The sequence below is a fragment of the Phytohabitans maris genome, from assembly GCF_031085175.1.
Classification (GTDB): domain Bacteria; phylum Actinomycetota; class Actinomycetes; order Mycobacteriales; family Micromonosporaceae; genus Phytohabitans; species Phytohabitans maris.
Genome location: NZ_JAVHUY010000052.1, coordinates 1 through 57,093 on the forward strand (window position 1 = coordinate 1; position 57,093 = coordinate 57,093).

Sequence of the window (57,093 nt, forward strand, 5' to 3'; positions counted from 1 at the left end):
CTAGGAAGGCGCTGAATATCGGCGTTCTTGAGGTTGGCGGTGGGGTGGGTGCCTGGGTTTGGCTGCCGGTGGGTTGGTTGGGTCGGGGGGGGGTGGTGGTGCGGGTGTGGGCGCTGCGGGGGTCGCTTGGTGGGCTCTGTGGTGGTGTCTTCGGGCCCGGTGGTGGCTGGTCAGCTGGTGGCGAGGGTCCATCCGTTGGTCCAGTGCAGGCCGCGGTTGATCAGGTTGCGGAGGTTGAGTGCGGCGGTGCGTTGTTTGAGCCAGGTGTGGTTGGCGTGGATGCCGTGGTAGCGCAGTTTGAGTCGGCGTCGGCCGCGGCTGGCTACTTGGGCGATGACGCGTTCGATGTTGGGTCGGTGTCGGCGGTAGCGGTCGCGGAGGGTGGGGTCGGTTCGCCAGTCGGCTCGGGCTTGGCGTAGTAGGGCGTCGTGTTCGTTGAGTACGATCTTGCGGCCGGTCTTGGATTTGGTGCACCGGGTCTGTAGTGGGCAGGTGCGGCACCGTGTGCCGAAGTCGGCGGTGCGGGTGGCCGGGCTGATCGGTCGGGTGTGTGCGGCTGGGCAGGTGACGGTCTGCTGGTCGGTGTTGACGGTGAAGTCGTCGATGGTGAAGCCGCCCCGGATCGGGGATTGCGATGGTTTGGGTTTGATGATCGCGGTGTGTCCGGCCTGGTCGAGGGCGTTGCGTAGGTCGCCGGTGCCGTAGGCGCAGTCGCCGTACCATTCCTGAGCGGTCTGGTCTGGGCGGCCGGTGGGCTGCTCGGGCCCGGTGTCGTCGTCGCCGACGCCGGCTGTGGTGTTGGGTTCGCTGTCGCTGTCGCTGTTGGGTTCGCTGTTGGTGTTGGTGGGGCCGTTGGCGAGGAATTGTTGCGCGACGGCGGCGTCGGCGTTGTCAGGTCCGCAGGCTTTGGTGAGTTGTTCGTCGGTGATGATGCCGGTGTCCGGCTCGGCGGCGATGTGGGCGCGGTAGCCGTCCCGGCGGGCCTGCGGCGACTTGCGGGTGTGTCGGGCCTGTGGGTCAACGGTGGAGATGACCCGGTCTTCGGCGACCTTGCGGGCGATCCGCCACCGCCCGTCAGTGCCATCGGAGCCGTCGGCCGGTTCCACGTCCTGCCCGGCCACCAACGCCAACAGCGCGACCGCCTGCTGCGCGGGCTCGTCGAGCTTCGCCTCGGCCAGCGCCGCGACCAGGTTGTTGGCGTCGTTGACCAGCGTCGAAACCAGGGCCTGTTTGGCATCCGGGTCGTCCCAGTCGATGTCCGGCTTTCCCGGCCGGCTGTAGTCGTGCCCGCCACACACGGCCGCGATCTGCTCCGCAGCGCCGGGCACCACCCGGGCCACCCGGCGGATCTGGGCGATCAGTTGGGTGATGGTGTCCTGGGTGGCGACCGCGTCGTCCAGGATCGTGGAATCGACCGCCCGCCGCCGCCGTCCGCGCAGAATCCCGGTCGCCTCGACCACCTGCCGGACCGCGTCGTTGACCCGGTACGGGCGATCCGAGTTCGCCAACCGGCGCCGCCAGTACGTCAACGTCGACGGGTGGAACCCCTTGTCGTCCAACGCCAGCCCGCAGGCGACCTTCCACCGCAGGTCACACCGGGCCGCCTCGGCAGCCTCCGCGTCGGAGTAGTCCAACAACGTCTGCAACGTCAAAATCGACGCCGCCACCGACCCCGGGATCGACCGCCGCCCCTTGGCCGATGGGAACAGATCCGCGAACAACTCGTCCGGGAACACCCGACCCCGACAGTCCGCCAGAAACGCGTACATGCTCCCGGCCGGAACCAGATGACCGACCAGAGCGGCCGCGTCCAACAGCCGCCGGTCAGCACGCTCTACACCCTGCACCCAAACATCTTCACATATCAATACAGACCAGGACGGAAGACATGCCCACCATTATTCAGTGGACTCCTAGCGACTTCAAGGGAGCTTCGATCACCGGCGTGGGTCGGGCGCGCGTCCGGGCGGTTCCGCAAGCGGGTTTCCCCGGTCCGGGTCAGTTGTGGAGCGCATGCGCGGGGTCCCTGGGGAAGCGTGGAGCGCGGCGGAGCGTTTTCTTGGGGTGCTTCACCGCTGCGGCCGGCGGCGAGCTGGCGCTCGCCCGCACAGACGGGGCAGCTTGAGAGCTTCCCGCACAGACACATCCGTCCCGCCCGGCAGCGGCGCGGTGGTGAGATGTCGTGGACCCACGCCCCCGAACGGGTGCCGGCTCCCCGCAGGGTCCGGGGTGAGATCGCCGGCCGCGGAGGGCGAGGCCGCGGGAGCGACGGTCCGGACCACGGCGGACGTCGCGGTAGCTCAAAGTCTTTGGAAGTAAAGGGTGTGGGCGGTTCCACTGAGGACGGCGCCGGCCTCGGCGTCGGGGAGGGTGCGGACCGAGGCGCGGGCCAGCTCGACCATTTCGGGGTAGGGCAGGCGGGTCTGGGTGATGTCGGAGCCCCACAGCACGCGGCGGGCGCCGAAGCGGGCGACCAGCCACTCGACGAGCTTGGCGGGGTCGCCGCCCCAGCGGCGGATCTGCACGCCGTTGAGGGTGGTGACCTTGAGGTGGAGGCGGGGCAGCTCGGCCAGGCGGATCAGCTCCTCGGCGCCGCCGCACGAGCCGGCGGCGTTCCAGGTCGATGCTCGCCACGTGGTCGACCACCACGTCGACGCCGGGGAAGCGGCGCATCATGGCGCCGAGGGCGGTCAGGCTCTCCGCGTGCGCGTGCGCGTCCACGATCACGCGAGGTGCCCCCCGATCTTCTCGTACCCGCGCAGCAGGTCGCGGGAGATGATCATGCGCTGGATCTCGTCGGTGCCCTCCAGGACGCGCAGCACCCGCACGGCCCGGTACCAGCCCTCGATGGGCAGGTCGCGGGTGTAGCCCATGCCGCCGAAGATCTGCAGCGTGCGGTCGACGACCCGGTTTACCATCCCCGCGCCGTACAGCTTCGCGACGGCGGCCGGGTGCCGGGCGGGCGCGCCCTGGTCGACGGCCCAGGCGCAGCGCAGGGTGAGCCACCGAGCCGCTTCGAGCTCCACTTCGGAGTCGGCGATCATCCACTGGATGGCCTGCCGCTCGCCGATCGGCCGGCCGAACGTGACGCGGGTGTTGGCGTGCTCGATCGCCATCCGCAGGCACCGCTCGGCCGTGCCGACCGCCTGCGAGGGGATCACGTACCGGCCGCGGACGATCCAGCGCATCGCGAGGTCGAACCCGCCACCCACGTCACCGAGCACATTGGACGCCGGTACGCGTACGTCGTCGAAGGTGAGCAGGGCCGGTGTGTGCCAGCTCCCCATCGTGTCGATCGGTCGGGAGGTCCAGCCCATCGCGCGGTCGACCAGGAAGGCCGTCGCCTCGCGGGCGGAGGAGCCGGTGACCGCGATGACGATCGCGTAGTCGGCCTCGTCGCCGAACGTGATGAACGTCTTCTCCCCGCGCAGCACCCAGTCGCCGCCGTCCCGCCGGGCGCGCAGGCGGATGCCGGCCGCGTCGGAGCCCGCCTCCGGCTCGGTCAGCGCGAAGCAGCCCAGCCGCTCCCCCTCGATGGTGGGGAGCAGGTACGCGGCCCGCTGGGCGTCGCTCGCCTCGTACAGGATGTTGTCGGCCTCGCCGCCGAACCGGAACGGGACCGGTGTGCGCCCCAGCTCCGTCCAGAGTAGAGACTGGGTGACCGCCGGGAGCGCCATCCCGCCGTACTCCTCGGGCGTGCTCATCCCCCAGAAGCCGAACGCCCGCGCCCGTGCCTGCAGCTCGCGCAGCTCGTCGCGGCGCAGCCCGGGGGCACCGGACCGTTCGCGGCGCAGCATCTCCGCTTCGAGGGGCACCACCTCGCGGGTGACGAACGCGCGGGCGGTGTCCCGGACGGCGCGCTGCTCGTCGGTCAGCCCGAAGTCCACTAGGGACCGACCTTCTCGTACTGCCGGACGACGATCGTGGCGACGCAGCTCGGCTTGGCCTGCCCCCGCACCTCGAACGTCAGCGTCATCGTGGTCTGCACCCCGCCCGGCACGTCGGTGACCGCGTCGACCGCGGCGCCGCAGCGCAGCATCCCGCCGACCGGTACCGGTGCGGGGAAGCGCACCTTCTCGCAGCCGTAGTTGACGCCCATGCCGAAGCCCTCGAAGCGGATCAGCTGCGGCAGGAAGAACGTGGTGAGCGAGAGGGTGAGGAAGCCGTGCGCGATCGTGCCGCCGTACGGGCCGGTGGCCGCCCGCGCCGGGTCGACGTGGATCCACTGGTGGTCGCCGGTCGCGTCGGCGAAGAGGTCGACCCGCTCCTGGGTGACCTCGTGGTACGCGGTGTAGCCGAGGTGCTTGCCGGCCAGCGCCCGCACCCCGTCCGGACCGACCGCGACGGCCGGCGCCAGCGACGCGACCGAGCGCGCCCACCGTAGGTCGGCCTTGCCGGCCGGGCTGCGCCGGATGGACGGTACGAAGACGACGTCGCGCGGGCGCTTGTAGCCGGCCAGGTGCTCGCCGACGAAGGCACGCACCTCGTCGGCGGTCAGCACGGAGGTGGCGGAGACGACCGCGACGATGCGGCTGCCCCACCGCTCGTCCGGCACCCCGACCACGACCGCGTCGCCGATCGCCGGGTGGCGGTGCAGCACCTGCTCGACCTCCTCGGCGAAGACCTTCTCGCCGCCGGTGTTGATGACCCCGCTGCCCCGGCCGCGGAGCACGAGCGTGCCGTCCTCGTCCAATGTGGCCAGATCGCCGGGCATGCAGTACCGCTTGCCGTCCACCCGGCGGAACGTGCGGGCGGTGGCCTCCTCGTCGCCGTGGTAATGGATGAACTCGTCGGTGGGCGCGGCGAGCATGCCGACGCGGCCGGAGCCGGGCGGCACGTCCGCGCCGTCGTCGCCGATCAGCCGCGCGCCCGGGGCGAGCACGAAGCGGGAGGTGGTGACCGGGTCGCCGCGGCGGGTGACGCGGAGCGCGAACGGGCCGCCCTCGGACGCGGCGATCGTGTCGTAGCAGGCGAAGTCGCCGTGCTCCAGCAGCCGCCGCTTCACCTCGGCGCTCCAGATCACCCCGACGCTGCGGACCCGGCGCAGGTGGGACAGGTCGTACGGGGTGCCGGCGGCCGCCGCGCGGTCGAGCTCGTCGGCGAGCGGGCGGGCGAAGACGTCGCCGACCATCCCCATGTCGGTGACCTTGTGCTCGGCGAGCAGCCGGGCGGTCTCGGCCGGGTCGTACGAGCGGGCGGTCAGGAAGACCACCGTGCCGCCGCCGAGCAGCGTGGCGAGCGTGTTGTAGACGCCGGCGCCGTGCATCAGCGGCGCCACGGCGAGGCAGACCAGTCCCGGCCCCTCGTCGCGGATCCGCCGGGTGACCTCGGCCAGCTCGGCGAGGTCCGTCGGGACCGGCCGGTCGAGGACCGCGTAGCTGCTCTGCACGCAGACCGTGAAGAGCCACGAGTGCCGGGAGACGACGCCGCGCGGGAGGCCGGTGGTGCCGCCGGTGTAGAGCTGCCACTCGTCGTTTCCCCGCTCGGCGCGGGGCAGCGGCGGGTGCGCCATCGCCTCCTCGTACGCCGAGAGCGGCAGGAGGGTGCGCAGGCCCGGGTACTCGCGCTGGACCGCGGCGACCCGCTCGGCCAGCGACGGGTCGAGGATCATCGCGCGGGCCCGCGCGTCCTCCAGCAGGTGGCGCAGCTCGGCCTCGCGGTAACGGTAGTTGACGTTCACCGGTACCGCCCGGAGCTTGAGCACGGCGAGGAGGCTCTCCACGTACTCGACGCCGTTGTAGAGCGCGATCGCCACCCGGTCGCCGGTGCCGATCCCGTGCGCGGCGAGGTGTCCGGCGAGGCGGGCGGCGCGCTCGTCCAGCTCGGCCCAGGACCGCCGCCGGTCGCCGTGCACGACGGCCGGTCGCTGCCCCATCTGGTCGGCCACGGTCTCGAGTACCGTCGCGAAGCTCTCGTTCACGGCGCCACCTCGACGCCCTCGGTGCCGCGCGCCGGCCCGGTGAGGCCCAGCAGCCGGGCCGCGTTCTCCTTGAGCAGCAAGGGTTTGACCTCCTCGCGGATGCCGATCGTGTCGAGGTCGGCGAGCCACCGCTCCGGCGTGATCATCGGGAAGTCGGTGCCGAAGAGCACCTTGTGCTTCAGCAGCGTGTTGGCGTACTGGACGAGCTGCGGCGGGAAGTACTTCGGCGACCAGCCGGAGAGGTCGATGTAGACGTCGGGCTTGTGCAGGGCCACCGAGAGCGCCTCGTCCTGCCACGGAAACGACGGGTGCGCCAGGATGATCCTCATGCCGGGGAAGTCGACGGCGACGTCGTCCACGTACATCGGGTTGCCGTACTTCAGGCGGATGCCGCCGCCGCCCGGCGTGCCCGCGCCCACCCCGGTGTGTCCGGTGTGGAAGAGCGCGATCAGGCCGTGCTCGGCGATCACCTCGTAAAGCGGGTACGCCATCCGGTCGTTGGGGTAGAACGCCTGGCTGCCGGGGTGAAACTTGACGCCGCGCACCGGGTGCTCGGCCACCAGCTTCCGCAGGGTCTCCACGCCGGCCGGTCCGCGGGCCGGGTCGACGCTCACGAACGGCACCAGCACGTCGGCGTGCTCGGCGGCGAGCCGGGCCACTTCTTCGTTGGCCGGCACCGGGTCCCGGCCGCCGCTGTCCACAGTGAACACGACGCAGGCCATGCGCCGCTCGCGGTAGTAGGCGGCGATCTCCGGGACGGTGTACCCGTCGGTGGGCGCCGTGCGGAAGTACGCCGCCATTCCCTTCAGCGCCGCCTCGTCACCGGCCGGGCGGGCGTCCACCGAGCGGTGCGCGTGGACGTGCACGTCGATCGCGACGAGCGTGTCGAGGTCGAGCCCGCTCACCGGGCCACCTTGTGCCGCCGCAGGTGCGGGGCGAAGACCTGCGGGAAGGCGTCGGCGATCGCCTCGGCGCTCCAGCCCCCCTCGCGGTTGGCGGAGAAGACCTCACGCGGATGCCCCCACACGGTCAGCCGGTCGCCGCCGGCGCCCAGGTACTGGCCGGTGACCTCCGCCGACGCGTCGGAGGCGAGGAACACCACCAGCGGCGCCACGTCGTCCACGGTGCCCAGTCCGGAGCGGCGCATCGCGGCCGGTACCGGCCCGCCGGCCGCCACCGCGGCGACCGTCTCGGCGAGGCCGGGGATCGTCGCCGCCATCCGGGTCAGCGCCATCGGCACGACCGCGTTGACGGTGACGCCGGCCTTGGCGCACTCCACCGACCAGACCCGGACCAGGCCGATGATGGCGGCCTTCGCGGCGGCGTACGCGGTCTGGCCGAAGTCGCCGAGCTGGCCGGCCGGCGAGCCGACGAGGATGAGCCGCCCGCCGCCGCCCTGTTCGCGGAAGCGGAGCAGCGCCGACCGTCCACAGGTGAACGTGCCGCGCAGGTGGCTGCCGACCACCAGGTCGAACTCCTCGTCGGTGACCTTCGCGAGGGTGCGGTCGCGCAGCGCCCCGGCGTTGGTGCACATGACGTCGAGGCGGCCGAACTCGCGTACGGCGGTCTCCACCAGCGCGTCCGCCACCTCTGCGGTGCCGACCGCACCGACGAGCACCGCCGCCCGGCCGCCGGCATCGAGGATCTCCTCGCGTACCCCCTCGGCCGCGTCCGCGTCGATGTCGTTGACGACGACCGCGGCGCCGGCGGCGGCCAGGGCGTGCGCGTAGGCCCGCCCGAGGCCCCGGCCGGAGCCGGTCACCACCGCCACCTTCGCGTCGAGTCGCATGTGCCACCTCACTTCGTGATGGTCAGGGCGCCGAACTCGTAGTCGCCCACGACCGGGACCTGGAAGCCGTCGACGCCGGACCGGAACGCGGCCACGTACTGGACGCCGCAGACCGGGATGACCGGCGGGCCGGCCTCGAACACGGTCTTGATGATCTGCCGGGTCGGGCCCTGCCGCTCGGCCACGTCGTCGGTCCGCCGCGACTGGGCGAGCAGGTCCGCGACGCCGGCCGCGGTGAAGCCGCCCGGGTTGTAGATGCCGCCGGGTGTGTAGAAGTCGGCGACGAACTGGCTGGGGTCGGGGCGGCCGGCCTGCACGAGCGACACGGTCGCGCTGAACCGGCCGGTGCGCCGGGCGTTGATGAGCTGGCTCGCCTCCAGCACGGTGATCCGCATCGTGATGCCGACCTGGGCGAGCTGGGCCTGCAGCGCCTGGGCGAGCTGCTGGTACGAGGTGTTCGGCCCGACGTTCATCTCGAACTCGAAGCCGTTCGGCAGCCCCGCCTCGGCCAGCAGCGACTTGGCCCGGGCGACGTCGTGGTACGCGTCGGTCCCGCCCAGCTCGGCGTCGTACGCCCAGAACCCGTCCTGGAACGGCTGGACGCTCGGCACGCACGCCCCGGCGTACAGGCTGTCGCTGATCGCCTTGCGGTCCACCGCGTACGAGATGGCCTGCCGCACCTTGGGGTTGCCGAACTCGGAGCTGCCGGTGTTGAGCAGCACGCCGTTGAACGTGGTGTTGGGTCCCTGTACGACGGTGAGGCCGGCGCTCCTGGCCTCGTTCACCTGGGAGGGGGTGATGGTGGAGCCGTCGGACTGGCCGGAGCGGACCGCGCGGAGCCGGGTGGCCTCGTCGGCGTAGACGGTCATGTCGATGCCGCCGATCCGGACCGCGCCCCTGTTCCAGTAGCCGTCCCAGGCCCGCATGCTCAGCCGGCCGTCGGCGATGTCGGTCAGCTCGAACGGCCCGGTGCCGACCGGCCGGGTCTTGAGGTCGGCGTTGCCCAGGGCCCTCGGGCTGATCATCATGCCGGCCTCGCCGGCCAGGACGTTGACGAGGTGGCCGCCGGGCCCGGAGAGGCGGAGCCGGACCTGGGTCGGGCTGACCACCTCGACCGCGCTGACCGCCGTGAGCGCGCCGACCAGCAGGCTCGGCGGCTTCTTGGCCGCGTCGAGGTTGGCCTTCACGGCGGCGGCGTCGAACGGCGTGCCGTCCTGGAACGTGACGCCGGTGCGCAGGGTCAGGTCGAGCGCCGTGCCGTCCGGGGCGAACGTCCACTGTGTCGCCAGCCCCGGCTTCAGCTCGCCGCTGGGCACCCGGTCGACGAGCGTCTCGTAGAAGTTGTCGAGGAAGACCGGGTCGAGCGGGCCGGACTCGCGGGGGTCGAGCGAGGTGGGGTTGCCCGGGATGCCCCAGCGCAGGACCGCCGCCCCGTCGCCGCCCGAGCCCTCGCCGCTGCCGCCGCCGCACCCGGCGGCCAGCCCGACCGCCAGCAGCGCCGCGACCGCGCGCCGGAGCATCACCGCCTCCAGAGGCGGTCGCTGGCGAGCGCGGCGCCGTCGCCCATGGCGCGCAGCTTGGCCCAGACGATCTCCTGGTGGCCGACCCGGGAGCCGATGCCGCAGTCGGTGCCGGCCTGGATGTTCTCCCGGCCGACCACGCCGGCGTAGTTGACCAGGCGCTCGGCCACGAGCTCCGGGTGCTCGACCAGGTCGGTGGCGTGGCTGACCACGCCCGGCACGAGGATCTTGCCGTCCGGGAGCTTGACGTCCTCCCAGACCCGCCACTCGTGGGCGTGCCGCACGTTGCCGGCCTCGATCGCGTACGCCTGGGCGTTGATCTTGACGAGCAGGTCGGCGATGTACTTCAGCTCGATGTCGTTGGTGTGCGGGCGGTGGCCGCTGCCCCAGCACATGTGGAAGCGGATCCGCTCCTCGGGCAGCCCGGCCACCGCGTGGTTGACGATCTCGACGGCCCGCTCCAGGTACCGGCGGAGGTCGTCGACCGTCCACTGCGGATAGAAGGTCCACGTGGTGGCGAACTCGGGTTCGTCGATCTGCAGCACGAGCCCGGCGTCGGTGACCGCCTTGTACTCCTCGCGCAGCGCCTCGGCGACGGCCGTCATGTACGCGTCCTCGTCCGGGTAGTACGCGTTGCGGGCGGCGGCGCCCAGGCTCAGCGGGCCGAGCGCGGCGATGAACCCGTCGACCTGCTTGCCGGCGATCCCCTCCCGCAGGGCGGCCACGTCCGCGCCGATCGCCTCCTGCCCGGTGTACCGGATCGCGCCGGTGCAGACCCGCTCGGTGGCCGGCAGGCGCGGCGCTCCGGGCGTGGCGAAGCCCGGGCGCTTCGGGCCGCCGGAGCCGGCCAGCCACAGCCCGGACTCGTAGAAGCCGGGGAAGTCGGCCTTGTCGCGCTCGGCCACGTACGCCCGCTTGGGCGGCACGGACGGGTCGATCGGCAGCACCTCCCAGCCGGTGACCCGGTCGTGGATGTAGCCGCGGTAGCCGGTGGCGTGGGCGGCCTTGACGTACTCGCCGTCGTTGACGACGTCCAGTCCACAGTCGACCTGCCGCTGGACCACCTCGGCCACCGCGCCGGGCAGCCGGCGGGCGATCTCGTCGCGGGTCCCCGGCGCCCGGCCGATCAGCTCGTCCAGGTCTTCCGGCCGGGGCAGGTTGCCGCCGTGGGTGCTCAGGATCCGTTCGGTGCTACGCCTCATGTCCGAGTCCCTTCGCTGCCGTCTCCGCACGCACGAACTTCCGTAGCTGCTGGCCGGCCCGGTCGGCGGGAACGCGTCCGGGCCGGATGCCGAAGCTGTAGGTGACCTCCGCGACGTAGACGTCGCCGCGCGAGTCGACCGCGATCCCGTGCGGCGCGACGAAGCCGGCGCCGGTCCACCGGTCCAGCACCGCTCCCCCGCCGTCGAGCACGCTCACCCGGCCGGGCCGGTCCTGCTCGACCGGGCCGTCCACGAAGGAGCGGGTGCCGGCGGGGCGCCACAGCTCGGCCACGTACACCCTGCCGTCCGCGGCGACCGCGAGGTCGCACGGGCGCCGCACGCCGGTCCACTCCTCGATATAGCCGCCGTCCGGGTCGAAGACCTGGATCCGGTCGTTCTCCCGGTCGGCGACCAGGACCCGCCCGTCACCGGCCACCGCGATGCCGTGCGGCAGGTGGAACTGGCCGGGTCCGGTGCCGACCTCGCCCCACGACCCGCGCAGCCGGCCCGCCGGGTCGAAGCGGTGGACGCGGCAGTTGCCGTAGCCGTCGGCGACGTAGACGTCTCCGTCCGGGCCGAACGCGAGGTTGGTGCACCGGTTGAACGGCGGTCCCGGGTACCGGACCCGCTCGACGCCGTGCACCCGCACCGGTGCGGCGCCGTCGTAGCCGGTGTCGGAGGGGGTGCCCGGCACGCCGAGCGTCAGCCGGAGGTCGCCCTCGGGCGTGAACGCGCGCACGCTGTGGTCGCCCGCGTCCACGCACCACACCCGCCCGTCCGGGCCGACCGTGAGCCCGTGCGGCGTGGTGAAGACGCCGGCGCCCCAGGCCCGGACGAACGTGCCGTCCGGCTCGTAGACGAGGACCTGACCGTCGTACCGGGTGAACAGGTAGACCCGGTCGGCGGCGTCCACGTCGACCGCGGCCACGTCCCGGTGCTTCAGCGGGTCCGGCAGCCGCTCCCAGCCCGCCACCTCCGCGAAGCCGGTCATGCCGGCTCCCGGGACGGCAGCCAGCCCCACGGGTGCGGGCCCCAGTGCGGGGCGAAGAGCTCACCGGCTCGCACCGCGTGTACCGGTGCGATGCCCCAACCGCCGGTGAACTCCACGCCGTCCGTGTCCTCGAACCGGAAGTCGCCCGCCACGACGTCGAGGATCGTGATGTCCGCCTCGCGGCCGGGCGCGATCGCTCCGATGTGGTCGGCCAGCCCGAGCGCCGCGGCCGCCGCGCTCGTCGTCATGCGGACCACCTCGGGCAGCGTGTACCCCACCGCCATGAACTTGGCCATGCACTCGACGAGGCTGTGGAAGTCGCGCCCCAGCGCGGTCAGGTCGGTGCTGATCGTGTCCGGCGGCAGCCCGGCCTCCCGCTGCCGGCGGGCCGTCGCGAAGCCGAAGTTGCCCCGGCCGAGCGCCGCGTCGAGCACCACGCCCCGGGCCCGCGCCGCGCGCAGCAGGTCGTCGTCGCTCGCGCCGCCCACGTTCGGGGTGCAGAGGTGGGTGAGGATGTCGCCGGCGTCCAGGTTGGACAGCAGGAAGGCGGTCACCTCCGCGAAGCGGCGCGGGTCCGCGTCGCCGCGCCGGGTGGCACCCCGGTCTCCGATGTGGACCATCAGGGGTACGCCGTGCTGCCGCGCGACCTTCCGGGCGAGGGTGACCAGGTCTTCGCCGTGGCTCTCCACGACCGGCCCGACCAGCCGCAGCTTGATCCCCTCGACCACGCCCGGGTTCGCCGCCACGCCCTTGGCGATCGCGCCGGCGTCCACGTCGGACAGGTCGTGCACGTCCAGCAGGCTCGGCATCGAGTGGGCGTGGCTGCCGAGGTTGAGGTAGCAGAGCACGCGGGTGCGGGCGTTCGGCTGGATGTACGCCGGGAAGGCGGCGAGGTTGGCCACCCCGACCGAGCCGGCGTCCACGACCGTGGTGACGCCGGAGCGGACGCCGATCTCGTCCGGGTCGCAGCCCTCCATGCCGACGCCGGGGGTGATCGCGCCGCGCGCGACGTGGGCGTGCACGTCGATCAGGCCGGGCACCACGACCCGGCCCGGCGCGACGGCGTCGATCACCCGGCTCGCCCCCGCGTGGTCCAGCCGCTCGCCCAGGGCGGCTATCCTCCCGTCCCGGATCCCGATGTCCAGGGGGCCGTCGATGCCCTGGCCGGGGTCGAGCACCCGGCCAGCGCGGATCACCACGTCGAACGCCATGCCGCTCCTAGAAGTCGTCCCAGCCGCTGGGCAGCCCGGCGGTCTGCAGCACCCACCCGCGGGCCAGGTCCTCGATGTCGCGGTCGCCGTACCCGCCGGCGGCGAGCACCGCCGGGCCGTCCGCGCCGGGGCGCCGGACCGGGGCGCCGAGCCGGGCCGGGGTACGGGTCAGCCCGATCGCGATGCCCGGCATCACCACCTCGCCGGCCTCCTCCGAGCGCTGGGTCACCGCGAGGCCGCGGGCCCGTACCGCCGGGTCGGCCATGAGCTCGGCGAGCCCGACCACCTCGTGCGCGGCGATCCCGGCCGCGCGCAGCTTCGCGACCCACTCCGCGGCGGGCGCCGACCCGAAGTCGAGGTCGGGCGGGTCGCCGGGGGCCGCCACGAACAGCCAGCCGTCGGCGGCCCGGTGGAAGCGGTGCGCCGGGCCGGTGCCGAGGGCGTACGGGCCGCTCGGCTCGGTCGCCGGGCGCCGGTCCGCGCCGACCAGGTGTACGCCCTGGTGGTGGGTGGCCGCCTGGGTCAACGAGGTGTGCGCGTGCGCGCCCGCACCGGTGGTGGCCCGGCGGTAGAGGCCGAGCGCGGCGGCGAACGCGGCGAGCACGCCGGTGCCGTAGTCGAGCAGGTTGTACGGGCCGAGCACCCGGGGCGGGCCGTCGCCACCGGCCCGGCACATGATGCCGCTGGCCGCCTGCGCCTGGGTCTCGTAGCCGCGCCGCGACTCCCACGCCCCGCCGTACCCGTAGCAGCTGACCGAGACGTAGACCAGGTCCGGCCGGCGGGCCCTGACGTGCGCCCAGCTCAGCCCGTACCGCTCGGCGGTGCGCCGGGGGAAGTTCTGCAGCAGCACGTCCGCGCCGTCGAGCAGCCGCCACAGCACGTCCTGGCCGCGCGGCGACTCCACGTCGAGCAGCACGGTCCGCTTGCCGCGGTTGACGAAGCCGTGCGCGCCGACCTTCCGCTGTGGCGAGTTGATCTTCGTGACGTCGGCGCCGAGCTCGCCGAGGAGCCGCCCGGCGGTGGGGCCGGCGAGGATCTGGGTCAGGTCGACCACCCGCGTGCCGGCGAACGGAAGCTCGGCCGCCCCGGTGCCCGCCGGCTCCTCCACGCCGTCCACAAGGGACCGGAGCACCGCCGCGCGGTCGGCGTCCGGGAGGTGGCGCGGGGAGAGCGCCGCGGGCACGCCCTCCACACCGACCGCCGCCCCGGGCATCCAGAGTGGACCGAGGACCGGGTCGGCGAGCTGGACCACCTGGCCGGACTCGCGGGCGTGCGGGTCGGTCAGCCACTCGACCGTGGTACGGGTGCGGACCAGCGGTACGCCGGCGCTGGCGGCCAGGTCCTCCCACGCCTGCGCGGGGCGGGTCAGGAAGAGCGCGGCGAGCCGGTCCCGCAGCAGCCGGGCCAGGTGCGGCTCGCGGTCCATCCGGGCCCGGTCGGTGAGCCCGTCTGCGGCCCAGCCACCGGCGCCGGCCGCGTCCAGGAACCAGCGCAGGAAGCGGGTGCTCGCGCCGATCGGGTTGAACTGCACGTACCGCCCGTCGGCGCAGCGGTAGCCGCCGCTGCCGTTGCCGGCGAGCGGGCGTTCGGTGGTGAGACCGCGCGCGACCGGGTACGCTCCGGCGCCGCCGATCGCCTCGAACATCGCGCTGTAGAGCGGCACCTCGATCCGCTCGCCGAGCCCGGTGCGGTGCCGGCCGACGAGGGCGGCGACGATCGCGTACGCGGCGGCGAACGCGGCGAAGTTGGAGGCCATCGGGATCGCCGAGTACGTCGGGCGGCTCGGGTCCCAACCGGGTGGCGCCTGCCCGGACCGGACCCGGCAGTTGCCGGTGGCCGCCGCGACGACGCCTTCCCAGCCGGCCACGCCGGCGCGCGGGTCGTCGGCCGGGAAGCCGGGCAGCGAGCAGTACACCAGGGCCGGCCGGTCGAGGTCGGTCCAGCCCAGCCCGTACCGGTCGAGCACGCCCGGCCGGAAGTTCTCGATCACCACGTCGGCCCGGCCGGCGAGGCGGCGCGCCACGTCCCGGTCGGCGGGGTCGCGCAGGTCGAGGGTGATCCGGCGCTTGCCACGGTTGAGGTACGCGTCCGGCCACTGGTCGCCCGCTCCCCCGCCGGGCGGGTCCAGGGCACCGGGGCGGTCGACGTGTACGACGTCGGCGCCGTTGTCGGCGAGCAGCAGCGCGGCGAGCGGGCCCGCCACGTGGTGGCCGAAGTCGACCACCCGGATCCCGGCGAAGACACCGCTCATTTCGCCACCGCGATCCGGTTGGCCGCGGCCGGCATGGCCGGTGCCGGTTCGATGCCGGGGTGGCGCAGGCAGGCCACCGAGCGCTCCGCGCCGACCGGTACGAGCGGCGGGTCGATCCGCGCGCACTCGTCCATCGCGACCGGGCAACGGGTGCGGAAGCGGCAGCCGCTCGGCGGGCGGGCCGGGTCGGGCAGGTCGCCGTGGAGCACGATGCGGGTGCGGCCGCGCTGCTCGTCCGGATCGGCCACGGGGACGGCGGAGAGCAGCGCCTCCGTGTACGGGTGCAGCGGCTCGCCGGCGACCAGCGCGGCCGGGCCCTCCTCGACCACCCGGCCCAGGTACATGACCACGATCCGGTGGGACAGGTGGCGGACCGTCGCGAAGTCGTGCGAGACCAGCACGATCGCCTGCCCGTTCTCCTTCTGCAGCCGCAGCAGCAGGTTGAGGATCTCGGAACGGGTGGAGAGGTCGAGGGCGGAGGTGGGCTCGTCGGCCACGAGGATGCGGGGTTCGAGCGCGAGCGCCCGGGCGATGCAGACCCGCTGCCGCTGGCCGCCGGAAAGCTCCTCCGGGTACCGGTGCACGAGCCCGGGGTCGAGCGTCACCCGGCTCAGCAGGTCGGCCGCCCGGTCGGTGAGCTCGCGCCGCCCGATCCGCCCGTGCACCAGCAGCGGCTCGGCGACCGCGTGGCCGACGGTCTTGGTGGGGTCGAGCGCCCCGTACGGGTCCTGGAAGATCATCTGGAGGCTGGCTCGCAGCGCCTTGAGCGCCCGGCCCCGGGCGGCGGTGACGTCGGCGCCGTCCACCTCGACCCGGCCACCGTCCACTGTGAGCAGTCGGGAGACGAGCCGGCTCACCGTGGTCTTGCCGGAGCCGGACTCGCCGACGATGCCGAGCGTCCGGCCGGCCGCCACGCTCAGGTCGACGCCGTCCACCGCGCGCACCCGGTCGACCACCCGGCCGAGGGCGGAGCGGCGCAGCGGAAACGACTTGGTCAGCCCGGTCGCGCGCAGCACAGGGGTGTCGGTCACAGCTCCCTCCCGGGCGTCAGGTCGCCGGCGGCGACGCGGCCGCAGCAGGTGTGGTGGCCGGCGGCCAGGACCGTGTCCGCCTGCGGCTCGCCGCACGAAGCGGCCGCGTGCCGGCAGCGCGGCCGGAACCGGCACCCGCCCGGGAACGAGCCGGCCGGCGGCACCCGCCCGCCGATCACCTCGAGCGGGGTGCGGGCCCGGTCGGAACGGGGCACCGAGCCGAGCAGCGCGCTGGTGTACGGGTGCGCCGGGGTCCGGAACGCCTCCCGCACCGGCGCCTTCTCCACGACGTGGCCGGCGTACATGACCACCACCTCGTCGCAGAAGTCGGCGACCACGCCGAGGTCGTGGGTGACCAGCAGGACGGCGAGCCCGAGGTCGCGCCGCAGGTCGCGCAGGAGCTCCAGGATCTCGGCCTGGATCGTCACGTCGAGCGCGGTGGTCGGCTCGTCGGCGAGCACCAGCCGCGGCTCACCGGCGATCGCCGCGGCGATCATGACGCGCTGCTGCATGCCGCCGCTCATCTCGTGCGGGTACGAGTCGAGCCGCCGCTTCGCGTCCGGGATGCCGACCCGGTCGAGCAGCCCGCGGGCGTGCTCCCGGGCGGTCCGGCGCCCCTCCTTGAAGTGGATGCGCCGCGCCTCGGCGATCTGGTCGCCGACCGTCATCGTCGGGTCGAGGCTGCTCATCGGCTCCTGGAAGACCGCGCCGACCGGGCCGCCGCGGATCCGGCGCAGCTCGCGCGGGCCGCAGGTGAGCAGGTCGGTGCCGGCGAAGTCGATCTCGCCGGAGACCACCCGCACCGCGCGCGGCAGCAGCCCGAGGATCGCCATCGCGGTCAACGTCTTGCCGCACCCCGACTCGCCGATCAGCGCGACCGAGCGCCCCTTCGGCACGGTGAACTCGACGTCCTGTACCAGGCCGGGCTGCGTGGTGCCGAGGTCGAGGGTGAGGCCGCGGACCGACAGCAGGGCCTCGGCGGTGGCCGGCGCGGTGCCGGTGGCGAGCGGCGCGGCGGTCATGAGGCCCTCCGGCCGGACAGGACGTCGCGGAGCGCGTCGCCGAGCGTGTTGAAGGTGAGGACGGTCAGCACCAGCGCGATGCCCGGCGGCACCACCGCGTACGGCGCGTCGTACTGGCTCCGGTAGGCGGCGCCGAGCATCGAGCCCCAGCTCGCGTCGGGCGGCTGCACGCCGAGCCCGATGAAGCTGAGGCTCGCCTCGGCCAGCAGCGCGACACCCATCAGGATCGTCACCTGTACCAGCAGCGGCGCCGCGATGTTGGGCAGGACGTGCACCCAGAGCGTGCGCCGGGTGGAGCAGCCGATCGCGGCGGCCGACTCGATGAACGTCTCCTCGGCGACCGCGAGCGTCGCGCCGCGGACCACCCGGAAGACGGTCGGCGAGAAGATGATGCCGACCGCGATCATCGCGTTGGTCAGGCCCGGCCCGAGCACGGCGACGATCGCGAGCGCGCTGGCCAGGGCGGGCAGGCTGAGCAGCGTGTCGGCGAGCCGGCCGCTGACCGCGTCGACGACCCCGCGGCGCCGCCCCGCCCAGAGGCCGGCCGGGAGTCCGACGAGGACGGCCACGCCGACCGAGATGAGCGGCGCGGTGACCGCGATCCGGGCCGCGTACAGCAGGCGGCTCAGCACGTCCCGGCCGAACTCGTCGGTGCCGGCGAGGTGGCTCAGGCTCACGCCGGCGAACCGGTTGCCGAGCTCCTGCGCGTCCGGGTCGTGCGGGGCGATCACCGGGGCGGCGATGGCCGACCCCACGAGCAGTACCAGGAAGGCGAAGGCGACCGCGCTCGACGGGCGCCGCAGCACCGCGCGGAGCGGGCGGCGCCGCACCGGGGCGGGCAGGGTCGCGGCGGCGGTCACGCGACACGCACCTTGGGGTTGATCCACCCGTAGGTGAGGTCGACGGCGAGGTTGACCAGCACCACGATGACGGCGCTGAAGAGCACGTAGCCCTGGATCACCGGGTAGTCCCGCTGGAGCACCGCGTTGATCGCGGTCGTGCCGAGCCCGGTGATGCCGGCGACCACCTCGACCACGATGGAGCCGCCGAGCAGCCGGCCGGCCTGCAGGCCGAGCACGGTGACGACCGGGATCGCGGCGTTGCGCAGCAGGTGGCGCCGGACCAGCCAGAAGCCGGAGGCGCCGCGGGCCCGGGCGGTGCGGATGTAGGGCCGGACCAGGACGTCGCAGACGCTGCCCCGGGTGTGCCGGGCCAGCTCGGCCGCGGTGGCCAGGCCGAGCGCGGTGGCCGGCAGGATCAGGTGGGACAGCCACGGCCAGAGCCCTTCGCGCAGCGGCGCGTACCCGGTCGCCGGCAGCCACCGGTTGGAGAGCGCGAAGGCCGAGATCAGCAGCATCGCCACCCAGAAGCTCGGCATCGCGATGCCGAGCGTGGCCACGGTCGAGACCGCCCGGTCGACCCAGCTGCCCTGCTTCAGGCCGGCGACCAGGCCGGCGCCGACGCCGACCACGACCGCGACCGCGATGGCGAGGCCGGTGATGGAGAGGGTGGCCGGTGCGGCCTGTGCGATGGTCTCGGCGACCGAGCGACCGCTGAAGAGCGAGTCGCCCAGGTCGCCGCGGAGCAGGTCACCGCACCAGCGCAGGTACTGCTCGACGACCGGGGCGTTCAGCCCGAGCTGCTCGCGGATGCGGGCGACGTCCTCGACGGTCGCGTTCTCACCGGCGATCAGCTCGGCCGGGTCCCCGGGGGTGAGCTGCACCAGCAGGAACGTCAGGACGGAGACGAGCCACAGCACGAGCACCCCGGCGGCGAGCCGGCGCAGCACCATTCCAGCGGTCATGATCACCTCCAACTCGTGTGGGGTCCGAGCGGGCGGATACGGGGTTGCGTCCAAACAGGACGTCCACGGGGGACGCCCAGGATGACGAAAGGAAACCGCAGCGATGTCCGATAATTAAAACGCGCTTTTCACTATTGTTACAAGCGATGGTGCACCGGCGGCGGTCCCGCGTCAAGAGGCGACCGGATGCCGCCCAGCTCCGCCGTCAGCGCGTCCCCGGCCTCCCGAAGGGCGAGGACCTGGGGCGACTGCGCCTCCGCCGACACCAGCGTGCTGATGCCGAGCAGCGCGAGCGTCGCGCAGATTCCGTACTCGTTGAAGACCGGCACCGCCATGGCGGTGATGCCGCGCGAGGCCGAGCGGAGCACGGCCACGCCGGAGCGGCGGATCGCCTCGATCTGGCCGCGGATGCGGGTCTGGTCGGCGGCGGCCAGGTTGGCCAGCAGCCGGTCGACCTGGAGCTGGTCCCGGCGGTACGCGAGGAAGACCTGGGCCTGCGCGGTCTCCAGCGTGAGCTGGGTGCCGACCCGCACGGTCAGCAGCACGTCGCCGGTGGTGTCCTCCTCGACCCGGGACACGACGGGCCCGGCGCTGCCCCAGAGGCTGAGCACGGCGGTCAGGTGAGTACGCCCGGCGAGGCGCTGCATGTGTGGCGGCGCCAGGCGCATCACCTCCTGCCGGCGCAGCGCGGACGCGCCGAGCTGGAGCAGCACCGCCCCCGGCACGAACGCGCCGCCCCGCGGGGCGCGGTCGAGCAACCCGGCCGCGACGAGCGAGACGCAGTACCGGTGGGCGGTCGTGCGGTTGAGGCCGATGCGGTCGGCGACCTCGGCCGCGGTGAGCGCGCCGGTCTCCGGACCGAACAGCCGCAGCACCTGGCCGACCCGGCGGACCGCCTGGATGTCGGCCTGGACCGGCGACTCGTCACCGTTGCTCACGCGGCTCTCGTTCACATGCATCCCGGCCATTTCACATCTTGAACTCGGCTGGACCGGACGCTAGCCTCTCGATCACCTGGCCACAACCCTTCGCCAGTGGATATCTGGGCCGGTTGACGTGCGGGCGCCTGCAAGCTCGCACGCTGGCATCCCACATTGCACGATCGCTGTTCACATCGTGAACGACCTCCGACCGAGGGAGTCTTCGTGACCGTCCCCTCCGCGATCCACAAGGTGCTGCACGGGCTGGTGGACCTGCACTGCCACTCCGGGCCCAACCCGTTCCCGCGGCGGTTCGACCACGCCGAGGCGGCGCGCGACGGCGAACGCCTCCAGATGCGCGCGATCCTGGTCAAGTCGCACCACCACAACACCGTCATGGACCTGCTCGCGATGGGCGACCGGCTGCGGGCGGCGCGCACCGAGGTGTTCGGCGGCATCGCGCTCAACAACCAGGTGGGCGGCGTCAACCCGTTCGCGGTGGAGCTGTCGCTGCGGATGGGCGGCAAGGCGGTGTGGTTTCCGACCGTCTCCTCGGCCCAGCACATCGCGTACCACCACGCCGGCGGCGGCTTCCCGAAGTCCACTGTGGAGCTGAGCACGGAGCTGGTGGAGATCCTCGGCGCGGACGGCGAGCTGGTACCGGCCGCGCGCCGGGTGCTCGACCTGGTCAAGGAGAGCGGCGCGCTGGTCACCGGCGGGCACATGGACGCCGAGCGGATCCTGCGGCTCTTCACCGAGGCGCGGGCCCGGGGCGTGGAGCGGATGCTGGTCAGCCACCCCAACTTCGTCGTCGGCGCCGACCACGCGCGGTGCCTGGAGCTGGTCCGGCTCGGCGCGTACGTCGAGCACGAGACCAGCATGTACGACCCCGAGGTGCGCAACGTCCGCTGGGGGCCCGAGGTGCTGCTGGAGTGGATCGAGCGGATCGGGCCGGAGCACACCGTGCTCGCCTCCGACCTGGGCCAGGACGGGCGCCCGCTGCCGGCCGACTCGTTCGCCCGGGTCGGCGCCGCGCTGCTCGACCTCGGCCTGCCCGAGAAGGACCTGCGCCGGATGGTGCGCACCAACCCGGCGTACCTCCTGGGCCTGGACGACGACTGACCGCATCCGGACGACGACTGACCGAGGAGGTCGCATGTACGACGCCACCGACCCGCGCGCTTCGCTCGCCACCGCGCCGCCGGCCGCCACCGGCGAAGGGATCGCCGCGCCCGAGTACTTCGAGTTCGACACCATGGCGCCGGCCGAGGTCTCCCCGGCGGGCAGCCGCACCTGGCTGGTCCGCGGGCAGAACCTCGTCGTCGCGTTCACCCGGCTGCGGGGCGGCGACCCGCTCACCCGCACCGGGCAGCCGCACGAGTACCTGGTGCTGCTCACCGACCCGGCCGCCGTCGTACGGATCGAGGCCGGCGGCGAGGACACGGCGGTGAACGGCGCGGCGGTCGTCGTGGTGCCGCCGGGCGACAGCGCGCTCACCGCCCGGGCGGACACCACCGTGGTACGCGCCTTCGACGCCCGCACCGCCGACCTGGCCGGCCGCTGCCACAACGCCGCCTCGTACGCCGAGCCGCACCCCCGGGTGGCCCCGCTGGAGCCCTGGCCGGAGCCGGTCGGCGGATACCGCCTGCGGGTGTACCCGGTCGCCGACCACCCGCGCCGCGAGGGCTCGTTCGGCCGGATCTTCCGGACCAGCACGCTGATGGTGAACTTCGGCGACCCGGTCCACGGCCCCCGGGACACGAACCGGATGTCGCCGCACCACCACGACGACTTCGAGCAGATCTCGCTGACCTTCGCCGGCGACTACGTGCACCACATCCGCACCCCGTGGACGCCCCGGCTCGGCCAGTGGCGCGCGGACGAGCACCGCGCGGTCGGCAGCCCCTCGGCGACCGTGATCCCGCCGCCGACCGTGCACACCTCGCAGGCCACCGGCACCGGCGCCAACCACCTGGTCGACCTGTTCAGCCCGCCGCGCGCGGACTTCTCGGCCAAGCCCGGCTGGGTCCGCAACGCCGACGAGTACCCGGTCCCGTGACGCTCTCGCTGGACGGGCCGGGTACGCCGATCGGGGCGTGGGTCAAGCTCTCCGTCGTGGAGAGCGTCGAGATCATGGCGCTCGCCGGCTTCGACTTCGTCGTCGTCGACATGGAGCACGGCGCGCTCGACCTGGCCGACGTGTCCCGCCTCGTCGCGGTCGCCGCCGCGCGCGGCCTCACCCCGCTGGTCCGGGTCCCCGACCACGGCGCCACCACCATCCAGCGGGTACTGGACGCGGGCGCGCGGGGCGTGCTGGTGCCCCATGTGGACACTGCGGCCCAGGCCGAGTCGGTCGTGCGGGCGATGCGGTTTCCGCCGCGCGGCCACCGCGGCGCGGGCGGCACCGGGCGGGCCGGCCGCTGGGGGCTGCTCCCCCGCGACGAGTACGTGCGGCAGGGCGACACCGCCGTGCTCTGCGTACCGCAGCTGGAGAGCGCCGAGGCGATCGCGGACGCGCCGGCGATCCTCGCGGTCGACGGGGTGGACGCGGTCTTCGTCGGCGCCGCCGACCTTGCGCTCTCGCTCGGCGACAGCCGCCCGGTCCCGGCACTGGTCGACGCCGCCCTCGCCGCCGCCGCGCGGGCCGGCAAGCCGTGCGGCCTGGCCACCGTCACCGCGCGGCAGGCGGCGGACGCGGCCCGGCGCGGCGCCCGGTTCCTGCTGGTCGGCAACGACGCCGGCATGCTCGCCCGCACGGCGGACCGGATCGCCGGCGACGTACGGAAGGAGCTCGGCTCAGGTGCCTGACAACCCGCTGCCCGGCCGCTGGGAACTCGTCTCGTACGCGCTCGAGGACGGGAGCGTGCCGCTCGGGGACCAGCCGAGCGGCACACTCCTCTACACCCCGGACGGGTACGTGTCGGTGCACATCGCCGGCACCGACCGCCCGCGCTTCGGCACCCGTACCGCCGCCGACGGCGACGCGCCGCACAAGGTCGCCGCGGCATCGACGTACATCGGTTACTGCGGATGGTACGAGTGGCTCGGCGACCGGGTCGCGCACCGGGTGACGGTGAGCTTCTTCCCCGACTACGTGGGCGCCGAGCTGGTCCGGGCGGCCGAGCTGGCGGGGGACCGGCTGACCCTGCGCGCGTACCCCGCACCGGTCCGCGCCCAGCGCCCCACGCCGGTGCTCGTCTGGCGCCGGGTGGGCCCGACACCCGCGGGGAGGCCGCCGGATGGCGCCGGGCAGTGGGTATAGTTCGGGCCCTTGGAGTGCGAAGCGGTTAGGCGGACATGGTCACGGAAGACGTAGGGACGGAGTCGACCTCCCGTCACGGCGCCATGACCCTCGACCGTGGCCTCCAGGTGCTGGAGCTGCTCGCCGCCGAGGACCGCGACTTCACGGTGGCGGAGATCGCCAGCACGCTCGGCATGCACCGGCAGGCCGTCTACCGGCTGCTCGCCACGCTGACCGCCCACCACCTCGCGGCGCCGGCCGGCTCCGGGCGGTACAGCCTGGGTCTGGGCATCCTGCGCCTCTCCCGGCTGGCCCACCCGCAGCTGCGCCGCGCGGCACAGCCCCAGCTGCGCCGGCTCGCCGAGGCGCTCGGCGCGACCGCGCAGTGCGTGGTGGCCGAGGGGTCCGAGGCGGTCACGCTGACCGTCGTCGAGCCGTCCGACGAGATCTTCCACCTCTCCCAGCGCCCCGGGGCCCGCCACCCGCTCGACCAGGGCGCGAGCGGCCTGGCCATCCTGGCCAGCCGGCCGCCGGTGCCGGGCGAGCCCGCCGTGGTGACCGAGGCCCGCGGCCGCGGGTACGTGGTGACGCACGGCCAGCTGACGCCGGGCGCGATCGGCATCGCCGCGCCGCTGCGCGACCGCACCGGGCGTTCCCTCGACGCGAGCATCAGCGTGATCGCGCTGCGCGAGCTGGACATCGAGCGCGCCGGCGAGCTGGTGGTCCAGGCCGCCGCCGCGGTCACCGCCGCCTAGACCGTCCCCTTTCCCGCGGCCTGAGCCTTTCCGCGCCTGAGCCTTTCCGCGCCTGAGCCTTTCCGCGCCTGAGGCTTTCGCGCGGCTTGAGGCCGGACCCGGCTCGAAGGCCAACCCCAACCAAGACCGAACCCGGCTGAGGCCGAACCCACAACCCGTCCGCCGACGGTTGACAAGCCATGCCCGCGCGGGCGATTGTTGTTTCAAATTACGGACTCAGTATCCGATATTTGTAAAACCGCAGTCGGGAGGGGATCATGAGTGAACCACTGACACCGCCTCAGTCCTTGAACCACGTCGCGTACCCGACCTGGAGCTCCCAGGAGACGTACGACTTCTACACCGGCGTGCTCAACTGCCGGTTCCTGGCGGCGATCCAGCTCGACCAGGTGCCGTCGACCGGCACGCCGACCCCGTTCCTGCACACGTTCTTCGGCTTCGAGTCCGGCGAGGCGATCGCGTTCTTCGAGGTCGACGGGATGGAGCGGCCCGGTTCCGACCCGATCCCCTCCTGGGTACGGCACCTCGCGCTCAACGTCGCGTCCACTGAGGACCTGCACCGCTGGATCGACCGGCTCAAGGCGGCCGGCGTCGAGACGCTCGGCGTGGTCGACCACGACGGCACCTGGGAGTCCGTGTACTTCTTCGACCCCAACGGCGTGCGCATCGAACTCACCGTGCAGCACCGGCCGCTGACCGACGCCGACCAGGCCGACGGGCTGGAGACGCTGCGCCGGTGGAACGAGCGCCGGTCCGTCCGCGCATGATCACGCGGGAGCTGCTCGCCATCCCGATGGCCGGCGGGGGGCGCATCGACATCAACTCGGGCGTGGCCCGGCTGAGCGGCACGATCTGGGCCACGCTGTGGCGCGACGACGCGGCGCCCCGGGGCACGGTCGTGCTCGTCACCCACCCGGCGTCCAACTTCCTCGGCCACTACGCGCTGCGCGACCTCGCCGAGCTCGGCGTCGCCGCGGCCGGGCTGGCCACCCGGTACGTCGGCAACGACACCACGCTCATCATGGAGAACTGCGTCCTGGACATCGGCGCCGCGATCCGCCACCTGCGCGGGCTCGGCTACGAGCGGGTGGTGCTGGTCGGCAACTCCGGCGGCGGCGGGCTCGTGGCGCTGTACCAGAGCCAGGCCGAGCACCCGGACCTGACCGCCACCCCGGCCGGCGACCCGCCCGACCTGACCGCCGCCGACCTGCCGCCGGCCGACGCGCTGGTGCTCGCGATGGCCCACCCGGGGCGCGCGCAGGTCTACACCGAGGCGCTGGACGCGGCGATCGTCGACGAGGCCGAACCGTTCGCCCGCGACGCCGAGCTGGACATGTTCGCCGAGAAGAACGGGCCACCGTACACATCGGACTTCCTCGACCGGTACCGCCGGGCCCAGCTCGACCGGAACCGCCGCATCACCGCCTGGGTGCTGGGGCAGCTCGCCGCGCTCGCCGACCGCGGCCATCCCGCGTCCTCTTCGGAGGGTCCGAGCCCGGACGACCTCCCGTTCGTGGTGCACGGCACCGCCGCCGACCCGCGCTTCCTCGACCCGGCCGTCGACCCCTCGCGGCGGAAGCTGACCACGCTGTGGGGGCCGGCCTGGGCCGCGAACTTCCAGCCCGCCACGCTCGGCCACGTCACCAGCCTGCGCTCCTGGCTGAGCCAGTGGAGCTACGACCACAGCCGGGCCAACGCGCCGCGCTGCCTGCCGAAGGTCTCCGTGCCGGTACAGGTCGTCTACGGCGACGCCGACTGCGCCGCCTTCCCCAGCCACGCGCGGCAGATGTACGACGCGATCCCGCACGGCGACAGGGAGCTCGTGGAGATCCGCGGCGCCGACCACTACTTCCAGGGCCGCCCCGACCTCGCCAGGCGGATGTGCGAGCACATCGTCGACTGGGCCTCTCGATGACTCCGGACCGGGAGCGGGACGTCATCGTCATCGGGGCCGGGCCGGTGGGGCTCACCGCCGCCCTCGCCCTGGCCCAGGAGGGGCTGCGGGTCGCGGTGCTGGAGAAGCTGCCCGAGCCGAGCACCGAGTGGCGCGCCTCCACGTTCCACCCGCCGACCCTGGAGATCGGGCTCGACCTCGGCGTCGCCGGTGAGATGCTGCGGCAGGGGCTGATCGCGCCGCGGTACCAGATCCGCGACCGCCGGGCCGGCGTGGTGGCCGAGTTCGACTTCAGCGCGCTCTCCGACGAGACGCCGTACCCGTTCCGGCTCCAGCTGGAGCAGTACAAGTACGTGCAGATCATCGAGCGGCGGCTCCGCGACCGCTACCCCGACTGCCCGGTCTGGTACGGCCAGGAGGTGACCGCGGTGTCCAACCGCGACGGTGGCGCCGAGGTCACCGTCCACGATGGATCCCGCTGGCGGGCCGGCTGGGTCGTGGCCGCCGACGGGGCGCGCAGCGTGACCCGCCGGGAGCTGGACATCCCGTTCGAGGGGCTCACCTACGAACACCGGTACCTCGTGCTCAGCATCGACCATCCGATGGACCAGCTGCTGCCCGGCATCTGCGAGGTGAACTACGTCGCCGACCCGGACGAGCACCTGCTTCTGCTCCGCATCCCGGACCTGTGGCGGGTCGTGCTCTCCGTACCGACCGAGATCGGCAGCGACGAGGCGACCTCGCCGGCGTACGTGCGCAAGCGGCTCGCCCTGCTGATCGGCGACGGCCTCGACCTGCCGGTGCGGGAGAGCACGGTGTACGCGGTGCACCAGCGGGTCGCCGGACGGTTCCGGGACGGGCGGGTGCTGCTCGTCGGGGACGCCGCGCACATCAACAGCCCGATGGGCGGGATGGGCCTCAACAGCGGCATCCACGACGCGTACGACCTCGCCACCCATCTCACCGGCACCGTGCGCGGCGAGGAGGCGGACTCGGCGGTGGACGACTGGGCGGCCCGGCGCCGCCAGGTCGCGATCGAGGAGATCTACCGACTGACCCATCAGACAACCACCGCGATGGCGGAGTCGGACGAAAACGAGCGGCTGGCGTTCCAGCGGCGGATGGCGGGCATCGCGGCGGACCGCGCGCTGGCCAAGGAGTGGATGCTGGAGGCTTCGATGATCTCGAACGTGCGGCGGCACGGCCTGCCGGAGCGGGCGGCCGCGCGTACGGTGCTGGGCCGCGTGGGCGAACGGTGAGGAGTGGGCGGATGCCGGATCGGTACAGCTGGGCGGAGATGATGGCGGTGGCCATCTCCCGGGAGATGCGCGACGGCTACTTCGGCGCGGTCGGCGCGGCCGCGCACATCCCGATGGCCGCGCTGCGGCTGGCGCAGCTCACGCACGCGCCCGACCTGTCGTTCATGTGCGGCGGCAGCGGCGGGCTCAACCCGCACTTCGAGCGGCTGGCCGAGTCGTCCAGCGACTACCGCAACCTGGTCAACAGCGAGTTCCGGTACAGCCTGGAGGACGTGGTCGACCTGGAGACCGCGATGCGGCTGGACTTCGCGTTCGTCGGCGGCATGCAGATCGACCGGTACGGCAACGTGAACATGGCCGTCATCGGCGACTGGGCCCGGCCCAAGGTACGCGGCCCGGGCACGGTCGGGCTCGTCTTCCTCGGCGGCTTCCGCCGCACGTACCTCTACACCGAGCACCACTCCCCCAAGGTGCTCGTGGAGAAGGTGGACTTCGTCAGCGGCGCCGGCTGGCTCGGCGGCGGCGACGAGCGGTCGAAGGTCTTCCGGGAGGGCTCGGACGGGCCGCAGCGGGTCTTCACCCCGCTGGGCGTCTTCGACTTCGACCCGGTGAGCCGGCACATGCGGCTGCTGAGCGTCCACCCTGGACGGACCGTCGAGGACGTGCGGGCGGCGACCGGCTTCGAGCTGCCGGTGCCGGAGGGCGCCGGCGAGACACCCGCGCCGACGGACGAGGAGCTGGACGTCCTGCGCCGGCACGTGGACCGCGACGGCGTGCTGCGGGCGCTGCGATGAGGAGCCGGCGGATCCGGGTCGACGGCGCGGTGACCCACTACCTGGAGGCCGGTGACGGGCCGCCGCTGGTGCTGCTGCACGGCGGCGAGTACGGCGCGGCGGCCGAGATCACCTGGGAACGCTGCATCCCCGCGCTCGCCGCCCACCACCGGGTGATCGCGCCCGACTTCCTCGGGTACGGGTACAGCGACAAGCTGCGCGACATGCGCGGGCAGCGGCGCCGGTTCGTGGCGCAGGTCGCCGGGCTCCTCGACACGCTCTGCCTCGGCCCGGCCCGGTTCGTCGGCACGTCGCTGAGCGCGCGGCTGCTGCTCGACCAGGCGGCGTCGGCGAGTCCACAGTGGCCGATAGAGGCGATGGTCGTGGTCGGCATCGGCCTGCACCCGCCGGACGGCGCGGCGGCCCGGGCGCTCGCCGAGTACGACGGCACCCTCGACGGCCTGCGCCCGCTGATGAAGCTCCTCTTCGCCGATTCGTCCTTCGCCGACGACGAGGAGTACCTGCGCCGCCGGTACGCGTTCTGCGACATCCCGGGCGCCTGGGAGTTCGGCGCGGCCAGCCGGATCCGGCGTCCCGGCGCCGCGCGACCCGCGGCGCCGCCGTCCTACGCCGCCATCTCGGTGCCCACGATGCTCGTCGTGGGCGAGCACGACGCGCTGGTGCCGGCCGGGAGCGCGGTCGCGCTCACCGACTCGATCCCCGGGGTACGAGCGGTCACGATCGCCGGCGCCGGACACTACCCGCAGATCGAGCGAACCGACGAGTTCCTCGCCGCCGTGTCGGAGTTCCTCCGGTGAGCGTGTTCGTGGAAGACGGCGGCAGCGGGGCGCCGACCGTCGTGCTGCTGCACGGGCAGGGCGCCTCCGCCGTGGTGTGGGACGGGGTCGTGGCCGCCCTGCCCGGGTACCGGTGCGTCGCCGTCGACCTGCCCGGCCACGGCCGCTCGGGGCGCCTGCCCGGGTATCCCCCGGACGCCTACGCGGCCGCGATCGCACCGGCCCTGCCGGCCGGACGGCTGACCCTCGTCGGGCACTCGCTCGGCGGCATGGCGGCGCTGGCCCTCGCCGACCCGGCGCTCGGCCTCGACGTCGACGCGGTGGTCGTCCTCGCCATGAAGGTGACCTGGACCGAGGAGGAGGCGGGCCGCCGGGCCGAGCGGGCCCGCCGGCCACCGGACCACTTCCCGGAGCGGGCTTTCGCGCTGCGGCGCTTCGCACGGCTCGCCGGTCTGCCGGGCACCACCGGCGACGACCGGCTCGGCAGCGGCGTCGCCCCGGACGGGGCGGGCTGGCGGCTCTCGCACGACCCCGCCACCGCGGCCGACCCGCCGGTGCCGCCCGGGGAGCTGCGGGCCCTCGCCGGCCGGGTCGTGGCCCCGCTCCACCTTGCCTGCGGCGACCGGGACCCGATGGTCGGCCCGGCCGACCTGGCGCTGCTCGGCCCGCCGGTGACCACGCTGCCCGGGGCCGGCCACAACGTCCACATCGAACAGCCCCGGGTCGTGGCGAAGCTGGTGCGGGCGGCCGCACCGGCGCCCCGGCCGGCGGCTTAGCGGCGGGAGGCGCGATGCGCATCGAGGACCTGTTGCGCCGCAACGCGGTCGGCCGGCCGGCCGATCCGGCGCTGATCTGCCAGGAGCGCACGATGACCTGGCGAGAGCTGGACGAGGCCGCCAACCGCCTCGCCAACGCGCTGCGCCAGCTCGGGTACCGGCCGCAGGAGCGGGTCGCGGTGGTGCTCTCCAACTGCCACCACATCCCGGTGTCGTACTTCGGGCTCTGGAAGTGCAACCTGGTCAACGTGGCGATCAGCCCGAAGCTCACCGAGCCGGAGATCCGCCGCATCCTCGTCCACAGTGGTGCGAGCGCGGTGATCTGCGAGGGGCCGGTCGCGGCCGCGGCGGCCGCCGGCGTGGAGACGGTCCGGCACGTGTTCGGTGTGGACGGTTCGGTGCCCGGCGCCACGCCGCTTTCCGAGCTGACCGCCGGCCTGTGCGCGGACGACCTCCCGGTGCTGGGCACGGGCGACGACCTGCGCTCGATCCGGTACACCAGCGGGACGACCGGCCGGCCCAAGGGCTGCATGGCCACCCACGCCCAGCAGCTGGCGAGCGTCGGCAACTTCCTCGTCGAGGTGCCGCCGCCGCGCGACGGCCCCACGTTCCTGTCGGTGCCGATGACGCTCGGCGTCGGCGCGTTCTACCTGACCGCCGCCAGCTACCTCGGCGTGCCGCTGCTGATCCGGCAGCGGTTCCGCCCCGAGGCGTTCCTCGACGACGTCGAGCGGCACGGCGTCGTGCACGCGTTCCTCGTACCGACGATGCTGGTGGACCTCGCCGCACATCTCGCCGGCCGCGGCGGGCGACCGGCGCGGACGCCGCGTCTGGTCGGCTACGGCGGCGCGCCGGTGTCGTGGGCGACCGTGCGCGCCGTCGCCGACGGGCTGGGATGCGAGCTGTACCAAGGGCTCGGCGCCACCGAGGCCGGCGGGTACGCGACGCTGCTCACCCCGGAGGACCACCGGTGGCTGCTGGCCCGCGAGAACCCGTCGCCGGTGGTGCCGGTCGGGCGCCCGGCCGCGTACGCCCGCGCCCGGATCGACGGCGAGGACGGGCGCGAGCTGCCGCCGGGCCAGACCGGCGAGCTGCGGCTCCGCTCGGCGAGCACGTTCTCCGGGTACTGGTGCCAGCCCGAGGAGACCCGGGAGGCGCTGCGCGACGGGTGGCTCTCCCTCGGCGACCTGGCCTGGCGGGACGAGCGCGGCTACATCTACCTCGTCGACCGCAAGCAGGGCGTGATCCGGTCCGGCTCGCAGAACGTGTACGCCGCCGAGGTCGAGGCCGTGCTCCTGTCCTGCCCCGGCGTACGGCGGGCCGCGGCGGTCGGGGTGGCGGACGAACGCTTCGGCGAGTCGGTGAAGGCGCTCGTCGTCACCGACCCGGACACCGGCCCGAGCGAGGCCGAGCTGATCGCGTACTGCGCCGAGCGGCTGGCGAACTACAAGCGTCCCCGGTCGGTGGAGTTCGTCGCCGACATCCCGGTCGACGAGGGCGGCAAGGTGCGGCGGGCCGTGCTGGCCGAGCTTTTGAAGGGCGGACTCTGAATGACCAAGGTAACCACCCCCGACGAGGCGGTCGCCGACATCCCGGACGGCGCCACGGTCGCGCTCGGCGGCGTCCACTCGCACAACGGGCCCCTCGCGCTGGTGCACGCGCTGATCCGCAAGGGGGTCCGCGACCTGACGCTGATCCCCACGCCGAGCGCCGGCCTCCCGGTCGACCTGCTCATCGCGGCCGGCTGCGTCGCCAAGCTCCACGTGTCCTATGTGGGCCTGGAGTTCCTCGGCCTCGCCCCGAACTTCCGCCGCGCCGCCGAGGCCGGCACCGTCGAGATCGTCGAAGGCGACGAGGCGTGGATCGTCTTCGGCATGCGGGCCGGCGCCGCCCGGCTGCCGTTCATGGCGCTCCCCCCGCTGTACGAGGGGACCGACCTGCCCAAGGTGAACCCGCTGATCCGCACCACCACCGACCCGTACACCGGCGCGACCGTCACCACGATCCCGCCGCTGCGGGCCGACGTCTGCCTGCTGCACGCCCAGGTCGCCGACGCCAAGGGAAACGCGCAGATCTGGGGCCAGCGCCGCTTCGAGGACGTGATGGCCAAGGCCTCCGACCGGGTCGTGGTCAGCGCCGACGAGATCCTCGACCCGGCCGCGCCGCGCCCCGACCCGCGCCACGTCACCGTGCCCGCCCCGCTCGTGGACGTCGTGGCGCACGCCCCGTACGGCGCGCACCCCACCTCGTCGCCGGGCCACTACCGGTACGACCGGGAGCGGCTGGTCGAGTACCGCGACCTCGCCCTCGCCGGGCGGACCGCCGACCACGTCGACCGCTACGTCACGGGCGTGAAGGACCACACCGGCTACCTGGAGAGGGTCGGCCTGGGCCGGTTGCTCGCGCTGCGCCAGACGATGGGCTGAAAGGGGGCCCCGCGTGTACTTCTCCAGCCAGTTCGACCGCTCGTACGACGTGGTCGTCATCGGTGCCGGCACGGCCGGTGCCAGCGCCGCGATCAGCGCCCACGAGGCGGGCGCCGAGGTGCTCGTCGTCGACAAGCAGCCGGCCGAGGGGCGCCGCCCCAACAGCCGGTACGCCGCCGGCTACTTCGTCGTGCCGCGCGACGTGGACGGCGCCGCCGCCTACCTTCGCGCCATGTACGCCGTCAACGGCGAGCTCTCCGACGTGGACCCCGCGCTCGTCCGCACCTGGGCGGCGGAGACCGCGCTCAATCCACAGTGGCTGGCCCTCCAGGGTGCCCCGTCCGGCAAGGTCTTCGAGGGGGGCGAGCACACCACACTGGACGGTCACGAGTCGATCGACATCCATCGTGGAGAGTGGGCGCCGGGTACACCGGTCACCGGCTGTCCGGTTTTCACCGCGCTCGACCGGCGGATGGCCGCGCTCGGCATCGACGTGGCGTACGGCGCGACGGCCCGGTGGCTCCTCACCGACGCCGGCGGCACGGTGACCGGCGTACAGGTCTGCCTCGACGGCCAGACCCTGGCGATCCGGGCCGGGCGGGGCGTGGTGCTGGCGGCCGGCGGCTACGAGTTCGACGCCCGGCTCAAGCGCCAGTACCTGCCCATGACGCCGGTGCACTTCTACGGCAGCCCCGCCAACACCGGCGCCGGCGTGACCATGGCGACCGAGGTCGGCGCCGAGCTGTGGCACATGAACACCTGGCCCGGCTACCTCGTCGCGCACCAGCCCGCGACCGGCTACCCCGGCGGTCTCCCCATCGACCTGTGGGCCGCCGGCGGCTTCGCCGCCCCGCCCGGCGCCGACCTGGCCGGCGGCTTCTTCGCCGACGGGAGCGGCCGCCGCTTCACCCGCGAACCCGGCCGCCAGCACACCCTGCACCTGGAGGTCGCCGGGATGGACGCGCGCCGCCTGGTCCGCCCGAGGATCCCGGCCTGGTGGGTCTTCGACGAACGCCGCCGCGTCAAGGGCCCGCTCCTCTCCACCCGCATGGGCCCCGCCGGCCCGGTCGGCAACGTGGCGTGGAGCGGTGACAACCTCGCCGAGATCGACCGCCAGTGGGTCCGCCGCGCGCCGACGGTCCGCGCGCTGGCCGCGCTCTGCGGCATGGACCCGGACGCCCTGGAACGCACCGTCGCCGCGTACAACGCCGCCTGCGCGTCCGGTGTGGACGGTGACTTCGGCCGCCCCGCGCACACCCTCACCCCGCTCGCCGACCCGCCGTACTACGCGCTCGCCCTCTGGCCCGGCGGCTCCAACACCAACGGCGGCCCGCGCCGCGACCCCGACGCCCGCGTCTGGTCGGTGCGCGGCGCGCCGATCCCCGGCCTGTACTCCGCCGGCGAGCTCGGCTCGATGTACGGCCTGCTCTACCCGGCCGGCGGCGGCAGCATCGCCGAATGCCTCGCCTTCGGCCGCATCGCCGGCCGCAACGCCGCCACCCGCAAACCCGACTAGCCGCCGTCCGTGGGCGGGGGCCTCCACTGCCGGCCCCGCGGGCCAAGCCCACCCCCGGCGCCGCCCGCGCGACGCGCGTCGCGCCCTCGACCGCGGTGTCCGGCCGATGCGACCCCGCGGAAGCGACCGAGCTGCGCGCACAGACGGGGCAGCCAGGCGGGCCCGGGCCGGGCCGCGACCGATCAAGGACGCCCGGGCGGCCGTCGAGATCGTGGTATGCAACCGCCCCTGTGCGGGCGGATCCGTACCACGATCTGCTGGGACGGCCCGCTCTCGAGCGGTGAGCTCGGGTCGAGGCCCGCGCGCCCTGCCCCTCGGCAGAGCCCAGTCCATGATCGGCTCGGAGTCGGCTGGCCCGCCCGGACGGGGCCTGTCGGGGCCGGGTGGGTTGCGGTTGCCAGGCGCGGAGAGTGAGGCCGCGGGAACGCACCCCAAGAAAACGCTCCACTGCGCTCCACGTTTCCCCGGGGACCCCGCGCAACGGTCCGGACCACGACGGGCATCGCGGTAGCTCATGCCTTGGAATGGGTCCTCTGGCACGAGAGCGGGCGCGGACGGCGTGGTGGCGCGGGCGAAGTGTTACCAGGAGTAGGCCTCGGGGGCTGGGCCGGGGCCGGGGAAGATGTCGTCGAGGCGGGCCAGCAGGGCGGCGTCCAGGCGGACCTTGAGCGCGCGGGTCGAGGCCTCGAGCTGCTCGACGGTGCGCGGGCCGATGATGGGGGCGGTCACGCCGGGGCGGGTGAGCAGCCAGGCGAGCGCGACGTCGGCCGGGTCGTCGCCGGCCTCGGCGCAGAGGTCCTCGTAGGCGGCGATCGCGTCGCGGTGCCTGGCCAGCTTCTCGAAGCGCTCGCGCCGGTGCCGGGCGATCTGCGCGCCGGGCAGCGGGGTGCCGACCCGCGACTCGCGTTCCTTGCGCAGGACGCCGCCGAGCAGCCCGGCGTCCAAAGGGGACCAGGGCATCATGCCGATGCCGTAGTCCTGGCAGGCTGGCAGCACTTCGAGCTCGGCCGTCCGTTCCAACAGGTTGTAGATGGTCTGCTCGCTCACGATGCCGGTGAAGTTGCGCCGCCGGGCCGCCTCCTGTGCCTTGGCCAGGTGCCAGCCGGCGTGGTTGGAGGAGCCGACGTAGACGATTTTGCCCTGCCGCTGGAGCAGCTCCATCGCCTCCCAGATCTCGTCCCAGGGGGTCGTCCGGTCGACGTGGTGCATCTGGTAGAGGTCGATGTGGTCGGTGCCGAGCCGGCGCAGGGAGTCCTCGCAGGCGCGGCGGATGTGCAGCGCGGAGAGGTGGCTGTTGTTGGGCCAGGGGTCCATCGCGCCGTACAGCTTGGTGGCCAGCACGGTCCGCTCGCGCCGGCCGCCGCCCTTGGCGAGCCAGCGGCCGATGATCCGCTCGGTATAGCCCTCGCCCGGCCGCCAACCGTACACATTGGACGTGTCGATGACGTTGACGCCCAGCTCGTGCGCGCGGTCCATGACCGCGTGGGCCTCGTCCTCGTCGGTCTGGGTGCCGAAGTTGTCGGTGCCGAGGACGAGCCGGCTGACCGTCAGTCCGCTGCGCCCGAGATGGGTGTACTCCATCGCCCGCCCCTCTGAGATTTACAACTATCGGACACCGAGTCCTATATCTGATGGTAACATCCTCGGCATGTCCGATGATCTCGCGCCGTGGGTCGAAAAGGCCAGGCTGCCGGCCGCCCACTGCTTCCTCGACGGGCGGCTGCGCGGCGGTGGCGGCGCGCGGTTCGTGACCCGGCATCCGGGCAACGGCGCCGCGCTCGCCGAGGTCGAGGCGACCGGACCGGCGGAGCTCGGGCGGGCGGTGGCGGCGGCCGCGGCGGCGCAGGGCGACTGGGCGCGCACCTCGCCGCACGCGCGGGCCGCGGTCCTGCGCTCCGCCGCCGACCGGCTGGAGGCCGCCGCCGACCGGCTCGCCTGCCTGGTGGCGCTCGACAACGGCAAGACCCTCGCCGAGGGGCGCGGCGACGTCACGGTGGCCGCCGCGCTCCTGCGTACGGCGGCCGGCTGGGCACCGACCCTGGAGGGCTCGACCTACCCGGCCGACGGGGGCACGCTGCGGATGAGCTGGCGCGAGCCGGTCGGCGTGGTGGCGGCGGTGATCCCGTTCAACGCGCCGCTGATGTTCACCGCGCAGAAGGCCGGGCCGGCGCTCGCCGCCGGCAACGCGATGGTGCTCAAGGCACCGGAGCAGGCACCCCTCGCCGCACCCGTGCTCGCCCAGGTCCTCGGCGAGGCCGCGCTGCCGCCGGGCGTACTGCAGGTGGTGCAGGGCGACGGCGAGGTGGGGCGGCTGCTGGTCGAGCACGAGCGGGTGGACATGGTCTCGTTCACCGGCAGCACCCGGGTCGGTCAGCGGGTGATGACCGCGGCCGCCGCCGGGATGAAGCGGCTGCTGCTGGAGCTGGGCGGCAAGTCGGCCAACATCGTGTACGGCGACGCCGACCTCGAACCGGCCCTGCACGCCACCCTCGCCGGCATCTTCCGCAACGCCGGCCAGCGCTGCTTCTCCGGCTCCCGCCTGCTGGTCCAGGAGGAGGTCGCCGACGAGGTGCTCGACCGGTTGACCGCCCGCGCGGAGAAGATCCGGGCCGGCGACCCGTTCGACCCGGCGAGCCAGATCGGCGCGCTCATCTCCACCGCCGAGGCCGAGCGGGTGCTCGGCATGGTCGGCGCGGCGGCGGCCGCCGGTGCCCGCGTCCGCTGCGGCGGCACCCGGCCGGCCGGCACCCACCCGGGCGGGGCGTTCGTCGCGCCGACCGTCGTCGAGGTGCCGCGTGGCCTCCCCGCCGACCTGCCGCTGCTGCGCGAGGAGGTCTTCGGGCCGGTGCTCGCGGTGCAGCGGTTCGCGGACGAGGCGGACGCCGTCGCGCTCGCCAACGACTCGCCCTTCGGGCTCGCCGGCGGCTGCTGGACCCGCGACCTCGACCGCGCGCTGCGCACCGCCCGCGCGGTCCGCACCGGATACTTCTGGATCAACTCGTACGGCGCGCTCGCCCTCGACGCGCCCATCGGCGGGTACAAGTCGTCGGGCTTCGGGCGCGAGCTGGGCCGGCCCGGCCACGAGGCGTACACCGAGGTCAAGACCGTCGTCGTCGACACCGAGGCGGCCGCCGCGCCGCCCTGGTTCGGTTAGGAGCTTGCGCATGGCAGCAGCCACCTTCCGCGCCGCCGTGGTACGGGCGGCCGGCGCACCGCTGCGCGTCGAGCCGGTGACGTTCGACGAGCCGGCGGGCGGGAACGCGCTCGTCCGGGTGACCGCGTGCGGGCTCTGCCACAGTGACCTGCACTTCATGGCCGGCACCTCCGGCCGCGACTTCCCGTACCTGGTGGGGCACGAGGTCACCGGCGTGGTCGAGCGGGTCGGCCCGGACGTCACCGGCCTCTCCCCCGGCGACACCGTGGTCGTCGCGCCGATGGTGGCCTGCGGGACGTGCCGCCAGTGCCGGGCCGGGCGGGCCGCCGCGTGCCCGGCGAAGCTGCCGCGCAACCCCGCCGGGCGGCTCGCCGACGGCGCCGCAGCCAACCGGGTGCTCGGCATCGGCGGGCTCGCCGAGCGGGTGGTGCTCCCCGCCCGCCAGCTCGTACCCGTGGACCCGCGGCTGCCACCCGCGATCGCGGCGCTGCTCGGCTGCGCCGTACCCAGTGGGTTTGGCGCGGCCGTGCACACGGCGCGGGTCGGCCCGGCGGACGACGTCGTGGTGATCGGGTGTGGCGGGGTCGGGGTGGCCGCCGTCGCGGGTGCGGCGCATGCCGGCGCCCGGCGGGTCGTCGCGGTCGACGCCAACCCGCGCAAGCTCCCCGCTGCCAAGCGCTTCGGCGCCACGGACGTGGTCGACGCGGGCGCGGTGGACGCCGCCGAGGCGGTACGCGAGCTGACCGGCGGCGCCGGCGCCGACGTGGTCATCGACGCGGTCGGCGGGGCGCGCACGTTCACCGCCGCGCTCGCGATGCGCGGGCCGGGCAGCCGCGTCGTCGTGGTGGGCGCGCCGCAGCCGGGCGAGGTGGCGGAGCTGGGGCTGCGCCCACTCTTCCTGACCGGCGGCCGCATCCAGGTCTCGATCTGGGGCGACTGCGTGGCCAGCCGGGACATCCCGCTCCTGGCCGGCCTCTACCTGAGCGGCAAGCTCCCCCTCGAAGTCGGCGAGACGTTCGGCCTCGACGCGGCCGGCGACGGCTACCACAGCCTGGAGGCCGGCGAGACGCTCCGCCCCGTCGTGGTGTTCTGATGCCCAGGATCGGGTACGTGGGCGTGCGGTCCGCGGCCCACCCGGAGTGGAAACGGTTCGGGCCGCGGGTGTTCGGCTTCGAGTGCGGGCAGCGGGCCGACGGCACGGTGCGGGTACGGTGGGACGACCGCGCGTTCCGGCTGGCCGTCCACCCTGGACGGAGCAACGGCCTGTGCTACCTCGGCTGGGAGGTCGACGCGGACGAGTCGCTCGACGAGATCGCCGCCGCGCTGGCCGGCCGGGGGCACCCGCCGCGCGAAGGGTCGCCCCGGCTCGCGGCCGAGCGGGCGGCCGGGCGGGCGGTGTGGTTCGAGGACCCGTTCGGGCTGCGGCACGAGCTGGTCGAGGGGCAGGCGCGGTGGCCCGGCCCGTACCGGGGGCACCGGAAGACGTCGGGGGCGGTCACCGGCGAGTTCGGCATGGGCGACGTGGTGCTCGACGTGCCCGACCTCGACCGCGCGCTCACGTTCTATCTCGACGTGCTCGGCATGAAGGTCTCCGACGCCATCCACCTGGGACCGCCGCTGGGCGAGATGTGGATCCTGCGCTACCACCCGCGGCAGCACAGCCTCCGTCTACTGGAGACACCCGGCCGGCACGGCCTGCGCCACCTGGTCGTGGAGGCGCGGCATCTGTCCGATGTGGAGACCGCGTGGGACGTGGCCCGGCGCGAGACGGACTCGTTCATGAGCCCGGGGCGGCGGGCGTCGGACAACATGCTGCTGTTCCGGGTACGGACGCCGGCCGGCTTCGACATGTGCTACGGCTGGGGCGCGGTCCGGGCCCGCAACGACGACGGTTGGGCGCCGCGCTATCTGGTCCGCTGACCCGCGCCGTCGCCGAGCGCCGTGGCCCGAGGGCCGGCCCGTCAGGGCAGGTCGCCGAGTGCTTCGAGGATCTCCAGGGCGACCTGCATGGCGAGCCGGTCGCGGTAGCTGTCGAGGTCGTGCCCGGTCAGCTCGGCGACGCGGCGGATGCGGTAGTTGACGGTGTTGGGGTGGACGTGCAGGATGCGCGAGGCGCGCTGCGGGCTGTTGTTCTCCCGGAAGTAGGTGCGCAGCGTGGTCAGGTACTCCTCGCCGAGGCCGCCGAGCACCTCCCGGGCGAAGCGGCGCAGCTGCCCCACGTCCGGCACCTGGAAGAGCAGCCGGCGCACGCCCAGCTCGTCGAAGACCACGACCGCGCCGTGCCGGCCGAGCCGCTGGGTCGCCTCGGCGGTGCGGCGCGCCTCCTCGTACGAGCCGGCGATCTGGACCGGCTGCCGGCAGACGCCGCCGACCCCCACCGTCACCGCGACGCCGGGGAAGAGCGCGCCGATCCGCTGCACGCACATCCCGCCGAGCTGGCTGGCCCGGCCCTCGCTCCGCTCGCGCACAGCCGGGCCGGCAGGGCTGGGCGCCGGCGGCCGTCGGCCCGGGGAACCGGGCGGCGTCGCGGGATCCGGCGAACGCCGGCCAGGGGAGGACGGCGCCGGGCCGCCCGGCTCGGCGAGGACCGCGACCACCTCCGCGTCGCGTACCGAGATGATGCTCCCCGGCGCCTGCGCCCCGAAGAACCGCCCGGTGGCGACGGCGGCCCGCTGCACGAGCGCCCGCCCCTGCTCGGTGTCGCCCGGCGGCCCGGCCAGTGCCACGAAGACCGCGCGGTGGTCCACGTCCCGGTCGTAGCCGAGGTGCTGGGCCCAGCGGTTGGTCTCCTCCTCGCTCCGCGCCGACCCGGACAGCACCCCTTCGACCAGGTCGTCGCGGACCTCGCTGGCCGCCGCCGCGACCACCCGGTCCCGGCCGAGGATGACGCCGCAGATCGTGGCGGCGTGCTCGGTCAGCTCCTCGCCGCGCCCGTCGCCCTCGGGGACGAGCACCAGCAGGTACGCGGTGACCTGCTCCCCCACCACGACCGGCGCGACCATGAGCGCGCGCCGGTCGGCGGGGTGCGGCGCGCGGACGACCCGGCGGGTGCTGGCCGCCTCGGCGAGGGCCGGGGTGAGCCGGGGGTGGATGAGGTTGTCCTGGGCGTACCGGGCGGTCTCCGGGTACGACTCGCCGGGCGCCGCCGCGGCCAGGATGCCCATCTTCTGGCTGATGACCACGGCGGTGGCGGCGGCCCGCTCGGCGACGAGCTGGGTCACCGTGCCGAGGTCGGCGTCCTGCGCGGCCAGGCCGGAGAGCTGGCGGTAGATGGCCACGAGGCTGCGCAGCGCGCGGTTCTCCTCGCTGATCTCAGCCATGATCAGATCCTACGGGCGCTTCCCCGCTCGCGGGTGATCGAAGCTCCCCTCAAGGTGTTCTAGCGACTTGAGGGGAGCTTCGATCACGGCCAGGCGCGAGCTCCTACGGGGTGGTGAGCACCCAGCGGGCCGCGTCGGCGATGACGTACCCGTCGGTGGCCTCGGTGCGGATCAGCAGGCTGCCGGCGCCGCCCGCGGCGAACGCGTACGAGCCCATCGGGACCCACTGCCCGCCGTTCGACTGCTGGTCCACCACCAGGCTGGCGATGCCTCCACTGTGGACGATGTCGACCGGCACGTTGGTGGCCCGGTTGGGGTCGGCCGTCCATCGTAGATAGACCTGGTACGTGCCGGCGGTGGGCAGCGCCGGCGTGAAGCGCAACCGGTTGACCCCCTTGGCCGTGTTGCCGTCGTGCTCGTAGTCCACCCCGTAGTAGCCGCCGGTCGACGTGCTCGACACCCACGTACCGTCCCGGGTCACGCCGGCGTCCCGGCCGTCCACGATGTACTCGCCGGGCCCGGGCGGCGGCGGCCACTGGAGCAGCTGGCCGTCGGCGAGCAGGCGGGCGCGGAGCCTCGCGTACGGCACCCGTTGCACCGCCGAGCACGCCTGGAGCGCCAGCACCGCCGCGGTCGCCGCGGACTGCCCGAGGATCATGAAGACCGGCTCCATGCGGATCGACCCGTACGCGATGTGGCTCGCCGACAGGCAGACCGGCACGAGCAGGTTGGCGCACTGGGCCTCCAGCGGCACGATCGCGCGGAAGCTGATCCCGTACGGCGCGGGCACGCCCACCTGCACGTCGCCCTCGTTGCGCACCAGGCCGGAGACGACCACGCGCTGGCAGTTGTGCGAGTCCATCGTGTAGCTGGCGAGCCCCACCGGATCGGGCGCGACGGCCTGTCCCCGGCAGTCCCGCTCGGTCATCACGTACCCGGCGCGCATGCGGCGCGCCTCCCGCACGTAGAGCTGCGGCGGCCACCCGCCGGTCGCCGTGAACTCGTCCGCGGCCAGACCCCACGACGCCGTCGCGGAGCGGATCGACTCGGGCAGCCGCGGGTCGTTGGCCAGAAACCACATCAACCCCTGCTGGTACGCGGCGTGGTCGGCGGCGATGCTCTCCCGGGCCGGGTAGGAGGCGGTGGGGTACGCGTAGTTGGCGCCGATGAAGTCGGTCGAGAAGGCGCCGTTGTTGTTGGAGTCGGTCTTGCCCCCGCCGACCCCGTGCGTGGTGAAGAACGGCCCGGTCGCGCCCGCCTGGATGTAGCGCGCCAGCAGCTCGTACCGGACGGGGTCGTAGCCGTCCGGGCGCGGGAACGGGATACGGTCGGCCGCCCGGGTGAGGCACATCCGGTAGTTGTAGGCCTGATGAGGTCGTCGCCGGAGCCGGTGGGCGCGAGCGGCCGGGCGGAGACGCCGGGGAGCAGTCCGCTGGCCGGGTCGCCGTCCACCACGTACGGGGAGACCGGCAGCGTGAACTGGTGGCCGCCGCGCAGCTGCACGCCGTTGAGGGTCTCGCCGTAGGTGGCGTTCCCCTCCCGCCCCACCGCCCAGGCGACCCCGGCCCGGTGCATCAGGTCCCCCTCGTACGACGCGTCGACCCACATCCGGCCGCGGAACGCCTGCCCGTTGCTCGCGGCGGCCAACACGATGCGGTTGCCCGCCTTCGCCACGCGGGTCAGCCGGACTCCGAAGTAGACGGTCACGCCCGCCTCGGCGAGCAGGTCGTCGAAGACCGCGCGCGCCACGTGCGGTTCGAACGTCATCCGCGTGGGCGAGGTCGGCGTGACGGCGGTGCCGTTGTACTTCGCGTAGATCCGCCGGTAGAACTCGCCGGCAATCCCTTTGATCGAGCTCGCGGTGCCGCTGTCGGTCTGGCCGAGCCCGCCGGTGGTGAGCCCGCCGAGGTGGCGCGACGGCTCCAGCACGACGGCGGTGCGCCCCATCCGCCGGGCCTGGATCGCCGCGACCAGCCCACCGGCGGTGGCGCCGTAGACGACGAGGTCGGCGGTGACGAGCGGTGCCGCCAGGGCGGCCGGCGCGAAGCCGGACACGCCGGCGGTGGTGACGACGACGGCACCGCCGACGCGCAGCAGCGTGCGGCGGGACAGGGACGAAGGCATGCGGCGCTCCTCGCACAGCCGGACAGGGACCCGGGAGCGCGCCGCCGCACCCATCGATAATTTTAATCGCGTTTCCCGGTCGAGGCGAGACCCCGGCCGCTTTCGCTGGTGCGGATCCAGAGCGTCGACTCTTGGGCTACCGCGACGTCCGCGGTGGTCCGGACCGTCGCGCGGGGTCCCCATCCGCGGTCCCACAACCCACCGGCCGTCCGGCCGCCGAGACGACCAGCGGTACCACAAGTACGTTATGCGGGTCCCATAAGGTATCTGGGGTACCGCTGGCCAAGGCTCAGCCCCCGATCGACGGCGACCGGCCGGGCGCGTCGGCGGCTTGTCCGGCCGCGGGGCTTCCGGCCCAGAAGCTCGCTCGTCGCGGTGACGCCCGACCCACCTCGCCGGTCGTGCGGGCCCGGGACGGGTGGGGTCGTGAAACGGCGGAGGGTGAGGCCGCGGGAACCCAAGCGCTCCAGGTCTCCCCGGGGATCCCGCGCGACGGTCGGGACCACCGCGGACGTCGCGGTAGCTCATGTCGTGGTGGGCAGGCGTAGATCCGCGGGCGACTTTCCGTTGTCGGCGGCGTGGGTGGGGCGTCTACCAGGGTGCCGGGTCTGTTCCGGCACTCTCCCACGTGCCGCCGCCACGCCGCGCGCCCATCGAGACACCGCGACCCCCTGGGGCGTCACGGGCTTCGCTGGCAAGCGCTTTCCCTGGCGGCGGCCCCCCACGATCCAGGAGGTCAGAGGGATGGCACAGCACAACCGGACCGCCGGCCGGGCCGGCACCGGCTGGCGGTTGGCGGCCGCGGCGACGGTCGCGATTGCCGCGGCGGGCGCCGGCGTGGTCGGCGCGGTGTCGGCGCAGGCCGCCGCCGGCTGCCAGGTCACGTACGCGATCGGGTCGTCGTGGTCGGGCGGGTTCGGCGCCAGCATCGCGATCACCAACTACGGCGCGCCGATCAACGGCTGGACGCTGACCTGGACCTTCACCGCCGGCCAGGCGGTCACCCAGTCCTGGGGCTTCACCGCCAGCCCGGCCAGCGGCGCCGTGACCGCGCGCAACGCCGACTACACCGCGGCCATCCCCACCGGCGGGACGGTCAGCGGCGGCTTCAACGGCACGTGGAACAACGCGTCCAACCCGGTGCCGGCGAGCTTCACGCTCAACGGCACGGTCTGCGCCGGCCAGGTCGACCCGACCACGGCACCGCCGACCGGCCAGCCGCCGACGACCGCCCCACCGACGACCGCGCCGCCCACCACGGCACCGCCCACGACCGCGCCGCCGCCGGCCAACTCGCTGATCGTCGCGCCCAACGGCAACGACGCGAACCCCGGTACGCTCGGCGCGCCGCTCGCCTCCCTCGCCCGCGCGGTCGAACTCGCCACGCCGGGCACCACGATCGCGCTGCGGGCCGGCACCTACCAGTTCAGCACCAACGTACGGATCATGAAAGACGGGACCGCCGCCAGCCCGTACACGGTCACGAACTACAACGGCGAGCGGGTCGTCCTGGACGGCGAAAACCTGCCGCACACTCCGGCACCGGTCGGCGGCAGCATCCCCAACCTCGAACGCGGCGTGCTGCACATCGAGGCGGACCACTGGCGCTTCCGCGGCCTGGAGATCGTCCACGGGCCGTACGCGATCTTCTGCCGGGACTGCAACAACAACGTCTTCGACCGCCTGGTCACCCGGGACAACTACGAGTCGGGGCTGCAGATCCAGAGCGCGTCCAGCAACAACCAGGTGCTCGACCTCGACTCGTACGGCAACCGCGACCCGCGCAAGAACGGCGAGAGCGCCGACGGGCTGGCCATCAAGGAGGGCTCCGGCACCGGCAACGTCGTGCGCGGCGCCCGCCTCTGGAACAACTCCGACGACGGCTTCGACGCCTGGCTGTTCACCTCCCCGATCCTGATCGAAAGCTCAGCCGCGTGGGGCAACGGGGTCAACCGGTGGAACCTGCCGGACTACGTGGGCGACGGCAACGGCTTCAAGATGGGCGGCGGCGACCCGGACCCGCCGGCCAACCACACCATCCGCAACAGCTTCGCCTTCGACAACGCGGTGGGCGGGTTCATCGACAACGGCAACCCGGGCACCATCACCGTCGACCGCAACAGCGCCTGGCGCAACGGTGACGGCGGCTTCAAGTTCGCCAACTCCACCTCGCGGCTGACCGGCAACCTCGCGGTGGCCAACGGCGCCGGCGTCTCCCTCGGCAACTCCACCAACACCGGCAACTCCTGGAACATCAAGAGCTCCTGGAGCGCCGCCGACCTCGCCAGCACCAGCTTCACGACGCTGACCGGACCGCGCGACGGGAACGGCGGCATCCGCTCCTCGAACTTCCTGCAACCGACCGCCTACCCCAACCTCGGCGCCCGCATCTAGTGATCTGTGTGATCGAAGTTCCCCTCAAGTCGTTCTAGCGACTTGAGGGGAGCTTCGATCACCGGGGCATCACGCTCGGAATTCTCGCTATCGGCAGGATCGTGCAAGGGTCCGCGAGCATCGGTCTACGGCTCGGGCCGGCGCGCTGGTGTACTTGGATCATCAGGCGCCACCGGGTGCCGATCCACATTCCACTGTCGATACAGGAGGGTCGCCATGAAGGCCACCTACGGCTTCCGGGCCACGATGACGGCGAAGCCCGGCAAGGGGGACGAGCTCGTCGACCTGCTGCTCAGCGGGCCGACCGAGGGGCCGGCCGCGGACGACGCGTGCGTCGTGTTCCTGGTCACCCGTTCCACGTCCAACCCCGACGTCGTGCACCTCGTCGAGGGGTGGGCGAGCGAGGAGGCGCACCAGAAGGTGTTCGAGAGCGAGGCGGCCAAGGCGTACACGGCGCGGTTCGGGCCGCTGCTCGACGGCGAGTCCCAGTACGGCGACGAGGTCCCGGTCGGTGGAAAGGCGAACCTCTGATGGCCGCCCGACCCGGCGTCGACCCCGAGCTCGGCGCGCTGCTGGCCGCCATGCCGCTCGGCGGCACGCTCAGCACCGAGCTCCTCGCGCAGATCCGCCCGCTCGCCACGGTACCGGCGCAGACCGCCCTTGACGGCCGCGCGGTCGAGCGGCGCGACGTCACCGCGCCCGGCCCGGACGGCGCGGAGATCCCGCTCACCATCCTCAGCCCGGCCGGCGCCGACCCCGCCACGCCAGCGCCGCTGGTCTACTGGGCCCACGGCGGCGGGATGGTCATGGGCGACCGCTTCTCGCAGATCGACATCCCGCTCGACTGGCTCGACCTCTTCGGCGCGATCGTGGTCACCGTGGACTACCGGCTGGCGCCCGAGGTCGGCGGCGCCACGCTCGTCGAGGACTGCTACCACGGCCTGCTCTGGGCCGCCGGGCACGCCAAGGAGCTCGGCGCCGACCCGGACCGGATCGTCGTGGCGGGCGCCAGCGCGGGCGGCGGCCTCACCGCCGGGCTCACGCTGATGGCCCGTGACCTGGGTACCCCGGCGATCGCCGCCCAGGTGCTGATCTGCCCCATGCTCGACCACCGGGGCGTCACCGCGTCCAGCCACCAGTTCTCCGGCGAGCCGGGCGTCTGGACCCGGGAGATGAACGAGTTCGGCTGGCGCTCGGTCCTCGGCGACCGCACCGGCGGCGACGTGCCCGCGTACGTCTCCCCCGCGCTCGCCGACGACCTCTCCGGGCTCCCCACCACGTACGTCGACGCCGGCTCGGCCGAGGTCTTCCGGGACGAGGACGTCACGTACGCCACCCGGATCTGGGCGGCCGGCGGCCAGGCCGAGCTGCACGTGTGGGCGGGCGGCGTGCACGGGTTCGACGCGCTCTTCCCGGCGGCGCGGATCTCGACCGCCGCGCGGGCCGCGCGCAACGCCTGGCTGGCCCGGGTCCTGAACCACCAGGATCGGTGACGGTCACTTTGTCCTGATAACGACAGTCGCCCTGCTTGCCGCGAGCACTCGGATTGGATGTGATTGGTCCGATCTGTTCACATCGCGGAGGATGGGATGAAGGCCTCGCGGCGCTACCTGCCGTCGCTGCTCTCGGCGGTGGCGCTGGCGGCCTGCGGCTCCGGCGGCGCACCCCCGCGCGGGACCAACCTGGCCACCCTGGTCAGCTCGAACAGCTGTACGGTGCGCGCCGCGGCTGGTGGCACGGCGGTCGACGTGGAGTTCGGCGTGCTGTACGTCAGCCCGGAGCCGGACCCGCCGCGGGTCGAGATCGAGGTCGCGGCGACCGGCGAGGTGAGCGCCACCAGCACGGCCACGCTCGACCAGGGCATCACGCGGGTCACCGTCCGGCTGCCGCTGACGGGGGCCGGGACCGCGCGCACGTACCAGCAGCGGATCGCGATCGACGCGGGCGAGGCGGTGGCCGAGTTCGACGAGAGCGAACGCGACAACGGCCTCGTCGTCCTCGTACCGGTGCCGGCCGCGCCACGGGCGGACACCGAGGTGCCCTGCCGCTTCGTCCACCCCGGCGACCCGACGCCGCCACCGGTCGAGCCGGCCAACCCGGTCGTCCTCGACCTCGCGTCCAGCCTGGCCCCCGCGATACCCGCGCCCGGCGCCCGGTTCACCGTGCGGCTGGCGTTCACCAACCGCAGCACGCTGGCCGCGGGCCCGGTCACCGCCGTCGTCACGATCCAGCGGACGGACGGCCGGGGCCCGCGCGAGGCGTTCCGGGACACGCTGGCGATCGGCGGCCTCGCCCGGAGCACGGTGGCCGAGACGGCCGTCGAGCGGGGCCTGCCCACCGGCGGCTACTCGCTGCACGTCGAGATCCGCCCGGCCGCCGGCTCGAACGTCCGCCCCCGCACCTACCCCGACCGCCCCTTCGCCATCTAAGCCCGAAAGAGCACCGGCGGCGCTCCCCCACAGCGGTGATCGAAGCTCCCGTCAAGTCGTTCTAGCGACGTGACGGGAGCTTCGATCACCGGGCCATGCGCGGGCTCTCGGGTGCGGCGGCGGGTGCGTCTCTATGGTGGGGTGGTGGCACCGCTGCCGCTGCCGGCCAACACGCCGCGGTCGTTCTACCGCGGCGCGGGGCGCCTGCACGCCTTCCGGGGGATCGCGGCGCCGGACGACCCCTACTACCCGGAGGACTGGATCGGCTCGACCACCAGCCGCTTCGGGCAGGCGCCGGCCGGGTTGACGGTTCTGCCGGGCGGGGAGTCGCTGGCCGCGGCGGTCGCCGCCCGGCCCGGGTGGTGGCTGGGCGAGGAGCACGTGGCCGCGCACGGCGCCGACCCGACCGTCCTGGTCAAGCTGCTCGACGCCGGCCAGCGGCTGCCGCTGCACGTCCACCCGGACCGGCGGTTCGCGGGTGCGCACCTCGCCTCGCCGTACGGCAAGACCGAGGCGTGGGTGGTCCTCGAGGCGGGGCCGGACGCGTTCGTCCACCTGGGCTTCGCGCGGGACGTCTCCGCGGCGGAGCTCGCCGGCTGGGTGGCCGGCCAGCGGATCGGCGAGATGCTCGCCGCGACCAACCGGGTGCCGGTCCGGGCCGGCGACGCCATCCTCTGCCCGGCCGGGCTGCCGCACGCGATCGGCGAGGGCGTCCTGCTCGTGGAGGTGCAGGAGCCGACCGACTTCTCGGTGCTGCTGGAGTGGGAGGGCTTCACCAGCGGCCCGGACGCCGGCCACCTCGGCCTCGGCTACGACCTGGCGCTGTCCTGTGTGGACCGTCGAGAGTGGACGCCGGAGCGGCTGCGTGGGCTGTGGGGGTCGGGCGGGGCGCGTCCACTGCCGGCGGCGGCCGACCCGTTCTTCACCGTCGAGCGCCTCCGCCCGGCCGCGACAAGCCCGCCGGAGCCGGCGAACGCGCCAGTGCGGCCGAGCCCGACCGAGCCGCCGGGCGCGCCAGGACGGCCGAGCCCGACCGAGCCGGCGGGCGCGCCGGAGGCGGTGAGCGTGCTGGAGGCGGTGAGCGTGCTGGAGGCGGGGTTCTCGATCCTGGTGGTGACCGCCGGCGCGGGCTCGCTGGAGGCGGAGCACGGGGCGCCGCTGACCGTCCGGGCCGGCGACACGGTGCTCGTACCGTTCGGCGCGGGACGCTGCGCCCTGCGCGGCCCGGTCGAGGCCGTCCGCTGCGCGCCGTCCCGGGCGTGACCCGGGCGTCCCTGGTGGACGGCCGCACCGGCGGCCCCCGGACCGGGGCGCGGCGGCCCGTGGCGGCCCGCCGACCGGGTGCCGGGGAGCGCTCCACCATGGATGATCTTGTTCGGAGTGCGGGCATTGGGTAGTGTCGCCTCACCCTTGGGGAAACACGGGTGGGAGGGCGGATGCGGTCGTTGCAGCTTGCCCGGTTCGTCCGCGCGCTGCGCTGGATGGTCCGCCGCCCCGGGTGGCTCCTGGTGACCGGGCTCGGCCTGGCGACCGCCCTCGCGCTGCTGGTCTACGGGGCCGCCGGCACCGGCGACGGCGTGCCCAACGCGGCGCTCAACCTCGGCACCAGCATGCTCGGCGCCCTCATCACCGTCGCCGTGATCGGGCCGATCATCCGGTACGTGCAGGAGGGGACGGTCCGCGAGCACGGGCGGCTCGACTACACGTGGTTCAGCGACCAGGTCACCGACGCCACCCAGCAGGTGCAGATCCTCACCACGTTCTCCAACGTGCTGGACCACCCGGCGACCGACCGGTTCCTGCGCGGGCTGCGCGCCGCGCTCGGCCGCGAGGCGCAGGTGCGGATCCTGCTGCTCAACCCCACCTCGCTCGCCGCCGACCTGCGCCAGCAGGAGCTGGCCGGCGGCCACGTGCGCCTCTCGGTGCAGCGCGAGATCATGCGCAACCTGCGCCGCCTCGCCCCCTTCGAGGCCGAGCTGGGCGAGCGCGACCGGACCCGCTTCCACGTCCGGCTCTACGACGCCTCCGCCTCGATCACCCTGTACCGCTGGGACGACCGCGCGCTCGTCTCGTTCCTGCCGATCGGGCGCTTCTCCGAGTTCGGGGCGCAGCTCGAGGTGACCATGCGCTCGCCGCTGGGCGAGTTCATCGAGCAGCGCTTCGAGGAGCTGTGGGACGACCGGGCCACCATCACGATGGCCGACTTCCTCCACCTCGGCGTGACGCTGGTCGAGGAGGACCACACCGCCCGGCACCTCCAGGCCCGGTACGTGGAGCACGAGGAGGTCTGCTATGTGGTGCACAGCGAGGTGCTCGCGGCGATGGCCCGGCGCCCGCCGAGCCTGCGGGCCTTCCTGCGTGGCGACCCGTCGGTGTTGCATGATCTGGTTATCGTGGACAGCCAGGATCCGGAGCTACACGAGGCTCTGGACATGGCCTTCGTGGAGAAGTACGACGTACACGCACACTCCTTCGTGGGCCTGCTTCCGCTGCCGGCGTGACCGGGCCGCGACGTGATCCTCGCCGTCGTGGGCAGCGGGTCGCTCGCCCGGGCCACCTGCCTCGCACTGTCCACAGCGGACACTTCGGCCGGCTTGTCGGTGGTCCTGCTCGCCCGCGACGGCAAGGCCGCCGCCGGCATCTGTCACATCGCGGGGGTACGCGCGGCGCTGTCCCGGCGGCCGGTGCGCTTCACCGCGGTACCCGTCGATCCGACCGACCCCGCCGCGGTGGGTGCGGCGCTCGCGGCGGCGGCGCCCGACGGCGTCCTGGTCTGCGCCTCCACCCAGTCGCCGTGGGAGCCCGCCGACCGCCCCTCGGCCTGGACCGCGCTGCTGCGCCGCGCCGGTTTCGGGCTGACCCTGCCGTTCCAGGCGCAGGTGGCGCTCGCGGTCGGCGCGGCCCTGCGCCGCTCCCACCCGGCCGCGTTCCTGGTCAACGCCGCCTTCCCGGACGCGGTCAACCCGCTGCTCACCGCCTGTGACGTGCCGGTGGTCTCCGGGGTGGGCAACGTCGCCATCCTCGCGGCCGCCCTGCAGGCCGCGCTGGGCCTGCCCGACCAGGCGCGGCTGCACGTGATCGGCCACCACCTGCACCTGCACGCCCCCGCCGACCCGGGCGACGAGGCGCTGGTCTGGCTCGACGGCACCCGGCTCGACGGCGTCACGGACCTGCTCGCCGCGGACCGCTCGACGGGCGACGGGCGCGGCCGCAACGACGTCACCGGCCTGCTCGCCGCGGAGCTGGTCACCACCCTGCTCACCGGCGCGACGCGGGACACCCATCTGCCCGGTGTCGCGGGGCTCCCCGGCGGGTACCCTGTGCGGATCACCGCGGGCGAGGTCGCGCTGCGCCTGCCCCCTGGCGTCGACCGGGACCAGGCGGTCGAGGCCAACAGGAGGTGGGCCCTGCGGGACGGCGCGCTCGTCGAGGACGGCCGGGTGCGGTTCGGGCCGTCGGTCGCGGGCGCGCTCGCGCCGCTGCTGCCGGCGTACGCGGAGGGCTTCGCCGCCGGCGAGGTCGCCGAGGCCACCGCGGCGTTCCAGGCCCTGCGCGAGCGGCTGCGGTCACAGCCGGTGACGAGTTGAGCCCCGGACCATCGGAGAGGAACCAGCCCGTGCGTAACCCCACCGTGCCGCCGATGACCTCCGGCAACCTGCTGCTCGACTTCTACGACCGGCTGCCCGAGGTGGTCGCGCACTGCGTACCCGACCCGGCGCCGGTCGCCGACCCGGTCGTCTTCTCGCCCGGTTTCGCCCTCCCCGAGCTCGACGACGCGGTCCGCGCCTTCCTCTCCGCCGCCACCGCGCGCTGGCAGCCGGTCGGCGAGTACCGGGGGCACCGGGTCACGCTGCTCGACCTCACCGGCAACCCCGGCACCCACACCACCAAGACGTACGCCTCGCTGCTGATCGTGGCCCGGGCGGTGGCGCACATCCGGCGCACCGGACGGTCCCTGATGATCGTCTCGCCGACCTCGGCCAACAAGGGCGTGGCCCTGCGCGACGCGGTGCTGCGGGCGCTCGACGCCGGCCTGGTCGGCCCCGAGGAGCTGCGGGTGGTCACGCTCGCCCCGCAGTCCGGCCGGCACAAGCTGCGCGCCAGCCGGCTCTCCACCGACCCGGCGCTGCGCGCGCTCAACCCCCAGCTGCTCTACACCGGCAAGGAGCCGGAGGCGGTCAAGTCGCTCGCCCGCGACTACGTGCGCGAGCACGCCGCCGCGTGGCACGCCCGCGGTGTGGACGTGTGGTTCTCGCTCGAACTGAGCAACTACATGGTGGCAGACGCCAGCCGGGCCCTCTTCGAGCAGCGGGTCGACCCGATCGACGCGGCCGCCCGGCCGCGGCTGCACGCGCACGCGGTCTCGTCCGCGTTCGGCCTGCTCGGGTACCACGCCGGGCGGTCGCTGCTGGAGGCCTCGGGCGCGGCGAGCGAGGCCAGCCGCCCGGCCAGCCTGCTCGTGCAGCACCTCGCCACGGCTGACATGGTGCTCTCGCTGCGCGCTGCGGCGGGCGCGGCTCCCACCCCGCCGGCGTACCCGCTGGACCCGGCGACCGGCCTCTTCCGCCAGGCCGGCGACGACCCGCGCTTCCCGGCGACGACGTACGACCCGGGCGAGGTGCTCGACGCCACGTTCTACACCCACCGGCCGGTCACGTCCGGCCCGATGAACGAGATCATCGCCCGCTTCGGCGGCGACGGGATCGTCGTCTCGCTCGCCGAGTGCGTCGCCCGCTACCCGTACCTGCGTACCTGGCTCGGCGCGGCGCTGCCGCTGCTGCCGGCCGACTTCCGGACGTTGCGGGAGTGGTCGACGGTGATGGCGTTCACCGGCGTGACCAACGCGATCGACCGCGGCCTCGTGGCGCCCGGCCGCGACGTCGTGGTGCACGGCACCGGCTGCTACGCCGACGCCAACCTCGAACCGCTCTGCGGCGACGGCCTCGTCGAGGTGGCGGACCCGGCCGACATCGCCGCCGCCGTCCGCCCCTGACCCCAGCCTGGCGGGCCGGGTCGGGGGTCAGGATGCCTGGAGCTCCGGGTAGCCGTAGAGGTCGAGCAGGCGGGTGCGGGTGGCCTGGAGGCGGTCGAGCATGACGGCCATGAAGCGGCCGGTGAGCTCGTACCCGAGCTCGGGGTCGTCGGCCATGAGGTGGCGGACGCCGGCGGCGTTGAACTCGATCGCCCGGACCGGCTCGACGGCGACCGCGCCGAACTGCCACTGCCGGGGCGGGAAGAGCCAGGACCAGCCGAGGACCGAGCCGGGTTCGAGCGTCTCGATGACCACGTCACCGCGGCCCGGGGTGTTCAGGTCGAGCGCGACCCGCCCGGTGCGCAGCAGCCAGAAGCGCAGCGCCGGCCGGCCGGCCGTGAAGAGCCGGTGGCCGAGGTTGCGGTAGACGGGGTGCGCCCAGGCGGTGAGCCGGTCCAACGAGGACGGCGCCAGGCCGTCGAGGAACGGATGCTCGGCGAGCAGGGTGCGCGTGCTGGTCATGGCTGGTTCCCTTCCTGAGTACGCCGTCGGGCTCGGCGATGGGGCCGAGCCCGACTCGCCTGGCGCCGGCGGTTGGTTCGTCTTGGCCGCTCCCCCGGGTGATCGGGATGGTGGTCGTCAGCCCTTGCCGGCGATCAGTGTGGTGAGGTCGATGAGGCGGTTGGTGTAGCCCCACTCGTTGTCGTACCAGCCGAAGACCTTGACCAGCGTCCCCGACGACTGGGTCAGCGCGGCGTCGAAGACGCACGAGGCCGGGTCGCCGACGATGTCGCGGGAGACCAGTGGCCGGTCCGCGTAGCGCAGCACGCCGGTGAGGGCCCCGCTGGCCGCCGCCGCGAACGCCTCGTTGATCTCGGCGACCGTGGCCGGGACGGCGAGCTCGGCGGTCAGGTCGACGATCGAGCCGTCCTCCACCGGCACCCGCAGCGCGACGCCGTCCAGCCGCCCGGCCGCCAGCGGCAGTACCAGGCCGATCGCCTTGGCCGCGCCGGTGCTGGTCGGGATGATGTTGACGGCCGCCGAGCGGGCCCGGCGCAGGTCCTTGTGCGGGGTGTCGAGCACGGCCTGGTCGTTCGTGTACGCGTGCACGGTGGTCAGGTAGCCGCGGGAGAGGCCGAACGCGTCCTGCAGCACCTTCACCATCGGCGCGGCGCAGTTGGTGGTGCAGGAGGCGGCGGAGATCACCTGCTGCGCCGGGTCGTAGTCGGAGTCGTTGACCCCGAGCACGATCGTCGCGTCCACGTTCTTGCCCGGTGCGGAGATCAGCACCCGCCGCGCACCGGCCTTGAGGTGCCCGGCCGCCGCGTCCCGGGTACGCAGCTTGCCGGTCGCCTCGATCACGAGGTCGACGCCGATCCGCGCCCAGGGCAGCCGCTCCGGCTCGCGCTCGCGGAACGTCGCGATCCGGCGGCCGTCGACCACGATGTTCGTGTCCTCGAGGCTCACCTCGGCGTCGAGCGGGCCGAACGTCGAGTCGTACGCCAGCAGGTGCGCCAGGGTCGCCGGTTCCCACAGGTCGTTGACGGCGACGACCTCGTACCCCTCTTCGACGAGCCTCCGGTCGAGCAGCCCGCGAAGGTAGTTGCGACCGATCCGGCCGAACCCGTTGATCGCGATGCGGTAGTTCATCTTCGTGCCTCCGGTGTCTCAGTAGGGCTGGTGCGCGCCCCTCCGCGTGATCTGCTCGATGTCGCCGGCCGCCGCGTCCAGCAGGCGGTGGGCGAGGTCGGACAGCGCCCGGGAGACGGCCAGCTCGTCGCCGATCTCCGGCACCTCCGGATCCACCGGGTTGCGCCGTGCGACACCCGAGCCGGTCAGGCCGACCCGGTCCGGCGTGTGCAGCCGCGCCTCCGCGCGCGTGCGCCGTTCGTCGTCGTGCTCGTCGATGAAGATGTCGACGGTCCATCGCTTCGCGCGGGTCATCGTGACCACCTCCACGTACAGCGTGTCGACCGCCGGTGCGCTGCTCACAGGGTCGAAGGTCCCGCTGACACGTTGCACTGGGCCCTGCCGGACCCGCCGTGCCGGGAGCAGCGTGTGGGGTGTGACGCCCGCCGGGAAAGGGGCGGAACCCCGGCACCGGGGTGGTAGCGCGTGGTTCCTCGAACCACCAGACCCACCGTCGCCAAGACGGACTACCCGATGCCGGGGACCGGAACGCAGGGCCCGGCGGGCGTCGCCGACTGATGGGCCACTGACGGAGGAGTGCGGGCGATGGGCGGTCTGACCGTAGCGGTTCCGCATGAGGCGGCGGTGGGCGAGCGCCGGGTGGCGCTCGTTCCCGACGGTGTACGCGAGCTCCGGGCCGCCGGGCTCACGGTCCTGGTGGAGTCCGGGGCGGGCGCGGCGGCGTTCTTCGCCGACGACGCGTACGCGGCGGCCGGCGCGCAGATCGTGACCGCCGCCGAGGCGTACGGACGGGCGGATGTCGTGGTCAGCGTCGGGCGCCCGGCCGACCGCCTGCGCGGCGGGCAGACCGTGCTCGGCCTGCTGGCCGCCACCGGCGACCCGCCGTACCTGCGGCGCCTGGCCGACCTCGGGGTCACCGCGGTCTCCTTCGAAGGGCTGCCCCGCCGGCTCAGCCGGGCCCAGCCGATGGACGCGCTCACCTCGCAGGCGAACGTCTCCGGGTACAAGGCGGTGCTGGTGGCCGCGAACGCGTACGGCGGCTACTTCCCGATGCTCGTCACCGCGGCCGGCACGGTACGCCCCGCGCGGGTGCTCGTGCTCGGGGCCGGCGTCGCCGGACTGCAGGCCATGGCGACCGCGCGGCGGCTCGGCGCGGTCGTCTCCGCGCACGACATCCGCCCCGAGTCGCGCGACGAGGTCACCTCGGTCGGCGCGACGTTCCTGGACCTGACCGCGCCCCCCGCTCGGGGCCGGGCGGCCGGGGCCGGCGAGGGCGGGCCGGTGCCCGACGGCGCCGGCGAAGGCGGCTACGCCCGCGCGCTGACCTCCGGCGAGGAGCGGGCCGAACGGGCCGCCCTGGCGGCGCACCTGGCCCGGCACGACGTGGTCATCGCGACCGCGCTGGTACCCGGGCGCCGCCCGCCGCTGCTGGTCGACGAGGAGTCGGTCAAGGCGATGGCACCGGGCTCGGTGATCGTCGACACCGCGTGCGGCCCGCTGGGCGGCAACGTGGAGGTGGCCCGGCCGGACACCACGCTGCTGACCGACGAGGGTGTCACGGTGATCGGTGCCGGAAACCTGGCCGCGACCGTCCCCACCGCGGCGTCGCTGGCCTACTCGCGCAACGTCAGCGCCCTGCTGCGGCACCTGGTCCGCGACGGCGCGCTGGCGATCGACCCGACCGACGAGATCCAGGCCGGCGTGGTGCTGACCCACGGCGGCCGTACCGTCCACGAAGGAGCACCGTCGTGAGTGCCGAGCTGCTCGCCACGCTGAGCATTTTCCTGCTGGCCCTGCTGGTCGGCTTCGAGGTGATCGGCAAGGTGCCGGCCACCCTGCACACCCCGCTGATGTCCGCGACCAACGCCATCCACGGCGTCATCCTGGTCGGCGCGATGCTCGTCGCCAGCGTCGCGGACACGGCCGCCGACTACGCGCTCGGCTTCGTCGTGGCGGCGTTCGCGGCGATGAACGTGGTCGGCGGGTACGTGGTCACCGACCGCATGCTCGGCATGTTCCAGCCGCCGAGCAAGGCAGTGAGCGAGGCGAGCAAGCGATGAGCACGGTCGAGACCCTGGTACGGCTGGCCTACCTCGCCGCCGCCACCTGCTTCGTGCTGGGCCTGCACCAGATGAACGCACCGTCGACCGCCCGGCGCGGCAACCGGCTCTCGATCGCCGGCATGCTGCTCGCGGTCGCCGCCACCCTCGTGCTGCTGGTCGACTCCGGCGGGACCACGGCGGCCGGCTGGGCGGTCCTCTCCGCCGGGGCGGTGGTCGGTACCGTCGCCGGGCTCTGGGCCGCCCGGGCCGTCCCGATGACCGCGATGCCGCAGCTGGTCAGCCTCTTCAACGCGGTCGGCGGCGGCGCCGCGGCACTGGTCGCGATACCCGAGCTGGCGCCGCCCGCCGACGCCGCGTCGGTGCGCGTACCGGCCGCCCTGGACATCGTCATCGGCGCGGTCACGTTCGCCGGCTCGCTGGTCGCGGCCGGCAAGCTCCAGGGTCTCGTTCCCGGCCGTCCGGTCGTCTTCCCCGGGGCCCGCGTGGTCGGCGGCGGCCTCGCGCTCGCGGCCGCGGTGGCCGCCGGCGTGCTGATCCGCGGGTACGGCGGGGGCGCGGCGGTCGCCGTCCTGGCGGCCGCGGCCCTCGCCCTGGGCGTCGCGCTGGTGCTGCCCATCGGCGGCGCGGACATGCCGGTTGTGATCTCACTGCTCAACGCCTTCACCGGTACCGCCGTGGCGATGGCCGGCTTCGTCACCGACAACAGCGTCCTCGTGGTGGCCGGCGCGCTCGTCGGCGCCTCGGGTGCCATCCTCACCGCGCTCATGGCCGCCGCGATGAACCGCTCCCTGGCCGCGATCCTGGTCGGCGGGTACGGCACCGGCGACGGGGGCGGCGGCCCGGCCGGCTCCGCCGGGGCCCCGGTGCGGGCGGTCACGGCCGACGACGCGGCGATCCAGCTCGCGTACGCCCGCCGGGTCGTGGTGGTGCCCGGCTACGGGCTCGCCGCCGCCCAGGCACAGCACGCGCTGCACGAGCTCGCCACCGTGCTGGCGTCCCGGGGCACCGAGGTGACGTACGCGATCCACCCGGTCGCCGGGCGCATGCCGGGCCACATGAACGTGCTGCTGGCCGAGGCGAACGTGCCGTACTCGCAGATGCAGGAGCTGGACGCGGCGAACGCCACGCTCCCCCTCGCCGACGTGGCCCTCGTCGTCGGCGCGAACGACGTGACCAACCCGGCCGCCCGCCGCCCCGGCAACGCCATCTCCGGCATGCCGATCCTCGACGTGGACCGGGCCGCCGCCGTCATCGTCATCAAGCGGTCGATGGGGCACGGGTACGCCGGCATCGACAACGAGCTGTACACCGACCCGAAGACCGGCATGCTCTTCGCCGACGCCCGGGCCGGCCTGACCGCCCTGACCGCCGCGGTCAAGACGCTGGTCGGCTGAGGAGGCCGTCATGTTCGAGGTACGCATCCACGGCCGCGGCGGCCAGGGCGTGGTCACCGCCGCCGAGCTGCTGGCCGCCGCCGCGTTCGCCGAGGGGCGCTCCGCGCAGGCGTTCCCCAGCTTCGGCTCGGAACGGACCGGCGCGCCGGTGGTCGCGTTCTGCCGGATCGCCGAGCGGCCGATCCGGCTGCGCGAGCCGATCCTGCGGCCGGACGCGCTGATCGTGCAGGACGCCACGCTGCTGCGCCGGACGGACGTGCTGGCCGGGCTCGCCGACGGCGGGTTCGTGCTGGTCAACTCGACCCGGACGGCGGCCGACCTCGGCCTGCCCGGCCGGGTCGTCACGGTGCCCGCGTCCCGGCTGGCCCGCGAACACCTCGGCCGCCCGCTGCCCAACGCCGCGCTGCTCGGCGGCTTCGCCGCGCTCTGCGCCCTGATCCGCCTCGAGTCGGTGACCGCGGCGATCCGGGCCCGGTTCGCCGGGCCGCTCGGCGA

General features: G+C 74.0%; 50 protein-coding genes and 3 pseudogenes (1 of these 53 only partly in view). 29 read left to right on the forward strand and 24 right to left on the reverse strand.

Annotation, left to right across the window (positions count from 1 at the left end; genetic code table 11):
• Nucleotides 1-170 precede the first annotated feature (170 nt).
• The 17 genes and pseudogenes from RB614_RS44495 to RB614_RS37205 form a co-directional block, all read right to left on the reverse strand.
• Nucleotides 171-707, reverse strand: a pseudogene (locus RB614_RS44495) (transposase); the annotation flags it as partial.
• Nucleotides 708-851: 144 nt separating this feature from the next.
• A pseudogene (locus RB614_RS44500) lies at nt 852-1,847 on the reverse strand (transposase); the annotation flags it as partial.
• Nucleotides 1,848-2,300: 453 nt separating this feature from the next.
• Nucleotides 2,301-2,582 carry an amidohydrolase family protein gene (locus tag RB614_RS37135; protein ID WP_346434213.1) on the reverse strand — a complete coding sequence of 94 codons (282 nt, stop codon included), beginning with the start codon at nt 2,580-2,582 and terminating at the stop codon, nt 2,301-2,303.
• A 141-nt stretch (nt 2,583-2,723) separates the two neighbouring features.
• Nucleotides 2,724-3,887, reverse strand: coding sequence for an acyl-CoA dehydrogenase family protein (locus tag RB614_RS37140; protein WP_308717387.1), 1,164 nt, complete (start codon nt 3,885-3,887; stop codon nt 2,724-2,726).
• Nucleotides 3,887-5,920 (reverse strand): AMP-binding protein, encoded by a 2,034-nt coding sequence (locus RB614_RS37145; protein WP_308717389.1) that lies wholly within the window; start codon nt 5,918-5,920, stop codon nt 3,887-3,889. The genes RB614_RS37140 and RB614_RS37145 overlap by 1 nt, the downstream gene beginning before the upstream one ends.
• A complete protein-coding gene (locus RB614_RS37150; protein WP_308717390.1) occupies nt 5,917-6,825 on the reverse strand; it encodes an amidohydrolase family protein in 909 nt (302 codons plus the stop codon). The genes RB614_RS37145 and RB614_RS37150 overlap by 4 nt, the downstream gene beginning before the upstream one ends.
• Complete coding sequence (locus tag RB614_RS37155) at nt 6,822-7,709, reverse strand: SDR family NAD(P)-dependent oxidoreductase (RefSeq protein WP_308717391.1); 888 nt, start codon at nt 7,707-7,709, stop codon at nt 6,822-6,824. The genes RB614_RS37150 and RB614_RS37155 overlap by 4 nt, the downstream gene beginning before the upstream one ends.
• Before the next feature lie 8 nt (nt 7,710-7,717).
• Nucleotides 7,718-9,229, reverse strand: a complete 1,512-nt coding sequence (locus RB614_RS37160; protein WP_308717392.1) for an ABC transporter substrate-binding protein — start codon at nt 9,227-9,229, stop codon at nt 7,718-7,720.
• Nucleotides 9,229-10,431 carry a uroporphyrinogen decarboxylase/cobalamine-independent methonine synthase family protein gene (locus RB614_RS37165; protein WP_308717393.1) on the reverse strand — a complete coding sequence of 401 codons (1,203 nt, stop codon included), beginning with the start codon at nt 10,429-10,431 and terminating at the stop codon, nt 9,229-9,231. Before RB614_RS37165 ends, RB614_RS37160 begins: the two co-directional genes overlap by 1 nt.
• The gene (locus RB614_RS37170) at nt 10,421-11,422 is read right to left on the reverse strand and encodes a peptidyl-alpha-hydroxyglycine alpha-amidating lyase family protein (RefSeq protein ID WP_308717394.1); all 1,002 of its coding nucleotides are present in this window, start codon (nt 11,420-11,422) and stop codon (nt 10,421-10,423) included. The genes RB614_RS37165 and RB614_RS37170 overlap by 11 nt, the downstream gene beginning before the upstream one ends.
• Nucleotides 11,419-12,633: an amidohydrolase family protein gene (locus RB614_RS37175; protein WP_308717395.1), complete on the reverse strand. Its 1,215-nt coding sequence runs from the start codon at nt 12,631-12,633 to the stop codon at nt 11,419-11,421. Before RB614_RS37175 ends, RB614_RS37170 begins: the two co-directional genes overlap by 4 nt.
• 7 nt (nt 12,634-12,640) lie before the next feature.
• Complete coding sequence (locus RB614_RS37180) at nt 12,641-14,884, reverse strand: CaiB/BaiF CoA-transferase family protein (protein ID WP_308717396.1); 2,244 nt, start codon at nt 14,882-14,884, stop codon at nt 12,641-12,643.
• Nucleotides 14,881-15,915 carry an ABC transporter ATP-binding protein gene (locus RB614_RS37185; RefSeq protein WP_308717397.1) on the reverse strand — a complete coding sequence of 345 codons (1,035 nt, stop codon included), beginning with the start codon at nt 15,913-15,915 and terminating at the stop codon, nt 14,881-14,883. Before RB614_RS37185 ends, RB614_RS37180 begins: the two co-directional genes overlap by 4 nt.
• Nucleotides 15,912-16,937, reverse strand: coding sequence for an ABC transporter ATP-binding protein (locus RB614_RS37190; protein WP_308717398.1), 1,026 nt, complete (start codon nt 16,935-16,937; stop codon nt 15,912-15,914). The genes RB614_RS37185 and RB614_RS37190 overlap by 4 nt, the downstream gene beginning before the upstream one ends.
• Nucleotides 16,934-17,797 (reverse strand): ABC transporter permease, encoded by an 864-nt coding sequence (locus RB614_RS37195; protein WP_308717399.1) that lies wholly within the window; start codon nt 17,795-17,797, stop codon nt 16,934-16,936. The genes RB614_RS37190 and RB614_RS37195 overlap by 4 nt, the downstream gene beginning before the upstream one ends.
• Nucleotides 17,794-18,741, reverse strand: coding sequence for an ABC transporter permease (locus RB614_RS37200; protein WP_308717400.1), 948 nt, complete (start codon nt 18,739-18,741; stop codon nt 17,794-17,796). Before RB614_RS37200 ends, RB614_RS37195 begins: the two co-directional genes overlap by 4 nt.
• 137 nt (nt 18,742-18,878) lie before the next feature.
• Nucleotides 18,879-19,679, reverse strand: a complete 801-nt coding sequence (locus RB614_RS37205) for an IclR family transcriptional regulator (RefSeq protein WP_308717401.1) — start codon at nt 19,677-19,679, stop codon at nt 18,879-18,881.
• 207 nt (nt 19,680-19,886) lie between these two features.
• Between RB614_RS37205 and RB614_RS37210 the strand changes: the two genes are divergently transcribed.
• The 14 genes from RB614_RS37210 to RB614_RS37275 all read left to right on the forward strand — a co-directional run bounded on the left by RB614_RS37210 (nt 19,887) and on the right by RB614_RS37275 (nt 33,098).
• Entirely contained in the window at nt 19,887-20,783 is an 897-nt protein-coding gene (locus tag RB614_RS37210) for a DUF6282 family protein (RefSeq protein WP_308717402.1), read from the forward strand.
• Nucleotides 20,784-20,817: 34 nt separating this feature from the next.
• Nucleotides 20,818-21,720 (forward strand): cupin domain-containing protein, encoded by a 903-nt coding sequence (locus RB614_RS37215; protein ID WP_308717403.1) that lies wholly within the window; start codon nt 20,818-20,820, stop codon nt 21,718-21,720.
• Nucleotides 21,717-22,469 (forward strand): HpcH/HpaI aldolase family protein, encoded by a 753-nt coding sequence (locus RB614_RS37220; RefSeq protein ID WP_308717404.1) that lies wholly within the window; start codon nt 21,717-21,719, stop codon nt 22,467-22,469. Before RB614_RS37215 ends, RB614_RS37220 begins: the two co-directional genes overlap by 4 nt.
• Nucleotides 22,462-22,923, forward strand: coding sequence for a lipocalin-like domain-containing protein (locus RB614_RS37225; protein WP_308717405.1), 462 nt, complete (start codon nt 22,462-22,464; stop codon nt 22,921-22,923). Before RB614_RS37220 ends, RB614_RS37225 begins: the two co-directional genes overlap by 8 nt.
• An 83-nt stretch (nt 22,924-23,006) precedes the next feature.
• The gene (locus RB614_RS37230) at nt 23,007-23,657 is read left to right on the forward strand and encodes an IclR family transcriptional regulator (protein ID WP_308717406.1); all 651 of its coding nucleotides are present in this window, start codon (nt 23,007-23,009) and stop codon (nt 23,655-23,657) included.
• A gap of 257 nt (nt 23,658-23,914) precedes the next feature.
• A complete protein-coding gene (locus tag RB614_RS37235; RefSeq protein ID WP_308717407.1) occupies nt 23,915-24,424 on the forward strand; it encodes a VOC family protein in 510 nt (169 codons plus the stop codon).
• Nucleotides 24,421-25,572, forward strand: coding sequence for a hypothetical protein (locus RB614_RS37240; protein WP_308717408.1), 1,152 nt, complete (start codon nt 24,421-24,423; stop codon nt 25,570-25,572). Before RB614_RS37235 ends, RB614_RS37240 begins: the two co-directional genes overlap by 4 nt.
• Entirely contained in the window at nt 25,569-26,810 is a 1,242-nt protein-coding gene (locus tag RB614_RS37245) for an FAD-dependent oxidoreductase (RefSeq protein ID WP_308717409.1), read from the forward strand. The genes RB614_RS37240 and RB614_RS37245 overlap by 4 nt, the downstream gene beginning before the upstream one ends.
• Nucleotides 26,811-26,821: 11 nt before the next feature.
• Nucleotides 26,822-27,604, forward strand: coding sequence for a CoA-transferase subunit beta (locus RB614_RS37250; protein WP_308717410.1), 783 nt, complete (start codon nt 26,822-26,824; stop codon nt 27,602-27,604).
• Entirely contained in the window at nt 27,601-28,401 is an 801-nt protein-coding gene (locus RB614_RS37255; protein ID WP_308717411.1) for an alpha/beta fold hydrolase, read from the forward strand. The genes RB614_RS37250 and RB614_RS37255 overlap by 4 nt, the downstream gene beginning before the upstream one ends.
• Nucleotides 28,398-29,156 carry an alpha/beta fold hydrolase gene (locus tag RB614_RS37260; protein WP_308717412.1) on the forward strand — a complete coding sequence of 253 codons (759 nt, stop codon included), beginning with the start codon at nt 28,398-28,400 and terminating at the stop codon, nt 29,154-29,156. The genes RB614_RS37255 and RB614_RS37260 overlap by 4 nt, the downstream gene beginning before the upstream one ends.
• Before the next feature lie 14 nt (nt 29,157-29,170).
• Nucleotides 29,171-30,706: a class I adenylate-forming enzyme family protein gene (locus RB614_RS37265; protein ID WP_308717413.1), complete on the forward strand. Its 1,536-nt coding sequence runs from the start codon at nt 29,171-29,173 to the stop codon at nt 30,704-30,706.
• Entirely contained in the window at nt 30,707-31,582 is an 876-nt protein-coding gene (locus RB614_RS37270) for a CoA transferase subunit A (RefSeq protein ID WP_308717414.1), read from the forward strand.
• A 13-nt stretch (nt 31,583-31,595) separates the two neighbouring features.
• Nucleotides 31,596-33,098 carry an FAD-dependent oxidoreductase gene (locus RB614_RS37275; protein WP_308717415.1) on the forward strand — a complete coding sequence of 501 codons (1,503 nt, stop codon included), beginning with the start codon at nt 31,596-31,598 and terminating at the stop codon, nt 33,096-33,098.
• Nucleotides 33,099-33,677: 579 nt separating this feature from the next.
• Here RB614_RS37275 and RB614_RS37280 read toward each other — a convergent pair.
• A complete protein-coding gene (locus RB614_RS37280) occupies nt 33,678-34,679 on the reverse strand; it encodes an aldo/keto reductase (RefSeq protein WP_308717416.1) in 1,002 nt (333 codons plus the stop codon).
• A gap of 67 nt (nt 34,680-34,746) precedes the next feature.
• On the opposite strand from RB614_RS37280, the gene RB614_RS37285 reads away from it, so the two are divergent.
• From RB614_RS37285 to RB614_RS37295, 3 genes are read left to right on the forward strand one after another with little or no spacing between them, the layout of a single operon-like run.
• The gene (locus RB614_RS37285; RefSeq protein ID WP_308717417.1) at nt 34,747-36,252 is read left to right on the forward strand and encodes an aldehyde dehydrogenase family protein; all 1,506 of its coding nucleotides are present in this window, start codon (nt 34,747-34,749) and stop codon (nt 36,250-36,252) included.
• Nucleotides 36,253-36,262: 10 nt separating this feature from the next.
• Nucleotides 36,263-37,345 carry a zinc-binding dehydrogenase gene (locus tag RB614_RS37290; RefSeq protein WP_308717418.1) on the forward strand — a complete coding sequence of 361 codons (1,083 nt, stop codon included), beginning with the start codon at nt 36,263-36,265 and terminating at the stop codon, nt 37,343-37,345.
• Nucleotides 37,345-38,172, forward strand: coding sequence for a VOC family protein (locus tag RB614_RS37295; RefSeq protein WP_308717419.1), 828 nt, complete (start codon nt 37,345-37,347; stop codon nt 38,170-38,172). The genes RB614_RS37290 and RB614_RS37295 overlap by 1 nt, the downstream gene beginning before the upstream one ends.
• Nucleotides 38,173-38,213: 41 nt before the next feature.
• On the opposite strand, the gene RB614_RS37300 is transcribed toward RB614_RS37295, so the two are convergent.
• The 3 genes and pseudogenes from RB614_RS37300 to RB614_RS37310 all read right to left on the reverse strand — a co-directional run.
• Nucleotides 38,214-39,572: a PucR family transcriptional regulator gene (locus RB614_RS37300; RefSeq protein ID WP_308717420.1), complete on the reverse strand. Its 1,359-nt coding sequence runs from the start codon at nt 39,570-39,572 to the stop codon at nt 38,214-38,216.
• Nucleotides 39,573-39,675: 103 nt separating this feature from the next.
• On the reverse strand, nt 39,676-40,923 hold the full coding sequence (locus RB614_RS37305) for an FAD-dependent oxidoreductase (RefSeq protein ID WP_487379843.1): 1,248 nt from the start codon (nt 40,921-40,923) through the stop codon (nt 39,676-39,678).
• Between the two features lie 209 nt (nt 40,924-41,132).
• Nucleotides 41,133-42,224, reverse strand: a pseudogene (locus RB614_RS37310) (FAD-dependent oxidoreductase); the annotation flags it as partial.
• A gap of 216 nt (nt 42,225-42,440) precedes the next feature.
• Between RB614_RS37310 and RB614_RS37315 the strand changes: the two are divergent.
• The 8 genes from RB614_RS37315 to RB614_RS37350 all read left to right on the forward strand — a co-directional run bounded on the left by RB614_RS37315 (nt 42,441) and on the right by RB614_RS37350 (nt 51,512).
• Complete coding sequence (locus RB614_RS37315) at nt 42,441-44,090, forward strand: right-handed parallel beta-helix repeat-containing protein (protein ID WP_308717422.1); 1,650 nt, start codon at nt 42,441-42,443, stop codon at nt 44,088-44,090.
• A gap of 216 nt (nt 44,091-44,306) precedes the next feature.
• Nucleotides 44,307-44,621: a putative quinol monooxygenase gene (locus RB614_RS37320; protein ID WP_308717423.1), complete on the forward strand. Its 315-nt coding sequence runs from the start codon at nt 44,307-44,309 to the stop codon at nt 44,619-44,621.
• Nucleotides 44,621-45,583, forward strand: a complete 963-nt coding sequence (locus RB614_RS37325; RefSeq protein ID WP_308717424.1) for an alpha/beta hydrolase — start codon at nt 44,621-44,623, stop codon at nt 45,581-45,583. The genes RB614_RS37320 and RB614_RS37325 overlap by 1 nt, the downstream gene beginning before the upstream one ends.
• A gap of 96 nt (nt 45,584-45,679) precedes the next feature.
• The gene (locus tag RB614_RS37330; protein ID WP_308717425.1) at nt 45,680-46,519 is read left to right on the forward strand and encodes a hypothetical protein; all 840 of its coding nucleotides are present in this window, start codon (nt 45,680-45,682) and stop codon (nt 46,517-46,519) included.
• Between the two features lie 144 nt (nt 46,520-46,663).
• On the forward strand, nt 46,664-47,782 hold the full coding sequence (locus RB614_RS37335) for a class I mannose-6-phosphate isomerase (protein ID WP_308717426.1): 1,119 nt from the start codon (nt 46,664-46,666) through the stop codon (nt 47,780-47,782).
• Between the two features lie 173 nt (nt 47,783-47,955).
• A complete protein-coding gene (locus RB614_RS37340; RefSeq protein WP_308717427.1) occupies nt 47,956-49,020 on the forward strand; it encodes a hypothetical protein in 1,065 nt (354 codons plus the stop codon).
• Nucleotides 49,021-49,047: 27 nt separating this feature from the next.
• Nucleotides 49,048-50,106: a potassium transporter TrkA gene (locus tag RB614_RS37345; RefSeq protein ID WP_308717428.1), complete on the forward strand. Its 1,059-nt coding sequence runs from the start codon at nt 49,048-49,050 to the stop codon at nt 50,104-50,106.
• 29 nt (nt 50,107-50,135) lie between these two features.
• On the forward strand, nt 50,136-51,512 hold the full coding sequence (locus RB614_RS37350) for a DUF6002 family protein (protein WP_308717430.1): 1,377 nt from the start codon (nt 50,136-50,138) through the stop codon (nt 51,510-51,512).
• Nucleotides 51,513-51,539: 27 nt separating this feature from the next.
• Here the strand turns inward: RB614_RS37350 and RB614_RS37355 are convergent, their stop codons facing one another.
• The 3 genes from RB614_RS37355 to RB614_RS37365 all read right to left on the reverse strand — a co-directional run bounded on the left by RB614_RS37355 (nt 51,540) and on the right by RB614_RS37365 (nt 53,483).
• On the reverse strand, nt 51,540-52,013 hold the full coding sequence (locus RB614_RS37355; protein ID WP_308717431.1) for a Crp/Fnr family transcriptional regulator: 474 nt from the start codon (nt 52,011-52,013) through the stop codon (nt 51,540-51,542).
• 117 nt (nt 52,014-52,130) lie between these two features.
• Nucleotides 52,131-53,141, reverse strand: a complete 1,011-nt coding sequence (gap, locus tag RB614_RS37360; protein WP_308717432.1) for a type I glyceraldehyde-3-phosphate dehydrogenase — start codon at nt 53,139-53,141, stop codon at nt 52,131-52,133.
• An 18-nt stretch (nt 53,142-53,159) separates the two neighbouring features.
• A complete protein-coding gene (locus tag RB614_RS37365) occupies nt 53,160-53,483 on the reverse strand; it encodes a DUF1876 domain-containing protein (RefSeq protein WP_308717433.1) in 324 nt (107 codons plus the stop codon).
• A gap of 243 nt (nt 53,484-53,726) precedes the next feature.
• On the opposite strand from RB614_RS37365, the gene RB614_RS37370 reads away from it, so the two are divergent.
• The 4 genes in view from RB614_RS37370 to RB614_RS37385 are tightly spaced (at most 10 nt apart) and all read left to right on the forward strand, a layout consistent with a single transcriptional unit that may run on beyond the window.
• Complete coding sequence (locus RB614_RS37370) at nt 53,727-54,893, forward strand: Rossmann-fold NAD(P)-binding domain-containing protein (RefSeq protein WP_308717434.1); 1,167 nt, start codon at nt 53,727-53,729, stop codon at nt 54,891-54,893.
• Nucleotides 54,890-55,201, forward strand: a complete 312-nt coding sequence (locus tag RB614_RS37375; RefSeq protein WP_308717435.1) for an NAD(P) transhydrogenase subunit alpha part 2 — start codon at nt 54,890-54,892, stop codon at nt 55,199-55,201. The genes RB614_RS37370 and RB614_RS37375 overlap by 4 nt, the downstream gene beginning before the upstream one ends.
• Nucleotides 55,198-56,598 carry an NAD(P)(+) transhydrogenase (Re/Si-specific) subunit beta gene (locus RB614_RS37380; RefSeq protein WP_308717436.1) on the forward strand — a complete coding sequence of 467 codons (1,401 nt, stop codon included), beginning with the start codon at nt 55,198-55,200 and terminating at the stop codon, nt 56,596-56,598. Before RB614_RS37375 ends, RB614_RS37380 begins: the two co-directional genes overlap by 4 nt.
• 10 nt (nt 56,599-56,608) lie before the next feature.
• Nucleotides 56,609-57,093, forward strand: the 5' portion of a protein-coding gene (locus tag RB614_RS37385; RefSeq protein ID WP_308717437.1) for a 2-oxoacid:acceptor oxidoreductase family protein. The gene runs 73 nt beyond the window's last position; 485 of the gene's 558 nt are visible here — the first part of the coding sequence; its start codon is at nt 56,609-56,611; its stop codon lies beyond the right edge, outside the window.

Excerpts from the sequence above, each read along its gene's own strand:
- RB614_RS37155 (WP_308717391.1), bottom strand. The coding sequence starts at position 7,709 with ATGCGACTCGACGCGAAGGTGGCGGTGGTGACCGGCTCCGGCCGGGGC.
- RB614_RS37160 (WP_308717392.1), bottom strand. The coding sequence starts at position 9,229 with ATGCTCCGGCGCGCGGTCGCGGCGCTGCTGGCGGTCGGGCTGGCCGCC.
- RB614_RS37165 (WP_308717393.1), bottom strand. The coding sequence starts at position 10,431 with ATGAGGCGTAGCACCGAACGGATCCTGAGCACCCACGGCGGCAACCTG.
- RB614_RS37170 (WP_308717394.1), bottom strand. The coding sequence starts at position 11,422 with ATGACCGGCTTCGCGGAGGTGGCGGGCTGGGAGCGGCTGCCGGACCCG.
- RB614_RS37175 (WP_308717395.1), bottom strand. The coding sequence starts at position 12,633 with ATGGCGTTCGACGTGGTGATCCGCGCTGGCCGGGTGCTCGACCCCGGC.
- RB614_RS37180 (WP_308717396.1), bottom strand. The coding sequence starts at position 14,884 with ATGAGCGGTGTCTTCGCCGGGATCCGGGTGGTCGACTTCGGCCACCAC.
- RB614_RS37190 (WP_308717398.1), bottom strand. The coding sequence starts at position 16,937 with ATGACCGCCGCGCCGCTCGCCACCGGCACCGCGCCGGCCACCGCCGAG.
- RB614_RS37200 (WP_308717400.1), bottom strand. The coding sequence starts at position 18,741 with ATGACCGCTGGAATGGTGCTGCGCCGGCTCGCCGCCGGGGTGCTCGTG.
- RB614_RS37215 (WP_308717403.1), top strand. The coding sequence starts at position 20,818 with ATGTACGACGCCACCGACCCGCGCGCTTCGCTCGCCACCGCGCCGCCG.
- RB614_RS37230 (WP_308717406.1), top strand. The coding sequence starts at position 23,007 with ATGACCCTCGACCGTGGCCTCCAGGTGCTGGAGCTGCTCGCCGCCGAG.
- RB614_RS37235 (WP_308717407.1), top strand. The coding sequence starts at position 23,915 with ATGAGTGAACCACTGACACCGCCTCAGTCCTTGAACCACGTCGCGTAC.
- RB614_RS37240 (WP_308717408.1), top strand. The coding sequence starts at position 24,421 with ATGATCACGCGGGAGCTGCTCGCCATCCCGATGGCCGGCGGGGGGCGC.
- RB614_RS37245 (WP_308717409.1), top strand. The coding sequence starts at position 25,569 with ATGACTCCGGACCGGGAGCGGGACGTCATCGTCATCGGGGCCGGGCCG.
- RB614_RS37250 (WP_308717410.1), top strand. The coding sequence starts at position 26,822 with ATGCCGGATCGGTACAGCTGGGCGGAGATGATGGCGGTGGCCATCTCC.
- RB614_RS37255 (WP_308717411.1), top strand. The coding sequence starts at position 27,601 with ATGAGGAGCCGGCGGATCCGGGTCGACGGCGCGGTGACCCACTACCTG.
- RB614_RS37265 (WP_308717413.1), top strand. The coding sequence starts at position 29,171 with ATGCGCATCGAGGACCTGTTGCGCCGCAACGCGGTCGGCCGGCCGGCC.
- RB614_RS37270 (WP_308717414.1), top strand. The coding sequence starts at position 30,707 with ATGACCAAGGTAACCACCCCCGACGAGGCGGTCGCCGACATCCCGGAC.
- RB614_RS37280 (WP_308717416.1), bottom strand. The coding sequence starts at position 34,679 with ATGGAGTACACCCATCTCGGGCGCAGCGGACTGACGGTCAGCCGGCTC.
- RB614_RS37285 (WP_308717417.1), top strand. The coding sequence starts at position 34,747 with ATGTCCGATGATCTCGCGCCGTGGGTCGAAAAGGCCAGGCTGCCGGCC.
- RB614_RS37290 (WP_308717418.1), top strand. The coding sequence starts at position 36,263 with ATGGCAGCAGCCACCTTCCGCGCCGCCGTGGTACGGGCGGCCGGCGCA.
- RB614_RS37295 (WP_308717419.1), top strand. The coding sequence starts at position 37,345 with ATGCCCAGGATCGGGTACGTGGGCGTGCGGTCCGCGGCCCACCCGGAG.
- RB614_RS37300 (WP_308717420.1), bottom strand. The coding sequence starts at position 39,572 with ATGGCTGAGATCAGCGAGGAGAACCGCGCGCTGCGCAGCCTCGTGGCC.
- RB614_RS37305 (WP_487379843.1), bottom strand. The coding sequence starts at position 40,923 with ATGTGCCTCACCCGGGCGGCCGACCGTATCCCGTTCCCGCGCCCGGAC.
- RB614_RS37315 (WP_308717422.1), top strand. The coding sequence starts at position 42,441 with ATGGCACAGCACAACCGGACCGCCGGCCGGGCCGGCACCGGCTGGCGG.
- RB614_RS37320 (WP_308717423.1), top strand. The coding sequence starts at position 44,307 with ATGAAGGCCACCTACGGCTTCCGGGCCACGATGACGGCGAAGCCCGGC.
- RB614_RS37325 (WP_308717424.1), top strand. The coding sequence starts at position 44,621 with ATGGCCGCCCGACCCGGCGTCGACCCCGAGCTCGGCGCGCTGCTGGCC.
- RB614_RS37330 (WP_308717425.1), top strand. The coding sequence starts at position 45,680 with ATGAAGGCCTCGCGGCGCTACCTGCCGTCGCTGCTCTCGGCGGTGGCG.
- RB614_RS37340 (WP_308717427.1), top strand. The coding sequence starts at position 47,956 with ATGCGGTCGTTGCAGCTTGCCCGGTTCGTCCGCGCGCTGCGCTGGATG.
- RB614_RS37355 (WP_308717431.1), bottom strand. The coding sequence starts at position 52,013 with ATGACCAGCACGCGCACCCTGCTCGCCGAGCATCCGTTCCTCGACGGC.
- gap (WP_308717432.1), bottom strand. The coding sequence starts at position 53,141 with ATGAACTACCGCATCGCGATCAACGGGTTCGGCCGGATCGGTCGCAAC.
- RB614_RS37370 (WP_308717434.1), top strand. The coding sequence starts at position 53,727 with ATGGGCGGTCTGACCGTAGCGGTTCCGCATGAGGCGGCGGTGGGCGAG.
- RB614_RS37380 (WP_308717436.1), top strand. The coding sequence starts at position 55,198 with ATGAGCACGGTCGAGACCCTGGTACGGCTGGCCTACCTCGCCGCCGCC.